The organism is Streptomyces sp. NPDC040405, assembly GCF_055595765.1.
Map to the genome: position 1 here is coordinate 340511 of NZ_JBVIVI010000001.1, position 56379 is coordinate 396889.

Genomic DNA, 56379 nt, shown 5'->3' on the forward strand with positions numbered 1-56379 from the left:
CCGTGGGCGGCCCGCCGGGTGGGCCACGGCACCATCCAGGAGGTCGTGCGCAAGACGCTGCTCACCTACTGGAACACGGTCGCCTTCCAGGCCCTGTACGCCCGCACCTCGGGCTGGGCGCCGTCCGCCGCCGACCCGGCCCGGGCCGAGCGCCCGATGCTGGACCGCTGGCTGCTGGGCGAGCTGGGCACCCTCACCGAGCAGGTCACCCAGGCGATGGAGGCGTACGACACCCAGCGCGCCGGAAAGCTGCTGTCGGCGTTCGTGGACGACCTGTCCAACTGGTACGTGCGCCGCTCGCGCCGCCGCTTCTGGCAGGGCGACGCGGCCGCGCTGCGCACGCTGCACGAGGTCATCGAGACGGTCACCCGGCTGATGGCCCCGCTGGTCCCGTTCATCACCGAGCGCGTCTGGCAGGACCTGGTCGTCCCCGTGGCCCCGGACGCCCCCGCCTCCGTCCACCTCACCTCCTGGCCGGAGGCCGACCAGACCATGATCGACCCGGCCCTCTCGGCCCAGATGGCGCTCGTACGGCGCCTGGTGGAGCTGGGCCGGGCCACCCGCGCCGAGTCCGGCGTGAAGACCCGTCAGCCGCTGTCGCGGGCGCTGGTCGCCGCGTCCGGCTTCGAGAAGCTGGGCCCCGAGCTGCGCGCCCAGATCGAGGAGGAGCTGAACGTCTCCTCGCTCGCCACGCTGAGCGAGGTCGGCGGCTCGCTGGTCGACACGACCGCCAAGGCCAACTTCCGTGCCCTGGGCAAGCGCTTCGGCAAGGGCACCCAGCCGGTGGCCAAGGCCATCGCGGATGCCGACGCCGCCGCGCTGTCCGTCGCGCTGCGCGAGGGCACGGCGTCGGTCGTGGTGGACGGCGAGACGGTCGCCCTCTCCCCCGACGAGGTCATCATCACCGAAACCCCGCGGGAGGGCTGGTCGGTCGCCTCGGACTCCGGCGCCACGGTCGCCCTCGACCTGGAGATCACCCCGGAGCTGCGCCGCGCGGGTCTGGCCCGGGACGCGATCCGGATGATCCAGGAGGCCCGTAAGAACAGCGGCCTCGACGTCGCCGACCGGATCGCCCTCCGCTGGCAGTCGTCCGACGAGGAACTCCGCCAGGCCCTCACCGACCACGCCGAGCTGATCGCCGACGAGGTCCTCGCCACGGACTTCGCCTCCGGCGAGGCCGACGCCGCCTACGGCACCCCCTTCGAGGACCCGGCCCTGGGCCTGACCTTCCGCCTCCACAAGGCGTAAGTCCGGGCGGGGGTTCGTCCCCCGCCCCGCCCCTTCCCGTAACCGGGGCTCCGCCCCGGGCCCCGGTCCTCAATCGCCGGACGGGCTGAAATCAGCCCGCCCGGCGATTGAGGGCACGCCCGAAGGGTGTCCGGGGGGGGCCAGGGGGCGGAGCCCCCTGGTTCGGGAAGGGGCGGGGCGGGGAACAAACGCCGCCCCAGACGCACGGCAAAGGGCTGGGCCCCGGGAAGCGATTCGCTTCCCGGGGCCCAGCCCTTGTGATTGCCGAACGACGGGTCTACACGCGACGCGTCAGTTGTCGTCCTCGTCGATGAGGAAGCCCCGCATCGGGCTAGGCGCCTGCTGCATCGGCTGCGGACTCTGCGGCCGCACCGGTGCCATCGGCTGGGTCATCGCGGGAGACATCTGCTGCTGACCACCGTACGACGGCGCGCCGCCGTTCTGCTGGTGGCCGCCCATCGACTGGTTGCCGCCCATCGTGTGGCCACCCATCGAGCCGGCACCCGAGGAAGCCATGGACCCGCTCATCGAGGGGGACGGCGGCAGCGAGGCGGTCGCGGGGGTCCGCGGCGGGGCCAGCGAGTCGTCGGACTGGTTCTCCAGCTGGCGCAGCTGGCTCTCCAGGTACGACTTCAGCCGCGTGCGGTACTCGCGCTCGAAGCCGCGCAGGTCCTCGACCTTGCGCTCGAGCGTGGCACGAGCGGACTCCAGGGAGCCCATCGCGACACGGTGCTTCTCCTGCGCGTCCCGCTCCAGCGCGTCCGCCTTGGCGCGGGCGTCGCGCTCCAGGCCCTCGGCGCGGCTGCGGGCCTCACCGACGATCTTGTTGGCCTCGGAACGGGCCTCCGCGATCGCCTGGTCGGCGGTCTGCTGCGCGAGCGAGAGCACGCGTGCGGCGCTGTCGCCGCCCGGGCCCTGACCCGGCTGCGGCAGCTGCGGGCCGCCGGGACCACCGGGGCCGCCCATCGGGCCACCCATGGGTCCGCCGGGACCCATCGGACCGCCCTGGCCCATCGGACCGGGGCCGCCGGGCCCACCAGGACCGCCGGGGCCACCAGGACCGCCCTGACCCATCGGACCGGGGCCGCCCTGGCCCATCGGACCGGCAGGCAGCTGCGGGGCACCGCCCGGAAGCTGGGGCGGGCCGCCCATCTGCTGCTGCTGTTGTTGCTGTTGCTGCTGCTGCGGCGGGCCGGGCTGACCCTGCTGCTGCGGCGGTCCGGATATGGCGGCGGGAACAGGGGCGCCGGGTCGCTCCTGCTGTTCCGGAGGTTTGCGCATGCCTTGTTGCTGCTGACTCTGTGCGGCGGCCCGGGTGGCTGCGGCCAGCTTGGCGCGCAGGTCCTCGTTCTCCCGCAGCAGCCGGGTCAGTTCGGCTTCGACCTCGTCGAGGAAGGCATCGACCTCGTCCTCGTCATAGCCTTCTCGGAGGCGGACGGTCGTGAACTGCTTGTTCCGCACGTCCTCGGGGGTCAACGGCATCTCTACTTCACCTCAACGTAGTCGTCGGCAATCGGCAAGACCGTATCGTTCACACCCTGCTCGCAAAATTGCTCACGACGGTGATCAGGATCCAGACGATGATCATCAGCACGAAGAAGGACAGGTCGAGCGCCACACCCCCGAGACGCAACGGCGGGATGACCCGCCGCAGCAGCTTGAGTGGCGGATCGGTCACAGTGTAGGTGGCCTCGAGGATGACCACCATCGCCCTACCGGGTTGCCACGAGCGTGCGAACTGGAAGACATAGTCCATCACCAGCCGGAAGATCAGCACGATCAGGAAGCAGTACAGCGCGACGTAGATCACCTGCAGTGCGATGCCCATCTCGCGCGTCCCTCTCCCCTGTTGCGTACGCGGCCTTACGGCCTCGGATGACTCGGTGTTGCCGTGTTGCGTCTCAGCTCTGGTTGAAGAACCCGCCCTCTGCGATACGGGCCTTGTCCTCCGCCGTGACATCGACGTTAGCAGGAGACAACAGGAACACCTTCTGCGTCACTCGCTCAATGCTCCCATGGAGACCGAAGACGAGTCCGGCGGCAAAGTCGACAAGTCGCTTCGCGTCCGTGTCGTCCATCTCCGTCAGATTCATGATCACCGGGGTGCCCTCACGGAAGTGTTCCCCGATAGTACGGGCCTCGTTGTAGGTCCGGGGGTGCAGTGTGGTGATGCGGTACGGCTCCCGCTCGGATACAACCTTGGGCATGATCACCGGTGCGTTCTTCTCCAAGTTCTGACGTTCAGGTGTGATAGACGCCACGGGGGCAATTCGCGCGGGTTGTCTGCTTTCCGTCACAAGGGGAGCCGGTTCACGCTGTGCGGGCGGGTGGACGACTCGCACAGATTCACCCCTCTCCGGACGCGGTTCGGTCTCCACCGCCGGATGACGCCGGCGCTCCCGCTCGGGCTCCGGCTCGGGCTCGAATTCGTCGTCGGGGTCGAACCCCCGGCCGTCGTACCCATCGTCCTCCACGAGGCCGAGGTAGACCGCCATCTTGCGCATCGCGCCGGCCATTCTCTGCGTCCTCCGCTCTGTGGTGGATCGGCTCCGCCACCGGATGCCCTGGATCCACGTGGCCCGCCCGCCTTTTGACGGGAATGACCATATTTTCTGCTGTGGTCCGACTTCTTCGCGACGTTACCGGAGCCTGGGGCGGACTCCGAGTACCGCAGTGCCGACGCGCACATGTGTCGCTCCCGCCGCAACCGCTTCTTCCAGATCTGCGCTCATTCCCGCCGAGACCATGTTCGCAGCCGGATGAGCCACGCGCAGGCCGGATGAGATTTCCAGCAGCCGGTCGAACGCCGCCCCCGGACGGTCCGCATAGGGACCGGCCAGCGGCGCCACGGTCATCAGTCCGTCCAGCCGGAGTCCGTCGGCCTCGGCCACGGCATCCGCCAGCGCACCCACTCCGTCCGGAGCGACGCCGCCCCGCTGACCCCGCTCCCCGGAGTCCGCGTCGAGCGCCACTTGAAGCAGGACGCCCAGCTCGCGCGCGGCCCCCACGGCCGCACCCGAGAGCGCGTCGACCAATCGCTTGCGATCAACCGATTGCACCACATCGGCATAACTACATACGGAACGCACCTTATTGGTCTGCAATTGTCCGACAAAGTGCCAGATCAAGGGTAGATCAGCGCATTCCGCAGCTTTGGGGGCGGCGTCCTGGTCGCGGTTCTCCGCGACGTGCCGGACGCCGAGTTCCGCGAGCAAACGGACGTCGCTCGCGGGATACGTCTTGGTGACCACGATCAGGGTCACCTCTTCTCGCTCGCGACCGGCGGCGGCGCAGGCGGCAGAGATACGTTCCTCCACCCGTTCCAGGTTCGCGGCCAGTTCCGTCTTGCGATCCGTCACAGCTCAGCCGTCCAACCAGACATAGCTCGCGAGCCGCCCGGTGGTGCGGTCGCGCCGGTACGAGAAGTGGTCCGCCGATTCCCGGGTGCAGATGTGAGATTGTCCATCCATCTCCACACCGGCCCGGGCGAGTTGGGCCCGCACTCCGGCCGCCACGTCCACCGCCGGGGTGCCCCAGCTGGTCTCGGCCCGGGACTCGGGCACCGTCTCGGCGACCTCGTCGCGCATGGCCGCGGGGACCTCGTAGCACCGGCCGCAAACGGAGGGACCGGTTCGGGCCACGATCCGGGCCGGGTCCGCGCCCTGAGCCGCCATCGCCTCGACCACCGCCGGGACCACCCCGGCGACCAGCCCCGGACGCCCCGCGTGCGCGGCACCGGCGACACCGGCGACCGGGTCGGCCAGCAGCACCGGGGTGCAGTCGGCGGTGAGAACGGCGAGGGCGAGCCCCCGACGCGACGTCACCACCGCGTCCACGGCGGGAATCTCACCGGTCGCCCAGGGGCCCTCGACCACGGCCACGTCCCGGCCGTGCACCTGGTTCATCCAGACGACGGACGACGGGGCCAGGCCGAGCGCCTTGGCCGCCAGTTCGCGGTTGACCATCACGGCCTGGGGGTCGTCGCCCACCGCGCCGCCGAGATTGAGCTCGTCATACGGAGCGGCGCTCACCCCGCCCCACCGGTCGGTGAAGGCGAAGTGCGCGCCGCTCGCGTCGTGCTGTTGCGCTATCACTTCTTGATCGCTTCAGGGTCGCCGTGCAGCCATGGCAGCGGGCTCACTTCAGGAAGTCCGGCACGTCCAGCTCCTCGGCCTGGCTGTCCTGGTAGGGACGGGCCGGCGGGACCTGCGGAGTGGACACCGGGGGCGGCGGCGGGACCTCGGCGACCGGAGCGGGCTCCGGCGCGGGCTCCTCCTCACGCGGAGTGACGCTGCCGAGTCCGCCGAAGGACGGACGGCCGGGCTCCGGGGCGGACTGACGGGGAGCCTGGCTGCCCGTGCTCTCCTCGCGGCCGCCGTTGTACGAGCCCAGTACCTTGTCGCGGTTCTGGCTCTTCGCGGGCGGCTGGCCGCCGTCGAAGCCCGCCGCGATCACGGTGACCCGGACCTCGTCGCCGAGGGCGTCGTCGATCACCGCACCGAAGATGATGTTGGCCTCGGGGTGGGCGGCCTCGCTCACCAGCTGGGCGGCCTCGTTGATCTCGAACAGGCCGAGATCGGAGCCGCCGGAGATGGAGAGCAGCACGCCCCGGGCGCCGTCGATGGACGCCTCCAGCAGCGGCGAGGAGATCGCCATCTCGGCGGCGGCCACCGCGCGGTCGTCGCCGCGCGCCGAGCCGATGCCCATGAGGGCCGAGCCCGCCTCGGACATCACGGACTTGACGTCCGCGAAGTCGAGGTTGATCAGGCCGGGGGTGGTGATGAGGTCGGTGATGCCCTGAACACCCGACAGCAGCACCTGGTCCGCCGACTTGAACGCGTCGAGCACGCTCACCTGGCGGTCGGAAATCGACAGGAGCCGGTCGTTCGGAATGACGATGAGGGTGTCGACCTCGTCGCGCAGGCCCGCGATGCCGTCCTCGGCCTGATTGGCGCGGCGGCGGCCCTCGAAGGTGAACGGACGGGTGACCACACCGATCGTCAGTGCGCCCAGGGAGCGCGCGATGTTGGCGACCACGGGTGCGCCGCCGGTGCCGGTGCCGCCGCCCTCGCCCGCGGTCACGAAGACCATGTCGGCCCCCTTGAGGACCTCCTCGATCTCCTCGCGGTGGTCCTCGGCGGCCTTCCGGCCGACATCGGGATTGGCGCCGGCGCCAAGTCCACGAGTGAGCTCGCGGCCGACGTCGAGCTTGACGTCCGCGTCACTCATCAGCAGGGCCTGCGCATCGGTGTTGATCGCGATGAACTCGACGCCCTTGAGCCCGACCTCGATCATCCGGTTGATGGCATTCACGCCACCGCCGCCGATGCCGACGACCTTGATGACTGCGAGGTAGTTCTGCGGTGCTGCCACGTCGAAGGCCTCTCGCCTCGAGTTACGTGTCGCCACCCCGCTGTTGCCGCGGTGCGCCGACTGATGCCGAATGGGACGGTTCCGATTGCCGACCCCAACCCTAACGCTGAAGTTTAGGGTTACCAGTGCCTCTGTTTCCCGGAGTCTTCGGAACAGGACACTAAGTCGACAAGTGGCGCGCGTTCAATGAACACGCCGAACCGACCGCTTTTCTTTTCACCCTATGTGATCACCCAGTGGGCTAGCGAACCAGGGTGCTGGCCTGCCGCTATCCCCGTCAACTGCGGGACACCGCAGGCGCGCTCGGCGCGCTGACGTCGAAGTGACCGGCGTCGGGCCGCGCTTTCATGAGCGCGGTGAGCGCCTTGGCCTTCGCGGCTCCGCGCTCGTCGCTCCCCCACGCGACCGTACGGCTCCGGGACAGCTCCAGGGTGATCGAGTCGTACGAGCGGACCCGGACCGAGCGCATGTCCGTACGGACCTTCGCCGGGAGCCCGGCGACCACCCGGACGGCCTCGCGGCGCAGCCGCGCCGGGCCGAAATGGCGTGAACTCGGCGACCGGTCCGGCTCCATTTCGAGCATCGGAACGCCCTTCGGAGCCTTCGCCAGACGGGAGAACCGCACGCCACCGGCGTCCACTTCGCGAAACTTCCCGCCCTCTTCGACAATCACTTCGGCCTTGCGTTCCGTCACATCAAGACTGATGGTGTGCGGCCATGACCGGGATACGTCCACTTTCGCTATGCGCGGGAGCCGGTCGCGCAGCCGCTGCCCGATCGCGTCGGTGTCCACGCCGACCAGGGGGGTGTCCAGCGGGACGGCCGCGGCCTTCCGGACCTCGTCCGGGGTGAGCACGTCCGCGCCGTCGACCGCGACCCGCTCGGCCCGCAGCCAGCTCGATCCGTACAGCAGCCAGCCGGTCCCGCCGCCCAGCAGGGCGAACGCCACCGCGGCGATCACCAGGGTGCGGCGGCGGGGCAGGCGGAGCCTGCGCCGCGCCGCGAAGAGGTGCGGGGACGGGCCGGACGATGACGTCCTTCGGGGGCCGCTCTCGGCGGTCGTCGGTCCGGCCACGCTCCCTGCCTTCTCACGCCTGGCGGCGTGCCGCGATTGCCTCGTACACCATGCCGACCAGCAGCTCGTCGGCGTCCCGGCGGCCGAAATCGGCGGCGCGCCGCGACATCTCGTACAGCCGGTGCGGGTCGCCGAGCACCGGGAGCACATTGCTCTGCACCCATTCGGGCGTCAGCTCGGCGTCGTCGACCAGCAGTCCGCCGCCCGCCTTGACCAACGGCTGGGCGTTGAGCCGCTGCTCGCCGTTGCCGATGGGCAGTGGGACGTAGGCGGCCGGCAGCCCGACGGCGGACAGCTCGGCGACGGTCATCGCGCCCGCGCGGCAGAGCATCATGTCCGCCGCGGCGTACGCGAGGTCCATCCGGTCCACGTACGGTACCGGGATGTAGGGCGGCATACCGGGCATGTTGTCCACATGCGGCAGTTCGTTTTTCGGCCCGACCGCGTGCAGGACCTGAATTCCGGCCCGCTGCAGGAACGGGGCGACCCGCTGGACCACCTCGTTCAGCCGACGCGCGCCCTGGGAGCCGCCGGAGACCAGCAGCGTCGGCAGGTTGGGGTCGAGGCCGAAGGCCGCGCGCGCCTCGGGGCGGACCGCCGCCCGGTCCAGGGTGGCGATGGAGCGGCGCAGCGGGATGCCCACGTAGCGGGCGCCCCGGAGCTTGCTGTCCGGGGTGGAGACCCCGACGGACGTGGCGTAGCGGGAGCCGATCTTGTTGGCGAGCCCGGGCCGGGCGTTGGCCTCATGGACGATGATCGGCACGCCCAGCCGCTTGGCGGCCAGATAGCCGGGCAGGGCCACATAGCCGCCGAAGCCGACCACGCAGTCGGCCTTGGTGCGCTCCAGGATCTGCTCCGCGGCCTTGATCGTGCCGCGCAGCCGCCCGGGGACGGTGATCAGCTCGGGGGTGGGTTTGCGTGGCAGCGGAACGGCGGGGATCAGCCCGAGTTCGTAGCCGCGCTCGGGCACGAGGCGGGTCTCCAGCCCGCGCTCCGTGCCGAGCGCCGTGATCCCCACGGTCGGATCCTGCCTTCGCAGGGCGTCCGCGAGGGCGAGCGCGGGCTCGATGTGGCCGGCGGTCCCCCCACCGGCTAGTACGACATGCACCGAAATTCACCGCTCTCCGGACGGCCGTTCCTTGACGCGCCGTCTCATCGTCTTCCGTCTCACCCGGGCCAGCTTCTTCCGCAAAGCAGGCTGCCGCATGGCCAGTGCCGCCCGTGCACCGGGCTCGGCCCGTGCGAAGGCGATCAGCAGACCTACGGCGAACATGGTCGGCAGCAGGGCGGACCCTCCGTAGGAGAACAGCGGGAGCGGAACCCCGGCGATCGGCAGCAGACCGAGCACCGCACCGATGTTGATCACGGCCTGGGCCGTGATCCAGGTGGTCACGCCTCCCGCGGCGTACCTCACGAAGGGGTCCTCCGTGCGTCCGGCCACGCGGATACCCGCATAGCCTAGAGCCGCGAAGAGGACGAGCACCGACAGCGTCCCCGCCAGGCCGAGTTCCTCCCCGGTAATGGCGAAGATGAAGTCGGTGTGCGGTTCGGGGAGTTCGCCCCATTTTTCCATGGACGCACCGAGTCCGGAGCCGAACCATCCGCCGTTGGCCAGAGCATAGATCCCATGCACCGCCTGCCAGCACTGATCGTTGGTTCCGGGCTCTGTGGCGCCGATGCAGGCGAGCCGGGACATCCGGTTGGCGCTGGTCTTGATCAGCAGAACGCCGATCGCCCCGGCGAAGGCGAGCACGCCCACGAAGAGCCGGGTGGGGGCGCCCGCGAGCCAAAGCAGGCCGAAAAGAATCGCCGAGAGAATGATCGCGGTGCCCATGTCGCCGCCCAGCATGATCATCCCGAGCAGCAGGGCCGCCGCCGGGACGAGCGGCACCAGAAGGTGCTTCCACTGCGCGAGCAGCCGCTTGTCCTGCTTGCGGGCCAGCAGATCGGCTCCCCACAGGACGAGCGCGAGCTTGCCGAACTCGCTCGGCTGGAGCATGAAGGGGCCGCCGAAGGAGATCCAGTTCTGGTTGCCGTTGACCGAAATCCCTATCCCCGGCACCTGGACCAGACACATCAGGAAGACCGAGGCGGCCAGCAGCGGATAGGCGAAGGCGCGGTGCAGCTTGATCGGCATGCGCACGGCCAGCAGCATCAGCGCGGCGCCGAGCGCCGCCGCGAAGAGCTGTTTGCGGAAGAAGTACGAGGGCGCCAGGCCCGACTGGAGCGCCTTGATCTGGGAGGCGGAGTAGACCATCACCAGGCCCAGCACGGTGATCAGCGCGGCGCCGCCGAGGATCAGGTAGTACGCGGTGAGCGGACGGTCCCAGGTCTTCTTGGCGCGCTGCTGTGCGCCCCGCAGCGCGTCCAGCAGGCTGCCCTTGGAGGGACGGCGGGGTGTGCGGATCACCGGGCGGCGAGGAGCCCTTGGCGCGCTCTGACGGCCCTTGCTCCCCGCGGCCTTGGCCGCCCTGTCCTTGGTCGCCCTGTCCTTGGCCTGGGGAGTCGTGCCCGGGGTCTTGCCGCGGCCGCCCTGTGGACGGGCGGGTGCCGCCGCCCGCTCCGCGCCCCGCGCCGACGTCCGCTGCCGCGCGGCGCCGCCCGCCCGCGGCCCGGGGCGGCCGGTGGCCGCTCCGGCCTGCCGGGACCGCGGCGCGGCGGGCTGGTCAGGCGTCATGTCGAATCCCCTCCAGGTTCTCCGCGCGAGCGGTGGTCCTCGCGGGGGACCTGCGGGCTACTGCTCGTCCGTGACCGGGCCGGAGGCCAGGTCACGCACCGCCGCGGCGAAGGCGTCGCCCCGCTTGTTGTAGTTGGTGAACATGTCCATCGAGGCGCAGGCCGGGGCCAGAAGGACGGTATCGCCCGGCCGGGCGAGCCGGGCCGCTTCCCGGACAGCCGCCGCCATCGCCCCAGTGTCGGTCCGGTCGAGGTCCACGACCGGGACATCCGCTGCGTGTCGCGCGAGCGCTTCCCGGATCAGGGCACGGTCGGCGCCGATCAGCACCACGCCGCGCAGCCGCGGGGCGGCCGTGGTGACCAGCTCGTCGAAGGTGGCGCCCTTGGCGAGGCCGCCGGCGACCCACACGATGTGCTCGTACGCGCCCAACGACGCCTCGGCGGCGTGGGTGTTGGTCGCCTTGGAGTCGTCCACGTAACTCACGCCCTCGACGTCCGCGATGTGCTCCACGCGGTGCGGGTCCGGGCGGAAGGCGCGCAGCCCGTCCCGTACGGCCCCCGACGGCACGCCGTAGGCGCGGGCCAGGGCCGCGGCGGCGAGCGCGTTGGCGATGTTGTGCGGCGCGGGCGGGTTGACGTCGGCGACCTCGGCCAGCTCCTGGGCGTTCTTCTGCCGGTTCTCGACGAAGGCCCGGTCGACGAGGATGTTCTCGACGACGCCGAGCTGGGAGGGGCCGGGGGTGCCGAGGGTGAAGCCGATCGCCCGGCAGCCCTCCTCGACGTCGGCCGCCCGGACCAGGTCCTCGGTGGCGGGGTCGGCGGCGTTGTAGACGCAGGCCACCTGGTTGCCCTCGTAGATCCGGCCCTTGTCGGCCGCGTACGCCGCCATGGAGCCGTGCCAGTCGAGGTGGTCGGGGGCGAGGTTGAGCACCGCGGCGGAGTGGGCGCGCAGCGAGGGCGCCCAGTGCAGCTGGTAGCTGGACAGCTCGACGGCGAGCACGTCGTACGGCGTATCGCCCAGCACGATGTCCAGGAGCGAGACGCCGATGTTGCCGACGGCGGCGGTGCGCAGTCCGGCGGCCTCCAGGATGGACGCCAGCATGCGCACGGTGGTCGTCTTGCCGTTGGTGCCGGTGACCGCGAGCCATTGCGGGGCGTCCGGGCCGCGCAGGTGCCAGGCCAGCTCCACATCGCCCCACACCGGGACGCCCGCCTTCTCGGCGGCCAGGAAGAGCGGGCTGGTGGGCTTCCAGCCGGGCGTGGTGACGATCAGCTCGGTGCCGTCGGGGAGAGTGTCCCCGTCGCCGAGCCGGACCGTGATGCCGAGCGGCTCCAGTTCGGCCGCCTGGGCGCGCTGTGCCTCGCCGTCGCTTCCGTTGACGACGGTCACCGTGGCCCCGAGGCCCCGCAGCGCACGCGCTGCGGGGAGCCCGGAGACGCCGAGTCCGGCGACGGTGACATGCCGTCCGGCGAGGTCGGTGACGTCGAGGGTCACGAGGCCCGCCAGCCCGCGTAGAAGAGCCCGAGTCCGACGATCACGCACATGCCCTGGATGATCCAGAACCGGACCACCACCAGGACCTCGCTCCACCCCTTGAGTTCGAAGTGGTGCTGGAGCGGCGCCATCCGGAAGACCCGGCGCCCGGTCATCCGGAACGAGCCGACCTGGATGACCACGGACAGGGTGATCAGGACGAACAGCCCGCCGAGGATGGCCATCAGCAGCTCCGTACGGGAGCAGATGGCGAGCCCCGCGAGCGCGCCGCCGAGGGCGAGCGAGCCGGTGTCCCCCATGAAGATCTTGGCGGGCGAGGTGTTCCACCACAGGAAGCCGAAGCAGGCGCCCATCAGGGCGGACGCGACGACCGCGAGGTCGAGCGGGTCGCGCACCTCGAAGCAGGACGAGGGGTTGGTGAGGGTCTGCGCGTTGGCGCAGGACTCCTGGTACTGCCAGACGCCGATGAAGGTGTAGGCGCCGAAGACCATCACGGAGGCACCGGTGGCCAGACCGTCGAGGCCGTCGGTGAGGTTCACGCCGTTCGACATCGCGAGGATCATGAACAGCGCCCAGATCGCGAAGATCACCGGGCCGAAGGACCAGCCGAAGTCCTGGACGAAGGACAGCCGGTCGGAGGCCGGGGTCTGCTGGCGGGCGTCGGCGAAGTTCAGCGCGAGGATCGCGAAGGCGACACCGACGATGAGCTGACCGGCCATCTTGGCCTTGGCCCGCAGGCCCAGGCTGCGCTGCTTGACGATCTTGATGTAGTCGTCGAGGAAGCCGACCAGGCCCATGCCCGCGAACAGGAAGAGCACCAGCACGCCGGAGAAGGTCGGCTGGCTGCCCGTGATCACCTTCGTGACCGCGTAGGCGATCAGCGTGGCCAGGATGAAGGAGATGCCGCCCATGGTGGGCGTGCCCTTCTTGCTGCCGTGCGTCCGGGGACCGTCGTCCCGGATGTACTGGCCGTAACCCTTGCGGGCGAGCAGCTTGATCAGCAGCGGGGTGCCGATCAGGGTCAGAAAGAGCCCGATGGCTCCGGAGAAGAGAATCTGCCTCATGGCGGGTACGTGCTCTTGTCCCGCGGCGAGGCCATCGGCGAGGAGGATCTGCCCCATGGTCATCGCCCGGCGACCTCACCCTCGAGCAACGCCTGCGCGAGTGTCTCCAGGCCGACCGACCTGGATGCCTTCACCAACACGACATCCCCCGGTCGCAGCTCGCTCCGCAGCAGATCGACCGCTGCCCGCACGTCGGACACGTGCACCGACTCCTCACCCCACGAACCCTCGTTCTTGGCGCCCATGTCCAGCCACGCGGCCTCCCGGCCGCCGACCGCCACGAGCTTGCTGACGTTGAGCCGGACGGCCAGCCGTCCGACCGCGTCGTGCTCGGCCAGCGACTCATCGCCAAGCTCGGCCATCGGGCCCAGCACCGCCCACGTGCGACGCCCCGGTGTAGCTGCGCCCATCGCGGCCAGCGCGCGCAGCGCGGCTCGCATGGACTCGGGGTTCGCGTTGTAGGCGTCGTTGACAACCGTCACGCCGTCCGAGCGCTCGGTGACCTCCATCCGCCAGCGGGAGAGCTGCCCCGCTTCGGAGAGCGCCACGGCGATCTCGTCGACGGACATGCCCGTCTCATGGGCGACGGCGGCCGCGGCGAGCGCGTTCGACACGTGGTGCTCACCGTACAGGCGCATGGTCACGTCACCGCACCCGGTAGGGGTGTGAAGCGTGAAGGCGGGGCGGCCGCCGTCGGCAAGCCGGACATTCGAGGCACGCACGTGGGCGCCCTCGGACTCGCCGAACAGGACGGTACGGGCCTTCGTACGGGACGCCATGGCGCGCACCAGGGGGTCGTCGGCGTTGAGCACCGCCACCCCGCCGTCCTCGGCGGAGGGCAGCGCCTCGACCAGTTCGCCCTTGGCCTCGGCGATCTGCTCGCGGCCGCCGAACTCGCCGATGTGCGCGGTGCCGACGTTGAGGACGAGCCCGATGCGGGGCGGGGTGAGGTCCGTCAGATAACGGATGTGGCCCTTGCCTCGGGCGCCCATCTCCAGCACCAGGTGCCGGGTCGTCGTATCGGCGCGCAGCGCGGTCAGCGGCAGCCCGATCTCGTTGTTGAACGAGCCGTGCGTCCATACGGTCGGGCCGTGCCGCTGGAGCAGCTGGGCGATGAGGTCCTTGGTGCTGGTCTTCCCGGCGGAGCCGGTCAGCGCGACCACGGTGGTGCCCAGCCGCTCGACGACGGCGCGGGCGAGCGCGCCCATGGCGGCGACGACGTCGGGGACGACGATCGCCGGAACCGGGGCGTCCGGTGTGGAGACCGGGCGGGTGGCCAGAATCGCCACCGCGCCCGCCTCGACCGCGCCGCGCGCGTAGTCGTGACCGTCCACGCGCTCCCCGGGGAGCGCGGCGAACAGGCTCCCGGGCCGCACCTCGCGGGAGTCGATCACTACGGGACCGGTGACCGTCAGGTCAGGGTCCGGTATGTCGTGCGGCTGCCCACCGACGAGGCCGGTGATCTCGGTGAGGGACAGTGGGATCACTGATCACCTCCGGCCGTGCGGGAGAGCTGCCTGGAGGGGGCTGGTGCGCGCATGGCGGTCTGTCATCCCTGGTTGTCTTGATGGGTGTGCCCGTGCGGTTCTCTCGCCTCGGGGCGTTGCGGACCGCGCCCCTTGGCTCGCTCGCTGAGCTCGATGGCTTCCCGCAGGACCTGGCGGTCGTCGAAGGCGCGAACCACCCCGGCGATCTCCTGGCCCTGCTCATGGCCCTTGCCCGCGACGATCACGGTGTCGCCGGGTTCCGCGCGGGCGACGGCGGCGGCGATGGCGTTCGCCCGCTCCTCCTCGACCAGGACGTCGCCGCGCTCGTGCGCGGGCACCTCGGCGGCGCCCGCGAGCATCGCGGCGAGAATGGCGAGCGGGTCCTCGGAACGAGGGTTGTCCGAGGTCAGCACGGCCGTGTCGGCGTACCGGGCCACGGCGGAGCCCATCGGTCCGCGCTTGAGCCGGTCGCGGTCGCCGCCGCAGCCGAGGACGGCGTGCAGCTTGCCGTCGGTGACCTTGCGCAGGGCGCGCAGCACCGACTCCACGGCGTCGGTCTTGTGGGCGTAGTCGACCACCGCGAGGTACGGCTGGCCCACGTCGATGCGCTCCAGCCGGCCCGGCACGCCGGGGACGGCGCCGATGCCGTCCGCGGCCGTCTGCGGGTCGATCCCGGCGACGGCGAGCGCGACGAGGGCGGCGAGCGCGTTGGCGACGTTGAACGGGCCCGCGATCGGGGCGGCGGCCCGCACGGTCTCGCCGTTCGGGCCGACCGCGGTGAACGTCGAGCCGAGCGGACCGACCTCGACGTCCGCGGCGCGCCAGTGGGCGTCGGGGTGGCCCTCGGCGGAGAACGTGGTGACCGGGACCTCGGACTCCTCGATGAGCCGGCGGCCGTACTCGTCGTCGTAGTTGATCACTCCGGCCCGGCTGCGGGCCTTGGTGAACAGCTGGGCCTTGGCCTGGAAGTAGTCCTCCATCCCCGAGTGGAACTCCATGTGCTCCGGGGAGAGGTTGTTGAAGACGGCGACGTCGAAGACGCAGCCGTCGACGCGGCCGAGGACCAGGGCGTGGCTGGAGACCTCCATCACGACCGAGTGGACGTCGCGTTCGCGCATCACCGCGAACAGCGCCTGCAGGTCGGTGGCCTCGGGGGTGGTGCGCTCGGACTTGATGCGCTCGTCGCCGATGCGCATCTCGACGGTGCCGATGAGCCCCGTGGGACCGCCGCCCGCCTTCTCGGCGGCGGCCCTGAGGCCGCCCTCGACGAGGTAGGCGGTGGTGGTCTTGCCGGAGGTGCCGGTGATGCCGATCTGCAGCAGGCTGTGGCCCGGCTCGTCGTAGATCGTGGCGGCCAGCGCGCCCATCCGGCCGCGCGGGTTGTCCACGACCAGGACCGGCAGCCCGGTGGCCGCGGCGCGCTCGGCGCCGTCCGGGTCGGTCAGGACGGCGGCCGCGCCGAGGTCGGCGGCCTGGGCGGCGAAGTCCGCGCCGTGCAGCCGGGCGCCGGACAGCGCGGCGTACACATCGCCCGGGCGCACGGCACGCGAGTCATGGGTGATCCCGGTGACCGCGGCTTCCGCGGGGGCGTCGGAGGCATCGATGCCCAGCTGGTCCGCCAGCTCCGCAAGCGGTACGGGGCGGACCTGGAGAGGGCGGGGCGCTCCCGGGTATTCCACAGAAACGTCCTTCTGAGGGGTTTGGGACTGATCAGCTTGGGGCACGGCGGTGAGCGTACCCGGCCCACCCGCTCCGTCGCGAAATCCGGCGGCGGAGCAGCGGCGCACCGGCCCCTGGTTCCCGGGCTCCGGCGTGATCGTCGTCACGGCTGGACCCGCTCACTGGCCCGGGCTGTAGCTCACGGGGAGCCGCTTGGGCTGCTTCCCGGTCGGCGGGACCTGCAGCGACTTGAGCGCGAACTCCATGACCTTCTTGTAGACCGGCCCGCAGACCTGCCCGCCGAAATAGCTGCCCCTGGTCGGATTCTGCACCGCACAGTAGACCGTGAGGCGCGGTTTGTCGGCTGGTGCGAAACCGGCGAAAGAAGCGGTGTAGCCATGGTATTGGCCGGTCTTCGGGTCCACGCGGTTGGAGGTGCCGGTCTTGCCCGCGACCAGATAGCCGGGGATCTTCGCCTTGGTGCCGGTGCCCTCCTGGTTGTCCACGACCGATTCGAGCATCTCGGCGAGCGTCTTCGCGGTCTTCTGGCTCACCACGCGGTTCTTCTTGGGCGCGGGCGCCGGGGTGAAGTCGCCGCCGGGGCCCCTGGTGCCGCGCACCAGGCTGGGGGCGATGCGCTGGCCGCCGTTGGCGACGGTGGAGTAGACGGAGGCCGCCTGGACGGCGTTGAGCGACAGGCCCTGGCCGAAGGGGATGGTGTACCCCTGCGAGGCGCTCCAGTCCTGCGGCTTGGCCAGGATGCCCGGGGTCTCGCCGGGAAGGCCGAGCCCGGTGGGCTGTCCGATGCCGAACCGCCGCAGGTAGGCGTAGAGAATGCGGTTCTTCTGCTTCTCGGACTTGGCCAGCTGCTCGGTGGCGAGGATGGTGCCGATGTTGCTGGACTTGGCGAGCACCCCGTTGAGCGTGAGGTACCAGGTGGGGTGGTCGATGTCGTCGGCGAAGGCGCGGCCCGCGCGCGGCAGCCGGTTCGGGACCTGCACCTGGGTATCCCAGCGGGCGGCACCCTCCTGGAGCACGGCGGCCATCGACATCAGCTTGCTGACACTGCCCGGTTCGTACGCGTCGGATACCGCGGCGTTGCCGAGGGCGTCGCCGTCCGCCGCGGAGATGTCGTTGGGGTCGAAGCCGGGCGCGTTGGCCATGGCCAGCAGCCGTCCGGTGCGGGTGTCCTGCACGACGACGTAGCCGCGGTCCGCCTGCGACTTCTTCACCTGGTCGGAGATGGCGCTCTGGGCGGCCCACTGGATGTCGCGGTCGATCGTCAGCTCGACGTCGCTGCCGGGCACCGCGGGCTTCTCGCTGACGTCCCCCGTGGGCACCTGATGGCCGCCGGACTGGGCGTAGACGCGCTTGCCGTCCTTGCCCGCGAGCTTCTTCTCCAGCTGCTGCTCGACCCCCGCCGCGCCGCGCCCGTCGGCGCCCACGAAGCCCAGGATCCCGGCGGCGAGGTCGCCGCCGGGGTAGACCCGCTTGCTGTGCGACTCCCGGTTGACCCCGGCGAGGACGTTGGTGCCCTTGCCCTTGGCCGCGGCGTCGTCCAGGTTGCTCTTCAGGTCCTTGATCTGGTTCCAGACCTGCGGGGTCTGCTGCCGGGCCAGCACGGCGTACTGCGACTTCGGGTTGTCGGTGAGCTTCTTCTCCAGGTCCGCCTCGTTCTTCCCGAGGATCGGCGCGAGGAGGGCGGCCGCCTGCCGGGGCGCGTCCTTGATCTTGGCGTTGCGCGGGGTGAGCAGATCGGGGGCGGCGGTGATGTCGTACGCGTCCACGGTGGTGGCCAGGTTGACGCCGTCGCGGTCGGTGATGGAGCCGCGCTCCGCGGACAGCTTCACCGGGATGTAGCGGTTGACGTTGGCCTTGGCGGCGTACGCGGAGGCGTCCACGGCCTGCACCTGGAGCAGCCGTACGACGAAGGCCAGCATGACGAGGGTGAGGCCCAGGCCGATCAGCCGCAGCCGGGGGCGCGGACTGCCCAGCCGCAGCTGCGCCTGCCCGCCTCCGGGGCGCCCGCCGCGCTGCGCGCCGGGGCGCGGGCCGCGCTCCGAGGGGCGGCGCTGCGCCCCCTGGCGCGGCCGGCGGTCGCGGTCGCCGCGCGGTGCCGCCGGGCCGGGCACCCGTCGGCGGGGGTCCTGGGGTCGCGTCACCGTGTCACCTGCCGGGGGCCGGGGCGGGCGGCGCGCCGGTACCGGCCGCCGGGGTCAGGGGGTTCGCCGACGGCTGTGCGGCCGGGGCCGGGGCGGGCGCGGCGGCGGAGGCCGAGGGGGTGGGCGCCGGGGTGGGGTCGAGCACGAGCGGGGGCAGCGGGCCGGGGGCGTGGGCCACCGAGGGCTGCCCGGTGGCCGGTGCGGGCACCCCGGCCACCGTGCCGTCCGGGTTGAGGAAGGCCGGGCTGCCGCCGGGCACCATGCCCAGCTCCCGGGCGCGCTGCTCCAGCGCGCCGGGGGCGGAGAGCTCGTCGACCTCCTGCTGGAGCGACTGGCGTTCGTCGCTCAGCTCGCCGGTCTGCTTCTCCAGCCTGGTCAGCTCGAACGACCCCTGGTTGAGGGAGGAGTTCAGCAGCAGCAGCGCGATCAGGCCGGAGCCGAGCAGCACGACGACGAGCAGGACGAAGGGCGCGCGCCGGGCCGTGACCGCCCCCGGCACCGCCCCCTTCGTCCTGGCCAGCCCCTTGGCCCCGGCGGCGCTCACAGGGCGCCCTCGCTCACCGGACGACGTCTCACAGGGCGTCCTCCCGGATGCGCTCCGCTCCCCGGAAGCGGGCCGGGGCGGCACGGCGGTTCTCGGCGATCTCGTCCTCGGTGGGCAGCTCGGCGCCGCGGGTGAGCAGCTTGAGCCGGGGCTGATAGCGCTCCGGGACGACCGGCAGGCCGGGCGGCGCGGTGTTGGTAGCACCGGCCGCGAGCACATGCTTGACGAGCCGGTCCTCCAGCGAGTGGTACGACAGCACGGCGATCCGCCCGCCCACCGCGAGCGCCGCCACCGCCGCCGGGACGGCCCGCTCCAGAACGGCCAGCTCGCCGTTGACCTCGATGCGCAGCGCCTGGAAGGTGCGCTTGGCGGGGTTGCCGCCGGTGCGCTTGGCGGCCTGCGGCAGCGCCTCGCGGATCAGCTCCACCAGCCGGGCGCTGTTGCTGAACGGCTCCTTGGCGCGCTCCCGGACCACCGCGTCCACGATCTTCTTGGCGAACTTCTCCTCGCCGTACGTCCGCAGGATGCGCACCAGGTCGCCGGGCGGGTAGGTGTTCAGCACCTCGGCGGCGCTGATGCCCGTCGTCTGGTCCATCCGCATGTCCAGCGGGGCGTCCTGCGCGTAGGCGAAGCCGCGCCCGGCCTCGTCCAGCTGCATGGAGGAGACGCCGAGGTCGAACAGGACGCCCTGGGCGCGCGGCACCCCGAGCCGGTCCAGAACCTCGGGCAGCTCGTCGTAGACGGCGTGCACCAGGGTCGCCCGGTCGCCGTAGGGGGCCAGCCGCTCACCGGCCAGCCGGAGCGCGTCGGGGTCGCGGTCGAGGGCGATGAGCCGGGCCGCGGGGAAGCTGCGCAGCAGCGCCTCGCTGTGCCCCCCGAGGCCGAGCGTGCAGTCGACCACCACCGCGCCGGGTTCGGCGAGGGCGGGGGCCAGCATGTCCAGGCAGCGCTGAAGCATGACGGGAACGTGGAGAGCGTTGCTGCTCATTGCGCTGCTCGTGCGCCCTTCTGAGGGTCGGGCGCGGCGGGTACGCACCGCTGGGTCCCCACCCGCTCTGAAGGGGAAGCGGCCGACTGGCGCCGGGGAAGTGACGTCAGGCGACCGGAGCGGGAGGAGGCCGAGGGGTACGTACGCACCGCGCTCACGCGAAAATTTCCGGATCCAAGGGGAGCGTCACGCCTCCCACTTCGCGCCACTTTAGTCCACTCGTCCCTTCGGTCAACCAACCGGCCAGCGCGTCACGCCACCGGAGTGGAGCCGGGGCGGAACCGGGGTGGAACCGGAGCGGAATCGCTCCGTCCGAGCGCGCCGGGGAAGGGCGCACGGAGGTGTGGAGTGGCTCACAATCACTCCTTCAGAGCACCTGATGCCCTCGTTTGCGTAACCTAAAGAAAAGACAAAATCCCCTGGTGGGATTAGGGTCATAGCCATGTCGATATCTGTCACCGACCGCTTGGTCGAGGCCAACCGCGAGTACGCCGACAAGTTCACCGACCCCGGGATGGACGCCCGCCCCGTACAGGGCGTCGCCATCGTCGCCTGCATGGACGCACGTCTCGATCTGCACGAGGCGCTGGGCCTGCAGCTGGGCGACTGCCACACCATCCGCAACGCGGGCGGTGTGGTCACCGACGACATCATCCGCTCCCTGACCATCAGCCAGCGCGCGCTGGGCACCCGCAGCGTCGTGCTGATCCACCACACCGGCTGCGGCCTGCTGAGCCTCACCGAGGACTTCCGGCACGAACTGGAGGAGGAAGTGGGCCAGCGGCCGTCGTGGGCGGTCGAGGCGTTCAAGGACCTCGACGCCGATGTGCGCCAGTCGATGGAGCGGGTGCGCACCTCGCCGTTCCTGCTGCACCGCGACGATGTACGGGGTTTCATCTTCGATGTGACGACGGGTCTGCTGCGTGAGGTCGAGCCGCGCAGCTGAGTAGATTTTCAACCCTAACTCGTACAAGCGTGACAAATAACCCCTGGTTATCCACAGCCGAGTGACGCGAGACGGCGAAGACCGCAAGAATGCGTAGATGACATCGTCCCCCGCAACCCCGCGGGGGCCGGTGCCAGCGTTTGCGGTGGGCCGGTCCGTCCCTTGGTGGACAGTCGGCCCTGAGAACGGGCCGAGGAGGGCCGGGTGACGACCTATGACGAACGAGCGAGCCTCAGCGATCTGACCACCACAGCGGAGCGCGTCCGCCGGTCGGTGGAGGGTGTGATCGAGGGCAAGCCCGAGGTCGTGCGGCTTTCGCTGACCGTGCTGCTCGCCGAGGGACATCTGCTGATCGAGGATGTCCCCGGCGTGGGCAAGACCATGCTCGCCAAGGCGCTCGCGCGGTCCATCGACTGCTCGGTGCGCCGTATCCAGTTCACTCCCGACCTGCTGCCGTCGGATATCACCGGGGTGAGCATCTACGACCAGCAGCGCAAGGAGTTCGAGTTCAAACCGGGCGCGATCTTCGCCCAGATCGTCATCGGCGACGAGATCAACCGTGCCTCGCCCAAGACCCAGTCGGCGCTTCTTGAATCGATGGAAGAGCGCCAGGTCACCATCGACGGGAAGAGCTACGAACTGCCCGGCCCCTTCATGGTGGTGGCCACGCAGAACCCGATCGAGATGGAGGGCACCTATCCGCTGCCCGAGGCGCAGCGCGACCGCTTCATGGCGCGCGTCTCCATCGGGTACCCCAGCCCGCAGGCGGAGCTGGAGATGCTGGACGTGCACGGCGGGGTCTCCCCGCTGGACGACATGCGGCCGGTCGCGCACGCCCATGAGATCGTCAAGCTGGTCGAGGCGGTGCGCTCGGTGCACGTCGCCGAGGCCATCCGGCGGTATGCGGTGGACCTGGTGTCCGCCACCCGCAACCACCCCGATCTGCGGCTCGGCGCCTCGCCCCGGGCCACCCTGCACCTGCTGCGGGCCGCCAAGGCGGCGGCCGCGCTGGCCGGGCGGGACTTCGCCCTCCCCGACGACGTGCAGTCGCTCGCCGTCCCCGTGCTGGCCCACCGGCTGCTGCCCACCGCCCAGGCCCAGCTGAACCGGCGCACCGCGGAGCAGGTCGTCGGCGACATCCTGCAGCGCACCCCGCTGCCCACCTCGTCGCAGCGGAGCGGCGGACCGGTGCCCCCGGTGCCCTCCATGCCCCCGGTCGACTACGGGCAGCAGCCGGGCGCGCGGAGGCTGTGATGACCACAGGGGGGACGGGTCCGGACCCCGGAAGCGGGGAGGACCGGGGCACGATCCGGGCGGCGCTCGCCGGGCTGACCACCCGCGGCCGTTCCTTCCTGGCCGCCGGGGTCGCCGCCGCGGTGTGCAGCTATGTGCTGGGCCAGGCCGATCTGCTGAGGGTGGGGCTGCTGCTGGCGGCGCTGCCCCTGGTGTGCGTGGCCGTGGTCTACCGCACCCGGTACCGGGTGGCGGGCAGTCGGCGGCTCGCGCCCGCGCGGGTCCCGGCGGGCTCCGAGGCCCGGGTGCATCTGCGCATGGACAACGTCTCGCGGCTGCCCACCGGGCTGCTGATGCTCCAGGACCGGGTGCCGTATGTGCTGGGGCCGCGCCCCCGCTTCGTGCTGGACCGGGTGGAGCCGGGCGGCCGCCGCGAGGTGTCCTACCGGGTCCGCTCCGATCTGCGCGGCCGCTATCCGCTGGGACCGCTGCAGCTGCGGCTCAACGACCCGTTTGGGATGTGCGAGCTGACCCGCGCCTTCAGCGCGTACGACACGCTCACGGTGGTGCCCCGGGTCGAGCCGCTGCCCGTGGTGCCGCTGACCGGCGAGGCCGCGGGCTACGGGGACGGGCGGCACCGCTCGCTGGCCCTGGCCGGTGAGGACGATGTGATCCCGCGCGGCTATCGCCACGGCGACGACCTGCGCCGGGTGCACTGGCGGTCCACCGCGCGCTACGGAGAGCTGATGGTGCGCCGGGAGGAGCAGCCGCAGCGCGCCCACTGCACGGTGCTGCTGGACACCCGGGGCTACGCCTACGAGGGCGCGGGGCCCGACTCCGCCTTCGAGTGGGCGGTGTGCGGCGCGGCCTCGGCCTCGGTGCATCTGCTGGAGCGGGGCTACGCGGTCCGGCTGCTGACCGACACCGGAAGCTCGGTGCCCGGTCCGGACGGCGGAGGCGGATTCACCGGTTCCACGCATGACTCGGCGGAGACCGCCGGGCTGATGCTGGACACCCTCGCGGTGGTGGACCACTCCGACGAGGACGGGCTCTCCCTCGCGTACGACGTGCTGGGCGGCGGGGGCGAGGGCCTGCTGGTGGCCTTCCTGGGCGATCTGGACGAGGAGCAGGCCGCGCTCGTCGGGCGGATGCGGAGCCGCTCCACCGCGGCGGTGGCGTTCGTCATGGACGGCCCGGCCTGGTCGCGGGGGGCGGAGCCCGCCGACCCGCGGGAGCTGGAGGACGCGCTGCGCGGGCTGCGCGAAGCGGGGTGGACGGCCCTGCCGGTCACCCCGGGCGCCTCGCTGGCGGAGCTGTGGCGGCAGGCCGACGGGCAGGGCGCCATCCGGGCCGACGCCGGGCGTTCGGGCATCGGCGGCATGACAGGGAGCTGGGGATGAGTGGGAGCGTTCGGCTGGCCGTCTGCGCGGCGCTGGCCACGGCGGCCGCCGCGTGCGCGCTGCTGCCGCTGGTGGATCCGGCCGGGTGGCTGCTGCAGGCCGTCCTGCTGCTGGCCGTCCAGAGCGCGGCGGGCGTGGCCGGTCGCCGGGTGCCGCTGGCCCGTCCGCTGACGGTGGCGGGGCAGGCCCTGGTGATGATGCTGCTGCTCACGGTCGTCTTCACGCCCGGGCAGGCGTTCGCCGGGGTGCTGCCGAGCCCGGAGGCCCTCCATGAGTTCGCGCTGCTGCTGCGCGAGGGCACCAGCGACGTCGGGCAGTACGCGACCCCGGCGCCGGTCACCGACGGCATCCGGCTGCTGCTGGTCGGCGGGGTGCTGCTGATAGGGCTGGTGGTCGACGCGCTCGCGGTGACCTACCGCAGCGCGGCCCCCGCGGGGCTGCCGCTGCTGGCGCTGTACTCGGTCGCGGCGGGCCTGTCGGACGACGGCAGCGACTGGGTGTGGTTCCTGGTGGCGGCGGCCGGATATCTGCTGCTGCTCCTGGCCGAGGGCCGGGACCGGCTCTCCCAGTGGGGCCGCGTCTTCAGCGGCGGCGCCCCCCGCGCGCCGGGCATGCCGCCCTCGGGACCGGCCGGAGCCGGTGGCGGCCCGGCGGCGGCCCCGGTCCGGGCGGGCCACCGGATCGGCGTGCTGGCGCTGGGCATCGCGGTCGCGGTGCCCGCGATGCTGCCGTCCCTGGACGGCGGGCTGCTGGACCGGCAGGGCAGCGGCGGCGGGCCGAGCGGCGGCGGCACCATCTCGGCGGTGAATCCGCTGGTGTCGCTCCAGGACAGCCTGAACCAGCCGGAGAACAGGGAGGTGCTGCGGTACCGCACCTCCTCGCAGACCACCCAGGACATGTATCTGCGGATCGTGGCGCTCGACAAGTTCGACGGCGCCTCGTGGAAGTCGTCGGAGCGGCACGTCACCGATGTGCCGGGCCGGCTGCCGTCGCCGACCGGCCTCGGCCCCGCGGTCCGGACCACCTCCGTGGACACGTCCATCTCGGCCGCCGAGTGGTATGCGCAGAACTGGCTGCCGCTCCCCTACCCGGCCGACAAGGTGCAGATCGACGGGCGCTGGCGGTACGAGCCCGAGGGCCGCACGCTGGTCGGCGACCGCGGCCAGACCACCCGCGGCGCCCGCTACCGGGTGACCAGCCTGCTGGTGGAGCCGACCGCCGACCAGCTGGCCTCCGCCCCGCCGCCGAACCCGCGGCTGCTGCGCGAGTACACCGAGGTGCCGGGCTCCCTGCCGCCCGTGGTCTCGCAGACCGCGCGCGAGGTGACCTCGGGCGCGTCCAACGCGTATGAGAAGGCGGTCAAGCTCCAGGACTGGTTCGCGGTCAACGGGGGCTTCCGGTACGACACCGAGGTGCAGTCCGGCAGCGGTTCGACGGCCATCGCGAAGTTCCTGAAGCAGAAGGCGGGCTTCTGCGTCCACTTCTCCTTCTCCATGGCGGCGATGGCCCGGACGCTGGGCATACCGGCGCGGGTGGCCGTCGGGTTCACCCCCGGCACCTCGCAGGCGGACGGTTCGGTGTCGGTCGGGCTCAAGGACGCGCACGCCTGGCCCGAGCTGTACTTCGAGGGGGTCGGCTGGACCCGTTTCGAGCCCACTCCGAGCCGTGGCACCCAGCCCGACTACACGATGGAGCAGACGCCGTCGGGCGAGGTCCCCGACGAGCCGTCGGCCCAGCCGAGCACCAGCTCCGAGCCGTCGGCCGCGCCGTCCGCCTCGGACAGCTGCGCGCCGGAGCTGCGGAAGCAGGGCGGCTGCGAGGCCGCCGCGGCCCAGCAGCCCGGGGACGGCTCCTCGGGCGGCGGTCTGTCGGTGACCACGGTCGCCGGCTGGAGTTCGCTGGCGGTGCTGCTGCTCGTGGTGCCGCTGTTGCCCATGCTGTGGCGGCGGCGGGTCAGGGCCCGCAGACTGGACGGCTCCGGCGGGCGCACCGAACAGGACGCCACCGACCGGATCCTGGCCGCCTGGCACGAACTGGTCGACACGGCCTGGGACTTCGGCGTCCTGCCGGACGACTCCCAGACCTCGCGCAAGGCCGTGGCCCGGATCGTGCGGCTTGCCGAGCTGGACGACGAGGCGGGCCAGGCGGCGCAGCGGGTGGCCGCGGCGGTCGAGCAGGTGCTGTACGCGCCGCGACCGCGGCCGGTCGCCGGGGTCGCCGACGACGTGCGGGCGGTCCTGGCCGCTTTCCAGGCCGGGGCCGGGCGCCGGGAGCGGCTGCGGGCGCTGCTGGCCCCGCGCTCGGCGGTCCAGGTGGTGTGGGCGGGCGCCCGCCGCTGGTCCACGCTGGTCGACCGGTGGGGAGCACCGCGGTGGGCCCGGTGGGCGGCCCAGCTGCGCGGGCCCCGCGGCGAGCGGGGCTGAGCCGGAGCCGCCCCCGGAGCCGCCCCCCCCATCCGGGGGGCGGTGAGGGCCCCGGGCGGGCGCGGGATACGGCCGGACATGGGTGAGGGGCGGTCGCCGGTGGCGACCGCCCCTCACCCATGTGTGCTCAGACTGTCAGTGGCCCTGCTCGTCGCGGCGGCGCTGCCACCGCTCCTCGATCCGGTCCATCATGGAGCGGCGCTGGCGGCCCTGACGGCGGGGCGGCCCGGCCCCACCCGCCCGCTGTGCCTCTCCCGGCTTGGGCGCCTTGCGCCAGCCCGTCACGGCGAGCACCGCACATCCCAGCATGATGAGGAAGCCCACCACGCTGATCCAGATCTGCGGAACGATCACTCCGACCATCAGGAGCGCGATGCCGACCAGAAATCCCGCGACCGCCTGGTAGACCCGTCGCCGGGTGTACGTGCGCAGGCCGCTTCCCTCAAGCGTTGTCGCGAACTTGGGATCTTCGGCGTACAACGCTCGCTCCATTTGCTCGAGCATGCGCTGCTCGTGCTCCGAGAGCGGCACGGAGTCCTCCTACTCGTCGGTCGCGGGGGGCGACCGGGTGCGACCCTTTCAGGATAGGCAGGGAATCGCCCCCGTGAAACCCGCCCCTCAACGCCAATTCGCCCACCGTTACGTGTGTGACGAAAGTTGACGCTGAGACGTCCATTCCCCTCCCGCCGATTCGCCATGCCGGACGGTGTACCCCGATCATACGGGGCCGGAGGGCCGAGCGGGTGCCCTGTGGCCTACTCCACCTGCGCCATCCGTCACGGAACGGGGAAGGACCGGCGGGGCCGTCAGTCCCGCTCGGCGAGGACGTGCAACTGGGTGGCGACCGAATGGAAGGCGGGCAGCTCGGCGGCGGCCTCCTCCAGGCGCAGCAGCGCGTCGAGGGCGCCGGGCTCGGTGTCGACCAGCACGCCGGGCACCAGATCGGCGAAGACCCGTACGCCGTGCACCGCGGCGATCTCCAGACCGGCCGCGGCCACCAGCTCGGACAGCTGGTCGGCGGTGAAGCGGCGCGGCACGGGGTCGCCGTCGCCCCAGCGGCCATCCGGGCCGGTAAGCGCTTGCCGGGCCTCCGTGAAGTGTCCGGCCAGGGCGCGGGCGAGCACGGCACCGCCGAGCCCCGCGGCGAGCACGCTCAGGGTGCCCGCCGGGCGCAGCGCGTCCGCCGCGTTCCGCAGGCCCTCGGCGGGGTCGTCGACGTACTCCAGCACCCCATGGCACAGGACCACGTCGTAGCCGCCGCGCTCGACCACGTCGAACAGGCCGTGGGCATCGCCCTGGACGCCGCGCACCCGGTCGGCGACCCCGGCCTCGGCGGCCCGGCGCTCCAGCGCGAACAGCGCGTTGGGGCTGGGGTCGACGACCGTGACGCGGTGGCCCAGCTGGGCGACCGGCACGGCGAAGTTGCCGCTGCCGCCCCCGGTGTCGAGCACGTCGAGCGCCCCGTGTGCCGCCGCGGGCGCGGCCCCCTCGGCTGCCGCCGTGTCCCCGCCCGCGGCCTTGGCCCGCCGTTCCAGGGCGTCTTTCAGGACCTCCCACACCACGGCGGTACGGAGGGACGCACGGGGGCGCTGCGGGTCTGACACGGCGGGTGGCTCCTCGGCGCGGTGCCGCCACCGCGCGGGGCGGCGGCGACGGGTTACTGACGTCGCTACCAGCCTATTGCCTCCGGAGCCCGGGCCGGTCCCGCGGTGGTTTCAGCGGCCCGGCTCCCCGTCCGTCGGCGGGGCCTGCCGGGGCAGCGCGGGCTGGAGCACCAGCATCCGCTCCACCAGCCGCAGGAACATGGCGGCGGCGCGCAGCAGATCGTCCGCGTCACGGCAGCTGGCCGCGCCCTGTATACCGGCCTCGGCGCGGGCCCGGCGCTCGGCGCCGGAGGCGAACAGGGCGCTCCACTCGGTCAGTTCGGGGGCGACCTCCGGGAGCACTTCCCAGGTGCTGCGGATCCGGGCGCGGCGCCGGGCCGTGGTCTCGGGGCGGCCCCGCGCGGCGAGCACGGCGGCCGCCGTGCGCAGGGCCGCCAGATGTGCGGTGGCAAATCGCTCGTTCGCGGTCTCCAGCGCGGCGGCCTCCTCCAGCCCCTGGTGGGCCTGGGTGAGCAGGTCGAGTGCGGCGGGCGGGGCCGCGGAGCGGCGCAGCACGGGGTGGACATCGCTCGCGGGGCCAGTCGACGAAGGGGCAGGGGTAGGGGCAGGGGCGGCGGCACGGTGCCGGCGCTCTGCGGCGGTACTGGCCATGACGAACCTCCTGTCGTCGCGTGGCGGCCGGGCCGTGTGACACAGCGACCGCCGTATGGACCCATCGTGGGACCCCCCACTGACAATCGGCCCTGACCTGCGCCTTTCCCCTCCGGCCCGGCCCCCGGCGCGGGCGTCGTTCCGCGATCCCCCATACTGAATTTGAACTGACTGGTCAGTTCAAAAAATTGATGATTCACACAGCTGACGCACACAGGGAGTGGTTCTCGTGACGGGCACCCCGGACGGGGTCGCCGGAGCGGCGGTGACGGCCGACGGGCTCGGCGTCAAGGGCTCACACGGCTGGGCGTATCGCGATGTCGGCGTCGCCGCGGACCCCGGCGCGCTGATCGCGGTCGAGGGTCCCTCGGGCTCCGGCCGCACCTGTCTGCTGCTCACCCTCACCGGCCGGATGCGCCCCACCTCCGGGGAGGCGGCCGTCGGCGGCTTCCGGGTCCCCCGGCAGATGCGCCGGATACGCCGGATCAGCGCGCTCGCCCATGTGCCCGGTGTCAGCGAACTCGAACCGGCGCTGACGGTCGCCGAGCATCTGCGCGAGCGGGCCCTGCTCCAGCGCCGGTTCGGGGACTCGCCGCGCGGGCTGCTGCGGCCGCGCCGGGAGCGCACCGCCGCCTCCCGGGCCGCGATCGAGGCGGCCCTCACGGCGGCGGGGCTCGACGTGGAGGCGCTGCCCAAGGGGGCGCGTACGGCCGTACGGGACCTGGAGCGGCTGGAGGCGCTGCGGCTGTCGGTGGCGCTCGCGCTGATCTCCCGGCCGCGGCTGCTGGCCGTGGACGACACCGACCTGAAGCTTGTCGATGCCGAGCGCGAACGGGCCTGGGCGCTGCTGCGGGGAATCGCGGAGAGCGGCGTCACGGTCCTCGCGGTGTGCAGCCAGGCCCCGGAGGACGCCGTAGTGGTGTCCACGGCCGCGGACACGCCCGACGACACCCAGGACGACACCCAGGACGACGAGGAGGGGGCGGCGGATGCGCTCGCCGAAACTGGCCGCGCTTGAGCTGAAGCGGTTCGGCAGGGGGAAGCTGCCCCGGGCGGCGCTCGCCGCCCTGCTCCTGCTGCCCCTGCTGTACGGCGCGCTCTATCTGTGGTCCTTCTGGGATCCGTACGGCAAGCTCGACAAGATCCCGGTGGCGCTCGTCAACTCCGACAGCGGCGCCACCGCGAAGGGCAAGCACCTCACCGCGGGCGACGACCTCACCGGGAAGCTGCTCGACAGCAAGACCTTCGACTGGCACCGCACCAGCGCCGCCGAGGCGCGCGAGGGCGTCGAGAACGGCACGTACTACCTGTCGCTGACCGTGCCCGAGGACTTCAGCAAGCGGATCGCCTCCAGCTCCGGCGGGAGCCCGGAGACCGGTGCTCTGAGGGTGCGCACCAACGACGCCAACAACTACATCGTCGGCCAGATCTCCCGCAGCGTCTTCTCCGAGGTGCGCGCGGCGGCCTCCACCAAGGCGTCCCGGGGCTTCTACGACAACATCTTCGTCTCCTTCGCGGACCTCCACGGCCGGACCGAGAAGGCCGCCGAGGGCGCCGACGAGCTGGGCCGGGGCATCGGCAAGGCCCGGAAGGCCGCGGGCACCCTGGCCAAGGGGCTGGGCACGGCGAAGAAGGGCACCCACGGCCTGAACTCCGGGCTGGGCAAGCTCAACAAGGGCGCCGGGACGCTGGACACCGGCGCGGGCGGTGTCGCCGACGGCACCCAGACCCTGTCCGACACGGTGAACGACGTGGCGGAGAAGGCCGGTCCGTTCCTCAAGAAGCACGGCAAGGAGATCGGCGACGTCGCCCGGCTGGTCGCGGACGCCTCCCAGCGGGCGTCCGACGGCCTGGACGACCTCCCCGACGCGGCCTCCAGTGCCGCCACCGACGCCCGTCAGGCGTCCGACGACCTCGCCGCCGACTACCGGACCCGCTGCGACGGGCCCGTCGCCACCGCACCCGACTGCCCGGCGCTGAAGAAGGCCGTACGGGCGGCCGGCCGCGCCGCCGATGTGGCCGAGGACGTCAACCGGCTCGTCAAGGACAACACCGGGCAACTCGGCACTCTCACCGACGACTTGAACGATCTGCACGACAAGGCGGTCCTGCTCGCCGACAACGCCCCGCACCTGGGGACCGACCTCGACTCCGCGGTCACCAAGGTCAACGCCCTCAACTCCGGGGCGCACAAGGTCGCCAAGGGCGCGGGCAAGCTGCACACCGGGCTTACCACCGCCCACGGCGCAGCGTCCACCCTCGACAGCGGCGTCGGAAAGCTGCGCACCGGGTCGGCCTCCCTGAAGGGCGGTCTGGTCAAGCTGTCCGACGGCTCCGGCACGCTCTCCGGCGGGCTGCACGACGGCGCCGCGAAGATCCCCGCGTACGACAAGCACGACCGGGACGCCCGTACGGGGGTGATGGCGGACCCCGTCCAGCTCGTCAACCAGGCGCTGCACAAGGCACCCAACTACGGCACCGGTTTCGCCCCGTACTTCATCCCGCTGTCCCTGTGGGTCGGCGCGATGGTGGCCTACATGCTGATCCCGCCGCTCAACGGCCGGGCGGTCGCCGCCGGAGCCCCCTCCTGGCGCGTCGCGCTCGCCGGATGGCTGCCGGTCGCGGCGATCGGCGCGCTCCAGACGGTGGCGCTGATGGCCGTACTGCACTGGGCGGTGGGGCTGGAGATGGTGCGGGCCGCGGGCACAGTCGGCTTCCTGGCGCTGGTGGCCGCCTGTTTCGCGGCGATCGTGCAGTGGCTGAACGCCCGCTTCGGACCGGCCGGGCGGATCCTCGTACTGGCGCTGCTGATGCTCCAGCTGACCTCGGCGGGCGGCACCTACCCGGTGCAGACCAGCCCCGGGTTCTTCCAGGCCATCCACCCCTTCCTGCCGATGAGCTACGTCGTGGACGGCCTGCGGCGGCTCATCTCGGGCGGCGGGCTCGGCCCGGTGTGGGTCGCGTGCGGGGTGCTGTCCGGCTTCGGCGTGGCCGCGCTCGCGCTCACCACGTGGTCGGCACGGCGCAGGCAGGTATGGTCCGTCGACCGGCTGCACCCCGAGCTGTCCCTATGAGCGCCGGGACGGTGAGCGCCGGGACGGTGAGCGCCGGGACTGTGAGCGCCCTGTGAGCGGGACCACTCCGGCAGCGTGCAGAATCGGCGCCATGGACAGCAGCAGCACACGCCGTCAGGGCACCCGGCAGAAACTCTTCGAGGCAGCGGTCACCCTCATCGCCGAACAGGGATTCTCCTCGACCACCGTGGACGAGATCGCCGAGCGGGCGGGGGTGGCCAAGGGCACGGTCTACTACAACTTCGCGTCGAAGACCGTGCTCTTCGAGGAGCTGCTGCGGCACGGCGTCGAGCTGCTGACCGCCTCGCTCCAGAGCGCCGCCGACGAGAACGCCGAGCGCGGCGGCAGCCATGTGGACGCGCTGGACGCCATGGTCCGGGCCGGGCTGCACTTCATCTCCCGCTATCCGGCCCTGACCCAGCTGTACGTGGCCGAGCTGTGGCGCACCAACCGGGCCTGGCAGTCGACCCTGATGATGGTCAGGCAGCAGGCCATAGCGGTGATCGAGACCGAGCTGCGGGCCGGGGTGGCGGCGCGGGAGCTGAGCGACGACATCGACATCCCGCTGACGGCCTCGGCGCTGTTCGGGATGGTGCTGGTGGCCGCGCTCGACTGGCAGTCCTACCAGCCGGAGCGGTCGCTGGACGACGTCCACGCCGCCCTGTCCCGGCTGTTGCAGGGGCGGGTGGGCGGAGCCCTGGTCAAGGAGGCTCCGGCTTCGGGCTGACGCCGCCGTGCGGCAGGTGCCGCGGGACGGGCGCCCGCACAGAACAGAAGGCGCTGTTCCGGAGCGGTTCGACCCCCATCGACCCGCCTCGGAACAGCGCCTCCCCCCGTACTCCCCCGTTTTCCCCCGTACTTTCCCCCGTTTTCCCCCGTGAGAGCCCCCGGGGCGTATTCCCCGGCGGCTCCCCCGTCCGGACGGTCAGCCGTGCCGTACCGCCGCCCCGTGTCGGCGGTCCGGACCGCGTCCCTTCCGTGTGCTCCACTCTCTCGTCCGCGGGGGCGGTCGCCCATCCGCGCGCCTACTCATCTCGCCGACTGAGTACGGGTACTCAGTCGGCGCGCACATGCCCAGGGTTCGCCCGGGGACGAGCGCGGGGCTGTCGGTGGGGCCGGATACAGTCACTGGCATGGCACGGATTGCGATGATCGGCGCTGGGATGGGCGCCATGGCGGCCGCCGCCCGGCTGGCCGTCGCGGGCCACCGGGTGGTGGTGTACGAGCGCGGGCGGACCCATGGCGGCGGCGTCGGGCTGTTCGAGCGGGACGGCTTCCGCTTCGACACGGGCCCGGGGCTGCTGCAGCTGCCCGCCGTCTACCGGGACCTGTTCCTGAAGACCGGCAAGGAGAGCCTGGAGCAGACCGTTCCGCTCACCCAGGTCGATCCGGCGAGGCGGCATCTCTTCGCCGACGGCACGGACGTGGCGCTGCCCAACGCCTCCCGCGCCGGAGTGCTCCAGGCGCTGGACGACGCCTTCGGCGCGGGCGCGGGCGAGCGCTGGAGCGATGTGGTCAACCGGGCGCGCGAGGCGTGGGACGCCACTCGCAGACCGCTGCTGGAGGAGCCGCTGCGCACCGACTGGCGGGTGCTGGGCAGCGATCCGTATCCGGCGGCCGCCCCCGCGCGGCGCGGCTGGTTCGGCGGGCTCTTCGCGCGCGGCGGTGGCCGTCCGCGGGTGCCCACCCTGGCTGAGGTGGCGCGGCGCGAGCTGGCGGATCCGCGGGCCGCCGCCCTGCTGGAGAGCCATGCGCTCGCCCACGGCCTGGACCCGCGCACCGCCCCCGCGAGCGCCACCGTGCTGCCCTATCTGGAGCAGACCTTCGGCACCTGGTACGTCGGCGGCGGCATGCGGGCGCTCGCCGACGCGCTGTACGAGCGCTGCGGCAAGCGAAAGGTGGAGTTCCGCTTCGAGGCGGAGGTCACCGGCATCATCGAGAAGGACGGCCGGGCGGCGGGCGTCGAGCTGGCCGACGGCACGGTCGCCGAGGCGGACATGGTGGTCGCGGGCATCGCCCCGGCGCTGCTGCCCGCCCTGCTCGGCGGCCAGGAGCCATGGCGGGAGAGCGAGGACGTGCGGCCCGGGCCGGGGCCCGGCAGCGGCCCGCCCGGCCGTCTCACGGTCTTCCTGGCGCTGCGGGGCGGCCGCCCCGACGACGCGGTGCACCGGACCGTGGTGCACACCCCGGACCGCGAGGCGGAGCTGACCGCTGTCTTCGGTGCGGGCGACGGCCATGGCCCGCACGAGCCCTGCCCGCGCCCGACGGTGACCGTGCTGCGCCCGGACGACCCCGCGACCCGCCCCGACGACGGCCACGAGGCCGTCACCCTCAGCGCGGTCGTCGCCCCCCACGGCCCCGTCGACTGGACCGGCGGGGAGGCCGCCGAGCAGGGCGCGGACCGGCTGATCACGGCCGCCGAAGCGGCCGTACCGGGGCTGCGGGAGCGGATCCTGTGGCGCGAGGTCCGCACCCCGCGCGACACCGCCGCCGCCACCGGTGTCGCGGACGGCTCCGTGCCGGGCCCGGCGCTGGCCGGGGCCGAGGGCCGGTATCTGCGCCCGGCCAACCTCACCCGGCTCCCGGGCCTCTATCTGGCGGGCGGCTGGTCCCACCCGGGCGGCGGGCTGGCCCATGCCGGAATGTCGGGCGCGCTGGTGGCGGGCCTGATCGTCGAGGGCCAGGACTGGCGCGGCTCCCAGTAGGCGGCGCCAACCCGGCCCGCGTCAGAAGCGCGGGCCGGGTACCAGGGGGTGTCCGCAACGTCGCGTTGGATCAGCCCGCGGCGTCAGGGGAGACCTCCCGGCGGTAGCCGGGGGAGCACGCCAGGCGTCGCGGGCACGACGGGACTGCGCGGACATCCCTAGAAGCGGTACTGCTCGTCGTACCCCTGCTGGAAGCCCGGCTGCTGGTAGGGGTACGGCGGCTGGTCCTGCTGCTGGCCGGGCGGGATGTCGCCCTCGCGCTGCTGCGGGACCCAGGGGCCGCCGGGCTCCATGGCGTCGGCGCCCGGGGCGTACTGCTGCGGCGAGCCGTACGAGGCGTCCGCCGCGTAGTGGTCGCCGCCGTACCCACCGGCGGCGTACGGATCCTGCTGGTAGCCCGCGTACGGGTCGGCGTACTGCTGCTGCGCGTAGGGGTCCTGCTGGCCGTAGGGCTGCTGGTCGTAGGAAGCGGCGTACGGGTCCTGGGCGTACGACGCGTACGCCTGGTCCTGGTAGCCGTACTGCGAGGCGTCCGCGTACACGTCCTGCTGCTGGCCGTAGCCCACGTCATAGCCCTGGCCGGGAACGCCCTGCCCCGGCATGTCCTGTCCCGGCATGGCCTGTCCCGGCATGGCCTGGCCGCCCTGGCCGTCCTGCGCGCCGTACCCGGCGTACGTCTCGTACGCGCTGTACCCGGCGTTCGGGTCCGGGTAGGCGCCGGAGGCGGGGGTGAACGGGGACGGCTCCTCGTAGACGCCGTACTCGCTGGTGTCGTCCGGCATCGGCTCCGGCCGGTAGGTGGGCGGCTCGGGCCGCGAGACCGGGACGTCCTCCAGATCCGACACCTGCAGCATCGGCTCGGGCTCCGGGCCGTCCGGCCCGGGGCCGCGCTCGCGCCCGCGGCCCAGCCCCGGCAGCCCGGGTACGCCGTCCAGCGCCCAGCCCATCTCGAAGCCGCGGCGGAAGGACAGCGTGACGTAGGTCTGACCGGCCGCGAAGGCGATCGCGCCGATCGCGATCACCACCACGGACGGGATCAGCACCCCGACGACGACGCCCAGAAAGCCGACGAAGGCCAGCAGCCGCCAGCGCAGCCGCGCCTTGTACTGCAGGAGTACCTCTCCCAACAGCCACAGCGCCACGACGCCGAAAGCGATGTAGAGGACCGTCCAGCCCATGCCCGCCCCTCTCAGTGCGGCTGCCCCTCGGCCGCCGTATCAGGACCGCTGGTGCAGTCCCAGATTCTTGTAGATTTCCAGCGTCGCCGTGGAGTGGTTCAGGGTAATGAAGTGAAGCCCGGGGATCTCCTCGGCCATCAACCGCGCGCACAGCTCTGTCGCGTAGTCGATCCCGATCGAGCGTACAGCCGCCGCGTCGTCCTTGACCGCCAGGATGCGTTCGGCCAGCTCCGGCGGGAAGGCGGCGTTGCTGAGCTGTGCGAACCTCTCGATCTGCCTGACGTTCGTGACCGGCATGATTTCAGGGATGATCGGCGTCGTACAGCCCGAGGCCGCGACCCGGTCGCGCAGCCGCAGATAGTCCTCCGGGTAGAAGAACATCTGCGTGATCGCGAAGTCGGCGCCCGCGCGGCACTTGTCGACGAAGTGCCGGATGTCGGTGTCCCAGTCCGTCGAGCGCGGGTGCATCTCGGGGAAGGCGGCGACGCCGACGCAGAAGTCCCCGGACTCCTTGATCAGGCGGACCAGCTCGGCGGCGTAGGTGATGCCGTCGGGGTGCTTGACCCAGTCGGCCATCGGGTCCCCGGGCGGGTCGCCGCGCAGGGCGAGCATGTTCCGGATCCCGGCACCGGCGTACTGGCCGATGATGTTGCGCAGGTCGGCGAGGGAGTGGTTGACCGCGGTCAGGTGGGCGACGGGAGTCAGGGTGGTGTCGGTCGCGATCTGCTCGGTGGCGCGGACGGTGCCCTCACGGGAGGAGCCACCCGCGCCGTACGTCACGGAGACGAAGGTCGGTGAGACAGCCTCCAGCCGGCGGATGGCGTTCCACAGCGTGTGCTGCCCCTTGTCCGTTTTGGGGGCGAAGAACTCGAAGGAATACGATTGCTCACCCGACGCGAGCAGGTCACGCACGGTAAGGGCTCGATCAGTCCTGGTGGAAGCGGTGCCTAGGGCCATACGGGAAGGTTAGCCAGCGGGGTGGCAGACGCCCACCCGGCAACGTGGTTATGGGGGGTTTGCCAGGATCCTGTCCGCAATACGGACAGGATGATCAAGCCGGGCTCAACCCCGACACCTGCTGGCCATCTGCTGCTCGCACGCGCTTCGCCAGGGCTTCCGCCGCCGCCGCCGGGTCCGCGGCCTCGGTGATGGCCCGCACCACGACGACGCGGCGCGCTCCCGCCTCCAGCACCTGATCCAGGTTCGACGCGTCGATACCGCCGATCGCGAACCAGGGCCGGGCCGGGCGCCGGGCGGCCGCGTGACGGACCAGGGAGAGACCGGGGGCATGGCGGCCCGGCTTGGTGGGGGTGGGCCAGCAGGGGCCGGTGCAGAAGTAGTCCACGCCGGGCTCGGCGAGCGCCGCGTCCACCTCGGCCTCCGCGTGCGTGGAGCGGCCGATCAGCGGGCCGTCGCCGAGGAGGGCGCGCGCCGCCGGGACCGGCAGGTCGCCCTGGCCCAGGTGGAGCACGCCGGCACCGGAGGCGTGGGCGACGTCCGCCCGGTCGTTGACGGCGAGCAGCCTGCCGTGGCGGCGGCAGGCGTCGGCGAAGACGGCGAGGTGGTCCAGCTCCTCGGCGGCCTCCATGCCCTTGTCCCGCAGCTGGACGATGTCCACCCCGGCCGCCAGCACGGCGTCCAGGAACTCCGGCAGGTCGCCCTGGCGCTTGCGCGCGTCGGTGCACAGGTAGAGGCGGGCGTCGGCCAGCTGCTCGCGTGCGGTCATCGCGGTCATCGGGTGGCTTTCCCCCAGGGTCGTGCGGCGTACGGGCCGGGAGGCCGCCGTCGGGGACGGCGGCCGACCCGGCCCGTACGCCAGGTGGTGGTTCGGGAAACGTCGGGCGGCGTCAGACGGCGAGCGCTTGCGCGCGCCGCTTCACTTCCGTGCCGCGATTCTCGCTCAGCGCCTGAGCCGGGGTGCCCGGCAGGGTCGGATCAGGGGTGAAGAGCCACTCCAGCATCTCCTCGTCGCTGAAGCCGTCGTCCTTGAGCAGTGTCAAGGTGCCCACGAGGCCCTTGACGACCTTTCCCTCACCGATGAAGTCCTCGGGCACCTGCAGCACCCGGTTCTCGCCACGGCGCACCGCGATCAGCTGGCCCTCCTTGACCAGCTGCCTCACGCGGGTCACCTCGACGCCGAGCCGGTCGGCGATGTCGGGGAGAGTGAGCCAGGCGGGTACGAGAGCATCGATCTTTGCGTCAATCTCGGTCACGGAACAAGCCTGCCATCTGGGACTGACAGTGGGTAGCCGGGCGCCGGCCGTGCGGGCCGCCGGGCGCGGGGCCCGCCGGTCCCGCCGGGCCCCGCGCCCCTGCTCACCGGGGGTGCCGAGGGGTCACAGAACGGCCGACTTCAGCGGCACCGACGGATCCGTGGCCCGGGTCCGGTCCAGCCGGGCGCCGCGTTCGATCAGCTTGCGGCCCTGGGCCAGATCGCGCGGACGGCCGACCGCCAGCAGGGCGACCAGGGCCCCGTCCCGCAGCCAGCACACCGACCAGGCGGCGCCGTCCGGGTCGCCCCGCCAGACCAGTTCGTCGGCGTCCGAGTGGTGTCCGACGTACTGCACGAACCGCCCGAACTGCTCGGACCAGAAGTAGGGCACCGGGTCGTAGACCTGGCCGGGGAAGTGCGCGGTCCGGCTGCCCACCACATTGGCGGCGACCGTCCGCGGCCCCTGGAGCGCGTTGTCCCAGTGGTGGACCAGCAGCCGGGTCCCGTAGCGGGCGGAGGGGAAGGACGCGCAGTCGCCGACGGCGTACACGTCCGGCACCGAGGTACGCAGCCCCTCGTCGGCGGCGACGGACCGGTCCTCGGCGAGTTCGACGCCCGAACCGGCCAGCCAGCCGGTCGCGGGCCGGGCGCCGATGCCGACGACCACGGCACCGGCCCGCAGCCGGGTGCCGTCGCCGAGCTGGAGCCCGCTCGGGTCGAGCGCGGTCACCCGGGCGCCGGTGACCAGGGTGGCGCCGAACTCCGCGTACCAGCCGGTCATGTGGGCGGCGACCTCCGCCGGGAGGGCGCCCGCCAGCGGCCGGTCCGCGGCCTCCACGACGGTCACCGCGCAGCCCGCCTCGCGGGCCGCGGTGGCGAACTCCGCGCCGATCCAGCCCGCCCCGACCACCACGATCTCCTGCTGCCCGGCGAGCACCGGGCGCAGTCGTTCGGCGTCGTCCAGCGTGCGCAGGAGGTGGACTCCCGGTACGCCCTCGCTGCCGGGCAGGGCGATCGGCTCGGCGCCGGTGGCGATCACCAGGACGTCGTACGGGATCGGCCCGGACCCCGTCTCGACCGTCCGCCCGGCCGTGTCCAGCCCGGTCACGGGAACGCCGAGGCGCAGCCCGATGCCGAGTGCGGCGAAGTCCACGTCGAACGCGGACCCCTCGGCCTTGCCCAGCAGTACGGCCTTGGACAGCGGCGGCCGGTCGTACGGCTGGTGGGGCTCCGCGCCCAGCAGCAGGATCTCCCCGGTCCAGCCCTGCTCACGCAGCGCGACCGCGGTCTGCACCCCCGCCATGCCCGCGCCGACGATCACCACCCGCTGTGCACCGCCACCCGCCGAGGACGCCATCGTCTTCGTCGTCTCATCGCTCACACGATCACTGTATTGCGGCAGGTGGGGCGGACCGGAGAGCGCACGACGAGATCTCGGGCACAGCCCGGCGGGCCGGACGCCCTGTCGTATCGGGGCGCGGGGCCCCCGGTGCCCGGCCCCGCGCGGGGCGCTCCCTTCCGGGCGATTCGGGGCGCGTACTAGGGTGGCGGGACAGAGCACTCGCGGGAGCCCGGGCGCACCGGGCTGAGAGGGAGGCTGGCGCGGCCTCCGACCGTACGAACCTGATCCGGGTCATGCCGGCGAAGGGAGGGGGCGACCAGCCCATGCACACCCCACGTGAAGTACCCACCGACGACGGCCCGTACGACGTCCTGGTCATCGGCGGCGGGATCATCGGCCTCGTCACGGCCTGGCGGGCGGCCCAGCGCGGCCTGCGCACCGCCGTCGCCGACCCGGCGCCCGGCGGCGGGGCCGCGCAGGTCGCGGCCGGGATGCTGGCGGCCGTCACCGAGCTGCACTACGGCGAGCAGACCCTGCTCGGGCTGAACCTGGCCTCGGCGCGCCGCTATCCGTCCTTCGTGGCGGAGCTGGACGAGGCGAGCGGCCATGACCTGGGCTTTCGCACCTGCGGCACGCTCTCCGTCGCGCTCGACGCGGACGACCGCGCCCATCTGCGGGAGCTGCACGCCTTCCAGCTGCGGCTCGGGCTGGACGCGCAGTGGCTGACGGGGCGCGAATGCAGGCGCCTGGAACCGATGCTCGCGCCGGGCGTACGCGGGGGCCTGCGCGTCGACGGCGACCACCAGGTGGACCCGCGGCGGCTGGCGGCGGCGCTGCTGACGGCGTGCGAGCGCGCCGGGGTGGCCGTTCACCGCGTCCGCGCGGAGCGGCTGCTGCTGAGCGGCGACGGCGGCCGGGCCACCGGGGCCGAGCTGGCCGACGGTTCGCGCACCCGGCTGACCGCCGAGCAGACCGTACTGGCCGCGGGCAGCCTCAGCGGGCGGCTCCCGGGCGTCCCCGAGGAGGTCCTGCCGCCCATACGCCCCGTCAAGGGCCAGGTCCTGCGGCTGTCCGTACCCGGCCCGTACGCGCCCTTCCTGTCCCGGACCGTGCGGGCCGTGGTGCGCGGCGGGCACGTCTACCTCGTCCCGCGCGAGAACGGCGAGCTGGTCGTCGGCGCGACCACGGAGGAGATGGGCTGGGACACCACGGTCACCGCGGGCGGGGTGTACGAGCTGCTGCGCGACGCGCACGAACTGGTGCCCGGCATCACCGAACTGCCGCTCGTCGAGACCCGCGCCGGGCTGCGCCCCGGCTCCCCCGACAACGCCCCGCTGCTCGGCCCGACCGAGCTGCCGGGCCTCCATCTGGCCACCGGCCACTACCGCAACGGCGTCCTGCTCACCCCGATCACCGGCGACGCCATGGCCGAGGCGCTTTACGGCGGCGAACTCCCGCCCGAGGCGCGGCCCTTCTCCCCGCGCCGCTTCACGGCCACCCGGACTCCCGAGCACGCAGTACAGGAGCACACCGCATGAGCGTCACCCTGACCGTCACCGTGAACGGCGAGCCCCGCGAGCTGCCCGGCGGCACCACCCTCGACGGGGTCGTCGCGACCCTCACCAAGGCGCCCTCGGGCGTCGCCGCGGCCGTCAACGAGACGGTCGTCCCGCGCGGCCAGTGGCCCGCGACCCCGCTCGGCGACGGCGATCGCGTCGAGGTCCTCACCGCGGTCCAGGGAGGCTGACCCCCATGACGCACCCCACGACGCTGGATCAGGCCCACACCGGCGCCGCCGATCCGCTCACCATCGCCGGTACGTCCTTCGGCTCCCGCCTGATCATGGGGACCGGCGGCGCGCCCAGCCTGGACGTCATGGAGCGCTCGCTGATCGCCTCCGGCACCGAGCTGACCACGGTCGCGATGCGCCGCCTGGACCCCACGGTGCAGGGCTCGGTGCTGTCCGTACTGCACCGGCACGGCATCCGCCCGCTGCCCAACACCGCGGGCTGCTTCACCGCCGGGGAGGCCGTGCTGACCGCCCGGCTCGCCCGCGAGGCCCTGGGCACGGACTGGGTGAAGCTGGAGGTCGTCGCCGACGAGCGCACGCTGCTCCCCGACCCCATCGAGACGCTGGACGCCGCCGAGACCCTGGTGGACGACGGCTTCACGGTCCTGCCGTACACCAACGACGATCCGGTGCTGGCCCGGAAGCTGGAGGACGTCGGCTGCGCCGCGATCATGCCGCTGGGCTCGCCCATCGGCTCCGGCCTCGGCATCCGCAATCCGCACAACTTCCAGCTGATCACCGAGCGCGCCGAGGTTCCGGTCATCCTCGACGCGGGCGCGGGCACGGCCTCCGACGCCGCGCTGGCCATGGAGCTGGGCTGCGCGGCGGTCATGCTGGCCTCGGCCGTGACGCGGGCCCAGGAGCCGGTGCTGATGGCCGGGGCGATGCGGCACGCGGTGGCCGCGGGGCGGCTCGCGCACCGGGCGGGCCGTATCCCCCGCCGCCACTTCGCCGAGGCGTCGTCCCCGGCCGAGGGGCTGGCCGCCCTCGACCCGGAGCGGCCCGCGTTCGCGTAGCGGGGCGGCCCGTGTTCGCGGGGGCCCGTGTTCGCGGGGCCGTGTTCGCGTAACGGAGCGGTCGGGGGCGGCATACCGTGGGAGGCGGAGGTGGTCGCCGTGACCGTGACCGTGGCCGACCGGATCGAGCGTGAGATTTACGTCGCCGCCCCCGCCGACCGCGTCTGGCGGGTGCTGACCACACCGGAGCACATCCGCACCTGGTACGCCCCCGGCGGCTGCGAGATCGACCCGCGCCCCGGCGGCACCGTCCGCTTCCGCTGGGACGAGCACGGGGAGTTCCACGGCCAGGTCGAGCGCGCGGTGCCCGACGCCCTCTTCCGCTTCCGGCTGGCCCACGCGCCCGATCGCGCCCCGCTCGGGCCCGGCCAGTCCACCGTGGTCGAGTTCACGCTCACCCCGGAGGGCGCGGGCACCCGCCTCCGCCTCGCCGAGACCGGCATCCGGGCGCTCGACCTCCCGGACGACGCCAAGGCCAAGCACGCCGAGTACGCCGCCCTGGCCTGGACCTCCGCGTGTGAGGAGCTGGCCGCCCTCGCCGCCGCCTCGCACAACTGAGACGGAGGTCACCGTTCTGTCCCAGTGCGTATCGGAAATCGGGGCAGCCGGTCCGAGGTGTCGGTGACGGCTCGTAGACTGCACTCTCGTGGATACGACGCTCCAAGACCCCCTTGTCGGGCAGGTGCTCGACGGCCGCTACCGCGTCGAGGCGCGCATCGCCGTGGGCGGGATGGCGACGGTCTACCGGGCCGTCGACACGCGGCTCGACCGCGTCCTCGCCCTGAAGGTGATGCACCAGAGCCTCGCCTCGGACGCCGCCTTCGTGGACCGCTTCATCCGCGAGGCCAAGTCCGTCGCCAGACTCGCGCACGCCAATGTGGTCGGCGTCTACGACCAGGGCACCGACGGCGCGCATGTCTACCTCGCCATGGAGTACGTCGCCGGGTGCACCCTGCGCGACGTCCTGCGGGAGCGCGGCGCCCTTCAGCCCCGCGCCGCGCTGGACATCCTGGAACCGGTCCTGGCCGCCCTCGGCGCCGCCCACCGCGCGGGCTTCGTCCACCGCGACATGAAGCCGGAGAACGTCCTGATCGGCGACGACGGCCGGGTCAAGGTCGCCGACTTCGGCCTGGTCAGGGCGGTGGACACCAACACCAGCGCCTCCACCGGGTCCGTCCTGGGCACCGTGTCCTACCTCGCGCCCGAGCAGATCGAGCACGGTACGGCCGACACCCGCGCCGACGTCTACGCGTGCGGCGTGGTCCTCTACGAGATGCTCACCGGCTCCAAGCCGCACGGCGGCAGCACCCCGGCGCAGGTCCTCTACCAGCACCTCCACGAGGACGTCCCGCCCCCGTCCGTCGCCGCGCCCGAGGTCGCGCCGGAGCTGGACGCGCTGGTCGCCTCCGCCACCGCGCGCGAGGTCGCCCTGCGCCCCGCCGACGCCGTCGACCTGCTCGGCCAGGTGCGCGACGCGCGCGCCGCCCTCACCGACGCACAGCTCGACGCCATACCGCCGCAGGCCCACGAGGAGGCCCTCGGCGGCGGCTCCGAAGACCGTACGACGGTCATCCCGCGCCCCGCCGGGGCCGCCGCTGCCGCCCCGGAGCACACCAGCCGTCTGGAGCTCCCCCAGGACCCGCCCGAGCCGCCGCGGCAGCGCCGCCGCATGCCGCGCCGCGGAGTGGTGACGATCGTCGCCGCCGTCCTGCTCGCCCTCGGCATCGGCGCCGGGGTCTGGTACATCAGCGCCGGGCAGTTCACCAACGTCCCGTCCGTGCTGAAGATGACCCGCCCGGACGCCGAGAAGAAGCTGCACAGCGCCGGTCTGGACGTCAAGGTCGTCCAGGATTACAGCGATGTCGTCGACAAGAACAAGGTCATCAGCAGCAAGCCCGGCGTCGGCGAGCGCATCCGCTCCACCGGCACCGTCACCATCCACGTCTCCCAGGGGCCGCCGCGGGCCGAGGTGCCCAATGTCGTCGGCCGACCGCTCACCGAGGCCAAGGCGAAGATCGCCGACGCGGGGCTGAGGGTGGGCACCGTCACCCGCCGCTTCAGCGACGAGACCCCCCAGGACGCGGTGCTCGCCACCACCCCCGGCCCGGACTCCGTCCGCCGCCCCGACACGGCCGTGAACCTCGTGGTCAGCAAGGGCGAGCCCCTCGACATCCCCGACCTCATCGGCGACGACCCGTCCGACGCCCGATCCGAGCTGCGCGAGGCGGGCTTCAAGGTCAAATTCGCCGAGCGCCGCGCCTTCTCGGACGAGGACCGGGGCACGATCGCCGCCCAGTCCCCCGGCGAAGGCACCCAGGGCGCCAAGGGCGACACGGTGACCCTCACCCTCTCCAAGGGCCAGCAGATGATCGAGGTCCCGGACGTCACGGGCGAGAACACCGACGACGCGAGGCAGCAGCTGGAGGACGCGGGCTTCACGGTGAAGGTCGACAAGCCGCTGCTTTTCCCGAGCGACGAGGTGAAGGACCAGTCGGTGTCGGGCGGCGACAAGGCGCCGAAGGGAAGCGAGATCACGATCACGGTAAAGGGCGGCGTCTTCTAGCCCCCGGCCGATCCGTTGTCGGCGGCTTGTTCCCCACCCCGCCCCTCCCCGAACCGGGGCCCCGCCCCGGCCCCCGCTCCTCAAACGCCGGAGGGGCTGGGAGCGCGGCACGTCCGCCCCGGCGGGGATGCGTGGGGGAAGCCCCAGCGGGGTGCGGGGCTTGAGCCCTGGCGGGGTGCGGGGCTTCAGCCCCAGCGGGGAGCAGGAGGCGCAGCCCCGGCGAGGGGCCAGGCTCCAGCCCCGGCAGGGCGCGGGACTTCAGCCCCGGCGAGGCGCAGGGCCCCAGCCCCGGCAGAGGGCCACGCTCCAGCCCCGGCAGGGCGCAGGGCCCCAGCCCCAGCAGGGGGCCACGCTTCAACCCCAGCAGAGGGCCACGCTCCAGCCCCAGCAGGGGGCCACGCTTCAACCCCAGCAGAGGGCCACGCTCCAGCCCCGGCAGGGGACCGGACTTCAGCCCCGGCAGGGGGCCAGGCTCCAGCCCCAGCAGGGCGCAGGGCCCCAGCCTCGGCGAGGGGCCAGGCTCCAGCCCCGGCAGGGCGCGGGACTTCAGCCCCGGTGGGGGCCGGGGGCGCAGCCTCCCGGTTTCGGGAAGGGGCGGGGTGGGGGACTACACCCCGGGCCATCCGGGCCGGGTGGGCTGGGATGCTGGAGGGGTGAGTACGCATCGCAGTCGCAATCCCATCGGTGGGCACATCCGCGTCGCCGGTGGCCTCGCCAGCACCGGGCTTCCGCATGCGCGGGACATCGGTGCCGAGGCCGTGCAGGTCTTCGTCGCCAATCCGCGGGGGTGGGCCACGCCGCCCGGCACTCCGGCGCAGGACGAGGCGTTCCGGGAGGCGTGTGGCGAGCAGTCCGTGCCGGTGTACATCCATGCGCCGTACCTGATCAACTTCGGGTCGCACACGGAGGCCACCGCCGACCGGTCCGTCGAATCGTTGCGGCATTCGCTCCGCCGGGGCCGGGACATCGGGGCGCTCGGGGTCGTCGTGCACACCGGGTCGGCGACCGGTGGGCGGGCCCGCGAGACGGCGATGGCGCAGGTGCGGGAGCGGGTGCTGCCGTTGCTGGACGAGCTGACGCATGAGGACGACCCGCCGCTGCTCCTGGAGCCGACGGCCGGACAGGGCACGTCCCTGTGCGCGCTGGTCGAGGATCTCGGGCCGTACTTCGAGGCGCTGGACCGGCATCCGAAGCTCGGCGTCTGCCTCGACACCTGCCATGTCTTCGCGGCCGGTCACGACCTGGCCGCGCCCGGCGGGATGAAGCAGACGCTGGACGAGCTGGTCGAGGTCACCGGCAAGGGGCGGCTGAAGCTGATCCACGCGAACGACTCCAAGGACGTGGTGGGGGCGCACAAGGACCGGCACGAGAACATCGGCGCCGGGCACATCGGCGAGGAGCCGTTCCGGGAGCTGTTCACGCATCCGGCCACGGAAGGCGTGCCGCTGGTGGTCGAGACGCCCGGCGGGGCCGACGGGATCGAGGGGCACGCGGCGGATATCGCCCGGCTCAAGGCGCTGCGGGACGGCTAGTCCGGGGCGGTGTGTTCGAGGATCGCGGGGACGATCGTCGCCCAGTCGGCTCGCTCGACCCCGTGACCGGCGTCCGGCAGGGTCAGGAGCGTGGCGTCGGGGATCTGTTCCGCCAGTGCCTCACCATGCCCGAGCGGGAACATCGGATCGGCGGTCCCGTGGATCACCAGCGTGGGCACGGCGATCGAGGACAGGGGCGCCCGGGGAGGCGTGCCGCCCGGCAGGATGTCGTGGTTGCGGGCCGCGGCGATGTCGTGCGCGCGCTCGACGTCGCGCCGGACGAGGTTACGGACGGCGGCCTCGTCGAACGGGCGCCTGCCGCCCGCGAGCACGCGCGCGTAGCCGACCACGTAATCGATCAACCACTCGGCGTCCGGCCCCTCGGCATGCGCGGAGGAGACGAACCGCGTGAACTCCTCGGTCGGCGGAGGAAGCTCCCGGTCGCCGGGCACGGCGGAGGACGTGCTGATCAGGACGAGCGAGCGGACGCGGTCGGCGTCATCGAGCACGAGCAGTTGCGCCAGCGCCCCTCCGGCCGAGACGCCCACGATGTGCGCGGCCGGGACCTCATAGGCGTCGAGCACGCGGGGGGCGTCACCGACCAGGTCCGACGCGGTGTATCCGGGGCGGCCCGGCTCGTAGGTGACTGATCGGCCGGTGTCGCGGTGGTCGTAACGGATCACGAACCGCCCGCCCCCGGCGAGCGCCCGGCAGAAGCCCTCCTCCCACCAGAGCATCGAAGCCCCCGTCCCCATGACGAGCAGGACGGGCGGATCCGACGGGTCGCCGAAGGACTCGGCGCACAGCTCGATGCCGTCCGCCTCGATCACGCGCTCGGCCATGGCCGCTCCTTCGATTCCGACCGATTCTACGGGACTAGGGAATACCCCCTGGGGGTATGGTGTTCCTGTCGTTCGAGAAGGACCGCCACTACCCCTGGGGGGGGCATCCACCATGGAGCACATGGATCACATGGACCACCACGCACACGGTCGCGCCGACTGGCCCATGGCCGCGCAGGCCACCCTGCACTGCCTCACCGGCTGCGCCATCGGCGAGATCCTGGGCATGGCCATCGGCACCGCACTCGCCTGGCACAACGTCCCGACCATGGTCCTGGCGATCGTGCTCGCCTTCGTCTTCGGCTACGCGCTCACGATGCGCGGCGTCCTGCGCGCCGGACTGGACCTGCGCACCGCACTACGCGTCGCACTCGCGGCGGACACCGTGTCGATCGCGGTGATGGAACTGGCGGACAACGGCACGCTGCTGCTGTTCCCGGGCGCGATGGACGCGACCCTCGCCGACGCCCTGTTCTGGCTGAGCCTGGCCCTCTCCTTCGTGGTGGCCTTCATCCTGACCACCCCGGTCAACAAGTGGATGATCGGGCGCGGGAAGGGCCACGCGGTGGTGCACCAGTACCACTGATCGGCTACAGCTCGGGCCCGTCGCCCGGCTGCTCCTGGTACGTGTAGCGCTGCTCGCGCCAGGGGTCGCCGATGTTGTGGTAGCCGCGCTCTTCCCAGAAGCCGCGCCGGTCGGCCGTCATGTATTCGACGCCGCGGACCCACTTCGGGCCCTTCCAGGCGTACAGATGCGGGACGACCAGCCGCAGCGGGAATCCGTGCTCGGCGGTCAGCAGCTCGCCGTCCTTGTGGGTGGCGAACATGGCCGCCTCGGCCATGAAGTCCGTCAGCCGCAGATTCGAGCTGAATCCGTACTCCGCCCACACCATGACGTGCGTGACGTCGGGCGCGGGCGGCGCCAGCGCGATGATCTCGCTCACCGCTACGCCGCCCCATTCCGCGCCCAGCATGGAGAACTTGGTGACGCAGTGCAGATCGGCGACGACCGTCGAGTAGGGCAGGGCGGAGAACTCTTCATGGTTCCAGCAGTGCTTCTCCCCGTCCGCGGTCGCGCCGAAGACGCGGAACTCCCAGCGGTCCGGCCGGAATTTCGGGACCGGTCCATAGTGCGTAACCGGCCACCCGCGCTGCAGTCGCTGACCCGGAGGCAGCTGCGCAAGCTCCCCCTGACGGTGCTCCGGCTGACCCATGGACTCCATGCTCTCAGACCGCCGGGGGTGGTCGGGACCAGCCCGTGCGGCGCCGGGGCAACTCGCACTAAGCGTGCCCTTGCTGGACGCCCGAGCTGCGACGATGCAACGATGCCGGAACCTGGCATTCCCCCTTCTGATGGGAAGGAGCCCCTTCAATGCAGGGCGACCCCGAGGTTCTGGAATTCCTCAACGAGCAGCTGACCGGCGAGCTGACGGCCATCAATCAGTATTTTCTGCATTCGAAGATGCAGGACAACTTTGGCTGGACACGCCTTGCCGCGTACACCCGGTCGGAGTCCTTCGATGAAATGAAGCACGCGGAGGTACTCACCGACCGCATCCTTCTTCTGGACGGTCTCCCCAATTACCAGCGGCTCTTCCACGTCAGGGTTGGCCAGACGGTCACCGAGATGTTCCAGGCCGACCGGCAGGTGGAGCTGGAGGCCATCGACCGGCTCAGGCGCGGCATCGAGCTGATGCGGTCCAAGGGCGACATCACCTCGGCCAACATCTTCGAGAGCATCCTCGCCGACGAGGAAGAGCACATCGACTACCTCGACACCCAGCTCGAACTGATCGAGAAGCTGGGAGAGCCGCTCTACATCGCCCAGCAGATCGAGCAGCCGAGCAGCTGAGAGCTGAGCAGCCGACCGGTCCACACCGTGCGCTAGGCGGCTTCGGCGGCCTCGACCTCGGGCTCCATCGCCATGGCGGTCAGCACGGCGGGCTCAAGCGGCGCGTCGCGGCGCGGGCACGCGCCCCGGCCCAGCAGCGCCTGGATCTTGCGCACGCAGGAACCACAGTCCGTGCCCGCCTTGCAGGCACCGGCGATCTGGCGCGGCGTGCACGCGCCCGTGGCGGCGTGCTGGCGCACCTGCTTCTCGGTGATGCCGAAGCATGAGCAGACGTACACGGGCAGACTCTCCAGCGTTGATCAGTGAGGTAACCCTTACCTTACCCGCCATAGGTGAGCCTTACAACGGCGAGGGGCGCGGATCGATGTGATCCGCGCCCCACCTGCGTAAATGATCTCTTTCGGTACTACTGGTCCCGGTACATCTCCGCGACCAGGAACGCCAGGTCCAGCGACTGGCTGCGGTTCAGCCGCGGGTCGCAGGCCGTCTCGTAGCGCTGGTGCAGATCGTCGACGAAGATTTCGTCGCCGCCGCCCACGCACTCCGTGACGTCGTCACCGGTCAGCTCCACGTGGATGCCGCCCGGGTGGGTGCCCAGCTCCTTGTGGACCTCGAAGAAGCCCTTGACCTCGTCCAGCACATCGTCGAAGCGGCGCGTCTTGTGCCCCGACGCGGCCTCGAAGGTGTTGCCGTGCATCGGGTCGCAGACCCACGCGACCTGCGCACCGGACGCGGTGACCTTCTCCACCAGGTGCGGCAGCTTGTCGCGGACCTTGTCCGCGCCCATCCGCGTGATGAAGGTGAGGCGCCCCGGCTCCCGGTCCGGGTCGATCTTGTCGATCAGCGTCAGCGCCTCTTCGGGCGTGGTCGTCGGGCCCAGCTTCACGCCCACCGGGTTACGGACCTTCGCCGCGAACTCGATGTGCGCCCCGTCCAGCTGCCGGGTGCGCTCACCGATCCACACCATGTGGCCGGACACGTCGTACAGGTCGCCGGTCCGCGAGTCGGTACGGGTCATCGCCGACTCGTAGGCCAGGATCAGCGCCTCGTGCGACGAGAAGAACTCGACGGTCTTGAACTCCTCCGGGTCCACCCCGCAGGCGTTCATGAAGTTCATCGCCCGGTCGATCTCGCGCGCCAGCGCCTCGTAGCGCTGCCCCGACGGGGACGACTTCACGAAGTCCTGGTTCCAGGCGTGCACCTGCCGCAGATCGGCGTAGCCGCCGGTGGTGAAGGCGCGGACCAGGTTCAGCGTCGAGGCCGACGCCTGGTACATCCGCTTGAGCCGCTGCGGATCCGGGATCCGCGCCTCCTCCGTGAACTCGAAGCCGTTGACCGAGTCCCCGCGGTACGTGGGCAGGGTCACCCCGTCGCGGGTCTCGGTCGGCTTCGAGCGCGGCTTGCTGTACTGCCCGGCGATCCGGCCGACCTTCACCACCGGGACGGACCCGGCGTAGGTCAGCACGGCGCCCATCTGCAGGAGCGTCTTCAGCTTGTTGCGGATGTGGTCGGCGCTCACACCGTCGAATGCCTCGGCGCAGTCGCCGCCCTGCAGCAGAAACGCCTCACCCCGGGCCACGGCCCCCAGACGGTGCCGCAGCTGGTCGCACTCGCCCGCAAAAACGAGCGGCGGATAGGCCTCGAGCTCAGCGATCACATCGCGCAGAGCCTCTTGGTCCGGCCAGTCAGGCTGCTGCGCCGCGGGAAGGGACTGCCAGGTGTTGCCACCGGCGTGGGATTCAGCGTTCACGGTCACCCGGACAAGGTTACGGGGTCTTCACCGGTGTCCAGCCCGCCGCCCACGCTGTGAGACGCCCCGCCTCACGCTTTGAGCTCGAACCACACCTTCTTCCCTGGTCGGTCCTGGTACCGCTCCACGCCCCAGGCGTCCGTGATCAGCTCCACCATCGTCAGCCCCCGCCCGTTCTCGTCCCACGGCCCCGCGGCGCGCCTGACGGGTACGACGGGCGAGGCGTCGCCGACCTCGACCCGCAGCTTCCCCTCCTGCGCCAGCAGCAGCACGGTGCAGCTCGCGCCGGGCACGTGCTTGATCACGTTCGCCAGCAGCTCGGTCACGGCCAGCCCGGCGGCCTCATCGAGATGCGGCATGTCCCACATGGCGAGGAACGTACGGACGATACGTCGGATGTGGCGGGCCGCGTGCGCGGACAGCACGGTGAAGGTCAGGTGGTAGTGGGGCGGCGGGTACGCAATGTCTTCGTTCACGCCACAAGGGTCTATCCGGACGATTACCGTGGGCTACCGCAAGAACACAACGTGCTGGTTGTTGGGGGCTGTCATGCCGAACATCCGAAAGCTGGACCCGACTACGTCGCCCATGCATCACCTTGGTGCGGAGCTACGCCGATATCGCGAGGCCGCGGGCCTCACCCAGGATCAGTTGGGCGGGCTGGTGTACTGCACGGGCTCGCTGATCGGTCAGTACGAGACCGCCAGGAAGATCCCTACCCGGCGGTTCACGATGCAGCTCGACGACACGTTGGGCACCGGCGGGGCGTTGTTGCGGTTGCTGGAGATGGCACTGTGCTTCCAGGTGCCGCTAGAGGCCCAGGAAATCGCCGACTTGGAGGCGGAGGCCGCTCAGGCGTACTTCTTCGAGCCGTCAGTGGTGCACGGTCGCCTCCAGACCAAGGAGTACGCACGGGAGGTACTGGGCGTCCTCCACAAGGACAGCCTCGACGCCCGGTTGGCGAACCGATTGGATCGTCAACTGATCCTGGAACGGCGGAACCCGGCGCTGATCTGGGTGGTTCTCGGCGAGGCCGCGCTGCATCAGATCGTCGGCAGCCGGGAGATCATGCGAAATCAACTGGCCCATCTGTTGGCGTTCCGCGACCACCGTTCGGTGCACATCCAGGTGCTGCCCTTCGCCGCTGGCGCGCACGCCGGACTTCTGGGCGCGTTCAGCCTCTTTCGCTTCCGCAATAGCCCGGACCTCGCCTTCAGCGAGGATTACGAAGTGGGCCACTTGACCGCCAATCCGGAGGACGTCACCGACCGCACGCTCCGTTACGCTCACCTCCAGGCTGCCGCACTGTCCATTCAGGAGTCGGCAGATCTGATCGCTCGCGTAATGGAGGACCGCTATGGAACGCAGACCTGAGTGGCGCAAGTCCAGCCACAGCGCCGACCAAGGCGAGTGCGTGGAGATCGCCGAGATACCCGGCCAGGTCGCCATCCGCGACTCCAAGCACCCCGACGGCCCCATCCTGCTCCTCTCCCCCGCCGCCTTCGGCGACTTCGTCACCGCGACAGCGATGGGCACCCTTACTTGCTGATGTGCTCCATGCACAGCGTGAACTGCGCCCTGCCGTTCCGCGTCAGCTGGTACGTCGCGTACTGCGGATCGCAGGAGTAGTCCAGCGCCTCACGCTGCTTCACCTTGTAGTCCGCGGTGGCTCCACCGCAGTCCACGATGGTGAGGTCCGGGTCGCTGTCGGTGCCCTTCTTCTGCAGGCAGTCCCCGACCTCGGCGGCGGACGCGCTGGTGCTGTCCGTGTTGGGCGAGGTGGAGGAGGAGGGCGTGTCGTGGCCCAGCAATCCGTACCAGACGCCATAGCCGATCAGCACCAACGGGATGACGATCATCTGGATCTTCGTCTTGGTGCTGAAGCGGCTGAAGAAGCCGGGCCGGGGCGGAGGCGGCGGGGCGGGCTGGCCGTACGGCGGCTGGTGGCCGTACTGGGGCTGCTGGCCGTACTGGGGCTGGCCGTACGGGTACGGCTGCTGCGCCGGGTAGGAAGGGCTGTGGCCGCCGGGCGGCGGTGCGTTCGTGGACAGAGCGGTTCTCCCCGTTGAAGAGCATGGCGATGGCCACGCATCAGATCGATGCGCGAGCCAGTAAGTTAACGGCCCCCACCGACAGCCCCGGCGCCCGGGGTGGCGTCCTCCACACCGTCCACACACACGCGAGGGAACCGTGCCACGCTCCGCGTAACGAAGGTCCGTACCAAGCACACACGAGACGCGTTGCGCAAGAACGGGCGTTCGGGCTTCCCTCGGCCACTTACGGCCATACCGCGCGGAAGACACGATGGAACCATGCCTTCCTCGGACGCTGTTCGGGTGACCGGCCCGCCCCCGTGGCCGGTGCCCAGCCGAAGGAGTGCCCCATGAGGAAGTTGCTCCGCCGCAGCGCCGCCGCCTTCGCGGCCGCCGCCTCGCTCGTGCTGATGTCGCTCAATGCCACCCCCGCTCAGGCGGACTCGTCGGCCATCCCGTCCGGGATGACGTGGACCGTGCTCGCCAAGGGCAACGGCACGGTCCGGGTCGGCGCCGACTCCGCGACCGACGCCTACAACGGCGACACCGCCGCCACCGCGACGCTGCCCATGCTGTGCCTGAGAATCAACGGCAGCGCGGTGCCCAGCGGGATCACGCCGGACTTCTACGCGGGCTGGGCGCGCGGCACCGTGGCCGCGACCCCGCCCGTGCTGGGCAAGTCGCTGACCAGCCGGGCGACGGCGGACGCCGTGTGTGCGCAGTACTACGGCGCGGACTGGCGGATGGCCGAGTTCCACGACGGACGGTACGGAGCCAACCTGGAGGCCAGCGGTGGCTGGTCCTTCTGGGCGTACGGCTATGTGCCGGACGGCACCCGCTTCTGGGCGGCGATCAACGACCAACCGGCGAACCCGTGGAACTGAGGTAGAGTCCTGCACATGTTCGCGCGACTGACCATGACCTGGTGGTGGACCGCTCATCCGGCGGCCCACTGAATCGCGCGCACTCCCACAGACACACGCGAAGGCCGCCCGAGGGGCGGCCTTCGGCGTTTCCGCGGGCCGTTCCTCCCTCTCCGGAAGGAACCCATCCGCCATGACGCACCACGATGCTCACGCCCTCGTCGCCCGGCTGCTCGCCGAGGACTGCCCGCCCTTCGCCCTGCTGCACCGCCGTACGCCAGGACACGACCCCGACACCGTCGAGGTGCTGCTCGGCCCGGCCGGTGAGGTGGAGCGGCTGACCGACATCCCGCTGCCGACCGGGGCGCCGGAGGGCGGCGGGCCGGTGAGCGACGCGCTCGCGCTGGTGCCGTTCCGGCAGATCCGGGAGCGCGGGTTCGACGTACGGGACGACGGGACGCCGCTGGCCGTGCTGCGGCCCGAGACCACGTACGTGCTGCCGCTCGCCGAGCTGCTGGACGCGCTGCCCGCGCATGAGGTGCGGGTCGAGGACGGGCACTTCGACGTCGGCGACGACGCGTACGCGGACATCGTGAGCCGGGTCATCGAGGACGAGATCGGGACCGGTGAGGGCGCCAACTTCGTCATCCGGCGGACCTTCGAGGGCGAGATCCCGGGGTTCGCGAGTACCGACGCGCTCGCGCTCTTCCGGCGGCTGCTGGCCGGTGAGCGGGGCGCGTACTGGACGTACGTCGTACGGCTGGGCGGCGGGCGGACGCTGGTGGGGGCCAGCCCGGAGGTGCACGTACGGATGTCCGGCGGCACGGTCGTCATGAACCCGATCAGCGGGACGTACCGCTATCCGGAGGGCGGGCCTTCCGTGGACGGGCTGCTGGAGTTCCTGCACGACCCCAAGGAGGTGGAGGAGCTGTCCATGGTCGTGGACGAGGAGCTGAAGATGATGTGCACCGTCGGCGACATGGGCGGCGTCGTGGTCGGGCCGCGGCTCAAGGAGATGGCGCACCTGGCGCACACCGAGTACGAGCTGCGCGGGCGGTCCTCGCTGGACGTACGGGAGGTGCTGCGGGAGACGATGTTCGCGGCGACCGTCACCGGGTCCCCCGTGCAGAACGCGTGCCGCGTGATCGAGCGGTACGAGCCGGGTGGGCGTGGGTACTACGCGGGGGCGCTCGCGCTCATCGGGCGGGACGGCGGGGGCGCCCAGACCCTCGACTCGCCGATCCTCATCCGCACCGCCGACATCGACGGCCGTGGCGCGCTGCGGGTGCCGGTCGGGGCGACGCTGGTGCGCCACTCCGACCCGCGCGGCGAGGTCGCCGAGACGCACGCCAAGGCGGCCGGGGTGCTCACCGCGCTCGGCGTGCGGGAGGCGCCCGTACGGTCCGGGGCGGGCCCGCGGCCCCGGCTCGCGGACGATCCGCGCGTGCGGGCGGCGCTGGACGCGCGGCGGGCCGACCTGGCGCCGTTCTGGCTGCGGATGCAGGCCCCTGAGCGGTTGCTGTCCGGGCATGCGCTGGTGATCGACGCGGAGGACACCTTTACGTCGATGCTCGCGCATCTGCTGCGGATGGCGGGGCTGACGGTGACCGTGCGGCGGTACGACGAGCCGGGCGTGCGGGAGGCCGCGCTCGCGCACGAGGGTCCGGTCGTGCTCGGCCCCGGGCCGGGGGATCCCGGTGACGCGGCCGATCCGAAGATGCGGTTCCTGCGGGGGCTGACGGCCGAGTTGGTGGCCGGGCACCGGCACGGGCTGCTCGGGGTGTGCCTGGGGCACGAGCTGCTCGCGGCGGAGCTGGGGTTGGAGATCGTGCGGAAGTCCGTGCCGTTCCAGGGGGCGCAGGAGCGGATCGACTTCTTCGGGCGGGAGGAGACGGTGGGGTTCTACAACACGTTTACCGCGCGGTGCGGTGAGGGGGTGGAGGCGGAGTTGGCGATGCACCGGGTGGAGCTGAGCCGGGACTTGTCGACCGGCGATGTGCATGCGCTGCGCGGCCCCGGTTTCGCGGGCGTCCAATTCCACCCGGAGTCGGTGCTGTCGCGGGATGGGGCGGTGGTGGTGGCGGAGCTGCTGGCGGCTGTGCGCGTCTGACTGTTCCCCACCCCGCCCCGGTGGCCCGGCGGCGCAGCCCCGGAACGGGGTGGGGTCCCGGGACCAGTGGCGCAGCCCCGGGCCCCGGGGACCGGGGTCAGCCGAAGAAGACCTCCGCCTCCGCGTAGAGCGACGGGTCCACCGTCTTGAGGCGGGCCGTCGCGTCGGCCAGGGGGACGCGGACGATGTCCGTGCCGCGGAGGGCGACCATCTTGCCGAAGTCCTGGTCGCGGACGGCGTCGATCGCGTGCAGGCCGAAGCGGGTGGCGAGCCAGCGGTCGAAGGCGCTGGGGGTGCCGCCGCGCTGGACGTGGCCGAGGACGGTCGTACGGGCCTCCTTGCCCGTGCGCTTCTCGATCTCCTTGGCCAGCCACTCCCCGATGCCGGAGAGCCGGACGTGACCGAAGGAGTCCAGCGAGTCGTCCTTGAGGACGGCATCGCGGTCCTTCGGCATCGCGCCCTCCGCGACGACCACGATCGGGGCGTAGCGGATCTTGAAGCGGGATTCGACCCAGGCGCAGATGCGGTCGATGTCGAAGCGCTGCTCGGGGATGAGGATGACGTTGGCGCCGCCCGCGAGTCCGGCGTGGAGGGCGATCCAGCCCGCGTGGCGGCCCATCACCTCGACGACGAGGACCCGCATATGGGATTCGGCGGTGGTGTGGAGGCGGTCGATGGCCTCGGTGGCGATGTTCACCGCGGTGTCGAAGCCGAAGGTGTAATCGGTGGCGGAGAGGTCGTTGTCGATGGTCTTGGGGACGCCGACGCAGGGGATGCCGTAGTCGCCGGAGAGGCGGGAGGCGACGCCGAGGGTGTCCTCGCCGCCGATCGCGATGAGCGCGTCGACCTCCTGCTTGGCCAGGGTCTCCTTGACCCGGCGGATGCCGTCCTCGCTGTTGAAGGGGTTGGTGCGGGACGAGCCGAGGATGGTGCCGCCGCGCGGCAGGATGCCGCGTACCGCGCGGATGTCGAGGGGAACGGTGTCGTTCTGGAGGGGACCGCGCCAGCCGTCCCGGAAGCCGACGAAGTCGTAGCCGTATTCCTTCACGCCCTTGCGCACGACGGCGCGGATGACCGCGTTGAGTCCGGGGCAGTCACCGCCACCGGTCAGCACTCCGACCCGCATCCTTTTCATCCCTTCTGCCGCTGAAATCCCGAGATTGGGCCCGTTACGGGGCCACGCTAACGGTGATCCAGGTCACAAGGGATGGGGCGGATCGCGATTCCTGTGGCCGCAAGGGGAGTTGGGAGAGAAGTTCACCCGTTCGAGCGGATGCGGCTAGGCGTCGTCCAGTCCGGCCTCGATCGCGTACCGCACCAGCTCCACCCGGTTGTGCAACTGCAGCTTGCCCAGGGTGTTCTGGACGTGGTTCTGCACGGTGCGGTGGGAGATCACCAGGCGCTCGGCGATCTGCTTGTACGAGAGCCCCTTGGCCACCAGCCGCAGCACCTCCGTCTCCCGCTCGGTGAGCTGCGGGGCGACCGGCTGGTCGGCGGTGGTGGGGGCGGGCTCGCTCGCCAGCCGCCGGTACTCGCCGAGGACCAGACCGGCGAGGCCCGGGGTGAACACGGCGTCGCCGACGGCGGTGCGGCGCACCGCGTCCAGCAGCTCTTCGGTGCTGGAGGACTTCAGCAGATAGCCGGTGGCGCCGGACTTGACCGCCTCCAGGACGTCCGCGTGCTCACCGCTCGCGGAGAGCACCAGCACC

At 72.0% G+C, this 56379-nt stretch carries 55 protein-coding genes and 1 riboswitch (2 of these 56 only partly in view); of the genes, 23 read left to right on the forward strand and 32 right to left on the reverse strand.

Annotated features, from left to right (window positions below; genetic code table 11):
- Window positions 1-1248, forward strand: the end of a protein-coding gene (ileS, locus tag ACZ59A_RS01590; protein WP_470952107.1) for an isoleucine--tRNA ligase. The gene continues 1884 nt to the left of window position 1, outside the view; the window shows 1248 of its 3132 coding nt (coding positions 1885-3132); its start codon lies off the left edge, out of view; the stop codon is at window positions 1246-1248.
- A gap of 291 nt (window positions 1249-1539) precedes the next feature.
- Here the strand turns inward: ileS and ACZ59A_RS01595 are convergent, their stop codons facing one another.
- From ACZ59A_RS01595 to rsmH, 16 genes are all read right to left on the reverse strand, one after another.
- The gene (locus tag ACZ59A_RS01595) at window positions 1540-2730 is read right to left on the reverse strand and encodes a DivIVA domain-containing protein (protein ID WP_470952110.1); all 1191 of its coding nucleotides are present in this window, start codon (window positions 2728-2730) and stop codon (window positions 1540-1542) included.
- Between the two features lie 49 nt (window positions 2731-2779).
- Window positions 2780-3076 (reverse strand): YggT family protein, encoded by a 297-nt coding sequence (locus tag ACZ59A_RS01600; RefSeq protein WP_468041697.1) that lies wholly within the window; start codon window positions 3074-3076, stop codon window positions 2780-2782.
- 73 nt (window positions 3077-3149) lie between these two features.
- A complete protein-coding gene (locus ACZ59A_RS01605) occupies window positions 3150-3764 on the reverse strand; it encodes a cell division protein SepF (protein ID WP_361489674.1) in 615 nt (204 codons plus the stop codon).
- 123 nt (window positions 3765-3887) lie between these two features.
- Window positions 3888-4607 (reverse strand): YggS family pyridoxal phosphate-dependent enzyme, encoded by a 720-nt coding sequence (locus ACZ59A_RS01610; RefSeq protein ID WP_470952113.1) that lies wholly within the window; start codon window positions 4605-4607, stop codon window positions 3888-3890.
- A 3-nt stretch (window positions 4608-4610) separates the two neighbouring features.
- Entirely contained in the window at window positions 4611-5342 is a 732-nt protein-coding gene (gene pgeF / locus ACZ59A_RS01615) for a peptidoglycan editing factor PgeF (protein WP_470952116.1), read from the reverse strand.
- A gap of 43 nt (window positions 5343-5385) precedes the next feature.
- The gene (gene ftsZ / locus ACZ59A_RS01620) at window positions 5386-6621 is read right to left on the reverse strand and encodes a cell division protein FtsZ (RefSeq protein WP_470952119.1); all 1236 of its coding nucleotides are present in this window, start codon (window positions 6619-6621) and stop codon (window positions 5386-5388) included.
- 277 nt (window positions 6622-6898) lie between these two features.
- Window positions 6899-7696: a cell division protein FtsQ/DivIB gene (locus tag ACZ59A_RS01625; RefSeq protein WP_470952121.1), complete on the reverse strand. Its 798-nt coding sequence runs from the start codon at window positions 7694-7696 to the stop codon at window positions 6899-6901.
- 13 nt (window positions 7697-7709) lie between these two features.
- Window positions 7710-8804 (reverse strand): undecaprenyldiphospho-muramoylpentapeptide beta-N-acetylglucosaminyltransferase, encoded by a 1095-nt coding sequence (gene murG / locus ACZ59A_RS01630; RefSeq protein WP_468041689.1) that lies wholly within the window; start codon window positions 8802-8804, stop codon window positions 7710-7712.
- 6 nt (window positions 8805-8810) lie between these two features.
- On the reverse strand, window positions 8811-10373 hold the full coding sequence (ftsW, locus tag ACZ59A_RS01635; protein WP_470952124.1) for a putative lipid II flippase FtsW: 1563 nt from the start codon (window positions 10371-10373) through the stop codon (window positions 8811-8813).
- Between the two features lie 57 nt (window positions 10374-10430).
- Window positions 10431-11867: a UDP-N-acetylmuramoyl-L-alanine--D-glutamate ligase gene (gene murD / locus ACZ59A_RS01640; protein WP_470952127.1), complete on the reverse strand. Its 1437-nt coding sequence runs from the start codon at window positions 11865-11867 to the stop codon at window positions 10431-10433.
- Window positions 11864-12931: a phospho-N-acetylmuramoyl-pentapeptide-transferase gene (gene mraY / locus ACZ59A_RS01645; protein ID WP_470954572.1), complete on the reverse strand. Its 1068-nt coding sequence runs from the start codon at window positions 12929-12931 to the stop codon at window positions 11864-11866. Before mraY ends, murD begins: the two co-directional genes overlap by 4 nt.
- Before the next feature lie 59 nt (window positions 12932-12990).
- Window positions 12991-14418: a UDP-N-acetylmuramoyl-tripeptide--D-alanyl-D-alanine ligase gene (locus ACZ59A_RS01650; protein WP_470952128.1), complete on the reverse strand. Its 1428-nt coding sequence runs from the start codon at window positions 14416-14418 to the stop codon at window positions 12991-12993.
- 62 nt (window positions 14419-14480) lie between these two features.
- Complete coding sequence (locus tag ACZ59A_RS01655; RefSeq protein ID WP_468041683.1) at window positions 14481-16244, reverse strand: UDP-N-acetylmuramoyl-L-alanyl-D-glutamate--2,6-diaminopimelate ligase; 1764 nt, start codon at window positions 16242-16244, stop codon at window positions 14481-14483.
- 12 nt (window positions 16245-16256) lie between these two features.
- Window positions 16257-18239 (reverse strand): peptidoglycan D,D-transpeptidase FtsI family protein, encoded by a 1983-nt coding sequence (locus tag ACZ59A_RS01660; protein ID WP_470952131.1) that lies wholly within the window; start codon window positions 18237-18239, stop codon window positions 16257-16259.
- Between the two features lie 4 nt (window positions 18240-18243).
- Complete coding sequence (ftsL, locus tag ACZ59A_RS01665; RefSeq protein ID WP_470952133.1) at window positions 18244-18783, reverse strand: cell division protein FtsL; 540 nt, start codon at window positions 18781-18783, stop codon at window positions 18244-18246.
- 28 nt (window positions 18784-18811) lie between these two features.
- A complete protein-coding gene (gene rsmH / locus ACZ59A_RS01670; RefSeq protein ID WP_470952135.1) occupies window positions 18812-19771 on the reverse strand; it encodes a 16S rRNA (cytosine(1402)-N(4))-methyltransferase RsmH in 960 nt (319 codons plus the stop codon).
- Between the two features lie 442 nt (window positions 19772-20213).
- Here rsmH and ACZ59A_RS01675 point away from each other — a divergent pair, with 442 nt between their 5' ends.
- From ACZ59A_RS01675 to ACZ59A_RS01690, 4 genes are all read left to right on the forward strand, one after another.
- Window positions 20214-20717 (forward strand): beta-class carbonic anhydrase, encoded by a 504-nt coding sequence (locus ACZ59A_RS01675; protein WP_468041677.1) that lies wholly within the window; start codon window positions 20214-20216, stop codon window positions 20715-20717.
- A 204-nt stretch (window positions 20718-20921) separates the two neighbouring features.
- Entirely contained in the window at window positions 20922-21971 is a 1050-nt protein-coding gene (locus ACZ59A_RS01680) for an AAA family ATPase (protein WP_470952137.1), read from the forward strand.
- A complete protein-coding gene (locus tag ACZ59A_RS01685) occupies window positions 21971-23350 on the forward strand; it encodes a DUF58 domain-containing protein (RefSeq protein WP_470952139.1) in 1380 nt (459 codons plus the stop codon). The genes ACZ59A_RS01680 and ACZ59A_RS01685 overlap by 1 nt, the downstream gene beginning before the upstream one ends.
- On the forward strand, window positions 23347-25773 hold the full coding sequence (locus ACZ59A_RS01690; protein ID WP_470952141.1) for a transglutaminase TgpA family protein: 2427 nt from the start codon (window positions 23347-23349) through the stop codon (window positions 25771-25773). The genes ACZ59A_RS01685 and ACZ59A_RS01690 overlap by 4 nt, the downstream gene beginning before the upstream one ends.
- Before the next feature lie 135 nt (window positions 25774-25908).
- Here ACZ59A_RS01690 and ACZ59A_RS01695 read toward each other — a convergent pair whose 3' ends face one another.
- The 3 genes from ACZ59A_RS01695 to ACZ59A_RS01705 form a co-directional block, all read right to left on the reverse strand.
- Window positions 25909-26304, reverse strand: coding sequence for a DUF3040 domain-containing protein (locus tag ACZ59A_RS01695; protein ID WP_009718649.1), 396 nt, complete (start codon window positions 26302-26304; stop codon window positions 25909-25911).
- A 275-nt stretch (window positions 26305-26579) separates the two neighbouring features.
- Window positions 26580-27377, reverse strand: coding sequence for a methyltransferase (locus ACZ59A_RS01700; RefSeq protein WP_470952143.1), 798 nt, complete (start codon window positions 27375-27377; stop codon window positions 26580-26582).
- 111 nt (window positions 27378-27488) lie between these two features.
- Complete coding sequence (locus ACZ59A_RS01705; protein ID WP_470952145.1) at window positions 27489-28028, reverse strand: SAV_6107 family HEPN domain-containing protein; 540 nt, start codon at window positions 28026-28028, stop codon at window positions 27489-27491.
- A gap of 220 nt (window positions 28029-28248) precedes the next feature.
- Here ACZ59A_RS01705 and ACZ59A_RS01710 point away from each other — a divergent pair, with 220 nt between their 5' ends.
- The 4 genes from ACZ59A_RS01710 (at window position 28249) to ACZ59A_RS01725 (ending at window position 33807) form a co-directional block, all read left to right on the forward strand.
- A complete protein-coding gene (locus ACZ59A_RS01710) occupies window positions 28249-29046 on the forward strand; it encodes an ATP-binding cassette domain-containing protein (RefSeq protein WP_470952146.1) in 798 nt (265 codons plus the stop codon).
- Window positions 29018-31102: a YhgE/Pip family protein gene (locus ACZ59A_RS01715; RefSeq protein WP_470952149.1), complete on the forward strand. Its 2085-nt coding sequence runs from the start codon at window positions 29018-29020 to the stop codon at window positions 31100-31102. Before ACZ59A_RS01710 ends, ACZ59A_RS01715 begins: the two co-directional genes overlap by 29 nt.
- A 91-nt stretch (window positions 31103-31193) precedes the next feature.
- Window positions 31194-31829: a TetR/AcrR family transcriptional regulator gene (locus ACZ59A_RS01720; protein WP_398300875.1), complete on the forward strand. Its 636-nt coding sequence runs from the start codon at window positions 31194-31196 to the stop codon at window positions 31827-31829.
- 406 nt (window positions 31830-32235) lie between these two features.
- Complete coding sequence (locus tag ACZ59A_RS01725) at window positions 32236-33807, forward strand: phytoene desaturase family protein (protein WP_470952151.1); 1572 nt, start codon at window positions 32236-32238, stop codon at window positions 33805-33807.
- A gap of 158 nt (window positions 33808-33965) precedes the next feature.
- Here ACZ59A_RS01725 and ACZ59A_RS01730 read toward each other — a convergent pair whose 3' ends face one another.
- The 5 genes from ACZ59A_RS01730 to ACZ59A_RS01750 all read right to left on the reverse strand — a co-directional run bounded on the left by ACZ59A_RS01730 (window position 33966) and on the right by ACZ59A_RS01750 (window position 38554).
- Window positions 33966-34985, reverse strand: coding sequence for a hypothetical protein (locus tag ACZ59A_RS01730; protein ID WP_470952152.1), 1020 nt, complete (start codon window positions 34983-34985; stop codon window positions 33966-33968).
- Between the two features lie 39 nt (window positions 34986-35024).
- The gene (gene metF, locus ACZ59A_RS01735) at window positions 35025-35942 is read right to left on the reverse strand and encodes a methylenetetrahydrofolate reductase [NAD(P)H] (protein ID WP_470952154.1); all 918 of its coding nucleotides are present in this window, start codon (window positions 35940-35942) and stop codon (window positions 35025-35027) included.
- 94 nt (window positions 35943-36036) lie between these two features.
- Window positions 36037-36720: a thiamine phosphate synthase gene (gene thiE, locus ACZ59A_RS01740; protein WP_470952157.1), complete on the reverse strand. Its 684-nt coding sequence runs from the start codon at window positions 36718-36720 to the stop codon at window positions 36037-36039.
- 112 nt (window positions 36721-36832) lie between these two features.
- Window positions 36833-37198 carry an Rv2175c family DNA-binding protein gene (locus tag ACZ59A_RS01745; RefSeq protein ID WP_468041658.1) on the reverse strand — a complete coding sequence of 122 codons (366 nt, stop codon included), beginning with the start codon at window positions 37196-37198 and terminating at the stop codon, window positions 36833-36835.
- 123 nt (window positions 37199-37321) lie between these two features.
- Window positions 37322-38554, reverse strand: coding sequence for an NAD(P)/FAD-dependent oxidoreductase (locus tag ACZ59A_RS01750; RefSeq protein ID WP_468042502.1), 1233 nt, complete (start codon window positions 38552-38554; stop codon window positions 37322-37324).
- A 196-nt stretch (window positions 38555-38750) separates the two neighbouring features.
- Window positions 38751-38864, forward strand: a riboswitch (TPP riboswitch).
- On the opposite strand from ACZ59A_RS01750, the gene thiO reads away from it, so the two are divergent.
- From thiO to ACZ59A_RS01780, 6 genes are all read left to right on the forward strand, one after another.
- Window positions 38863-40077, forward strand: coding sequence for a glycine oxidase ThiO (gene thiO, locus ACZ59A_RS01755; RefSeq protein WP_470952161.1), 1215 nt, complete (start codon window positions 38863-38865; stop codon window positions 40075-40077). Its footprint overlaps the riboswitch before it by 2 nt.
- Window positions 40074-40286 (forward strand): sulfur carrier protein ThiS, encoded by a 213-nt coding sequence (thiS, locus tag ACZ59A_RS01760; RefSeq protein WP_468041655.1) that lies wholly within the window; start codon window positions 40074-40076, stop codon window positions 40284-40286. The genes thiO and thiS overlap by 4 nt, the downstream gene beginning before the upstream one ends.
- Window positions 40287-40291: 5 nt before the next feature.
- Window positions 40292-41125: a thiazole synthase gene (locus tag ACZ59A_RS01765; RefSeq protein ID WP_470952164.1), complete on the forward strand. Its 834-nt coding sequence runs from the start codon at window positions 40292-40294 to the stop codon at window positions 41123-41125.
- A gap of 99 nt (window positions 41126-41224) precedes the next feature.
- Window positions 41225-41683: an SRPBCC domain-containing protein gene (locus ACZ59A_RS01770; protein WP_468041653.1), complete on the forward strand. Its 459-nt coding sequence runs from the start codon at window positions 41225-41227 to the stop codon at window positions 41681-41683.
- Window positions 41684-41771: 88 nt separating this feature from the next.
- On the forward strand, window positions 41772-43688 hold the full coding sequence (pknB, locus tag ACZ59A_RS01775) for a Stk1 family PASTA domain-containing Ser/Thr kinase (RefSeq protein WP_470952168.1): 1917 nt from the start codon (window positions 41772-41774) through the stop codon (window positions 43686-43688).
- Window positions 43689-44341: 653 nt separating this feature from the next.
- Window positions 44342-45220 carry a deoxyribonuclease IV gene (locus ACZ59A_RS01780; RefSeq protein ID WP_470952170.1) on the forward strand — a complete coding sequence of 293 codons (879 nt, stop codon included), beginning with the start codon at window positions 44342-44344 and terminating at the stop codon, window positions 45218-45220.
- Here ACZ59A_RS01780 and ACZ59A_RS01785 read toward each other — a convergent pair.
- The gene (locus ACZ59A_RS01785; protein ID WP_470952172.1) at window positions 45217-46062 is read right to left on the reverse strand and encodes an alpha/beta fold hydrolase; all 846 of its coding nucleotides are present in this window, start codon (window positions 46060-46062) and stop codon (window positions 45217-45219) included. The genes ACZ59A_RS01780 and ACZ59A_RS01785 overlap by 4 nt on opposite strands.
- 112 nt (window positions 46063-46174) lie before the next feature.
- On the opposite strand from ACZ59A_RS01785, the gene ACZ59A_RS01790 reads away from it, so the two are divergent.
- Window positions 46175-46648, forward strand: coding sequence for a DUF4396 domain-containing protein (locus ACZ59A_RS01790; protein ID WP_470952175.1), 474 nt, complete (start codon window positions 46175-46177; stop codon window positions 46646-46648).
- Between the two features lie 4 nt (window positions 46649-46652).
- Here the strand turns inward: ACZ59A_RS01790 and ACZ59A_RS01795 are convergent, their stop codons facing one another.
- Window positions 46653-47276, reverse strand: a complete 624-nt coding sequence (locus tag ACZ59A_RS01795) for a sulfite oxidase-like oxidoreductase (RefSeq protein ID WP_470952178.1) — start codon at window positions 47274-47276, stop codon at window positions 46653-46655.
- Window positions 47277-47434: 158 nt separating this feature from the next.
- Here ACZ59A_RS01795 and bfr point away from each other — a divergent pair, with 158 nt between their 5' ends.
- Window positions 47435-47914, forward strand: coding sequence for a bacterioferritin (gene bfr / locus ACZ59A_RS01800; RefSeq protein ID WP_470952180.1), 480 nt, complete (start codon window positions 47435-47437; stop codon window positions 47912-47914).
- Between the two features lie 32 nt (window positions 47915-47946).
- On the opposite strand, the gene ACZ59A_RS01805 is transcribed toward bfr, so the two are convergent.
- The 3 genes from ACZ59A_RS01805 to ACZ59A_RS01815 all read right to left on the reverse strand — a co-directional run bounded on the left by ACZ59A_RS01805 (window position 47947) and on the right by ACZ59A_RS01815 (window position 50140).
- Window positions 47947-48192: a (2Fe-2S)-binding protein gene (locus tag ACZ59A_RS01805; protein ID WP_470952183.1), complete on the reverse strand. Its 246-nt coding sequence runs from the start codon at window positions 48190-48192 to the stop codon at window positions 47947-47949.
- A 128-nt stretch (window positions 48193-48320) separates the two neighbouring features.
- On the reverse strand, window positions 48321-49670 hold the full coding sequence (locus tag ACZ59A_RS01810) for a class II 3-deoxy-7-phosphoheptulonate synthase (RefSeq protein WP_468041640.1): 1350 nt from the start codon (window positions 49668-49670) through the stop codon (window positions 48321-48323).
- A gap of 65 nt (window positions 49671-49735) precedes the next feature.
- Window positions 49736-50140, reverse strand: coding sequence for an ATP-binding protein (locus tag ACZ59A_RS01815; protein WP_470952186.1), 405 nt, complete (start codon window positions 50138-50140; stop codon window positions 49736-49738).
- 28 nt (window positions 50141-50168) lie between these two features.
- Here ACZ59A_RS01815 and ACZ59A_RS01820 point away from each other — a divergent pair, with 28 nt between their 5' ends.
- A complete protein-coding gene (locus ACZ59A_RS01820; RefSeq protein WP_470952188.1) occupies window positions 50169-51038 on the forward strand; it encodes a helix-turn-helix domain-containing protein in 870 nt (289 codons plus the stop codon).
- Window positions 51022-51213 carry a DUF397 domain-containing protein gene (locus tag ACZ59A_RS01825; protein WP_470952190.1) on the forward strand — a complete coding sequence of 64 codons (192 nt, stop codon included), beginning with the start codon at window positions 51022-51024 and terminating at the stop codon, window positions 51211-51213. Before ACZ59A_RS01820 ends, ACZ59A_RS01825 begins: the two co-directional genes overlap by 17 nt.
- Here ACZ59A_RS01825 and ACZ59A_RS01830 read toward each other — a convergent pair.
- Window positions 51203-51523 carry an LppU/SCO3897 family protein gene (locus tag ACZ59A_RS01830; RefSeq protein ID WP_470952192.1) on the reverse strand — a complete coding sequence of 107 codons (321 nt, stop codon included), beginning with the start codon at window positions 51521-51523 and terminating at the stop codon, window positions 51203-51205. The genes ACZ59A_RS01825 and ACZ59A_RS01830 overlap by 11 nt on opposite strands.
- Between ACZ59A_RS01830 and ACZ59A_RS01835 the strand changes: the two genes are divergently transcribed.
- The 4 genes from ACZ59A_RS01835 to ACZ59A_RS01850 all read left to right on the forward strand — a co-directional run bounded on the left by ACZ59A_RS01835 (window position 51513) and on the right by ACZ59A_RS01850 (window position 54670).
- Complete coding sequence (locus ACZ59A_RS01835; RefSeq protein WP_468041633.1) at window positions 51513-51674, forward strand: hypothetical protein; 162 nt, start codon at window positions 51513-51515, stop codon at window positions 51672-51674. The genes ACZ59A_RS01830 and ACZ59A_RS01835 overlap by 11 nt on opposite strands.
- A 373-nt stretch (window positions 51675-52047) precedes the next feature.
- Window positions 52048-52581 (forward strand): hypothetical protein, encoded by a 534-nt coding sequence (locus ACZ59A_RS01840; protein WP_470952194.1) that lies wholly within the window; start codon window positions 52048-52050, stop codon window positions 52579-52581.
- Window positions 52582-52596: 15 nt separating this feature from the next.
- Complete coding sequence (locus ACZ59A_RS01845; protein ID WP_106516695.1) at window positions 52597-52653, forward strand: trp operon leader peptide; 57 nt, start codon at window positions 52597-52599, stop codon at window positions 52651-52653.
- Between the two features lie 100 nt (window positions 52654-52753).
- A complete protein-coding gene (locus ACZ59A_RS01850; RefSeq protein WP_470952196.1) occupies window positions 52754-54670 on the forward strand; it encodes an anthranilate synthase family protein in 1917 nt (638 codons plus the stop codon).
- 97 nt (window positions 54671-54767) lie between these two features.
- Here the strand turns inward: ACZ59A_RS01850 and ACZ59A_RS01855 are convergent, their stop codons facing one another.
- Together ACZ59A_RS01855 and ACZ59A_RS01860 are read right to left on the reverse strand one after the other, a co-directional pair.
- Entirely contained in the window at window positions 54768-55796 is a 1029-nt protein-coding gene (locus tag ACZ59A_RS01855; RefSeq protein ID WP_468041619.1) for a 6-phosphofructokinase, read from the reverse strand.
- Window positions 55797-55949: 153 nt separating this feature from the next.
- Window positions 55950-56379 carry the 3' portion of a response regulator gene (locus ACZ59A_RS01860; RefSeq protein ID WP_468041617.1) on the reverse strand. The gene runs 254 nt beyond the window's last position, so only the last 430 of its 684 coding nucleotides appear in the window; its start codon lies beyond the right edge, outside the window; the stop codon is at window positions 55950-55952.

Coding starts and splice junctions, on each gene's coding strand:
- ACZ59A_RS01720 (WP_398300875.1), top strand. CDS start 31,194: ATGGACAGCAGCAGCACACGCCGTCAGGGCACCCGGCAGAAACTCTTC.
- thiO (WP_470952161.1), top strand. CDS start 38,863: ATGCACACCCCACGTGAAGTACCCACCGACGACGGCCCGTACGACGTC.
- ACZ59A_RS01785 (WP_470952172.1), bottom strand. CDS start 46,062: ATGGCCGAGCGCGTGATCGAGGCGGACGGCATCGAGCTGTGCGCCGAG.
- ACZ59A_RS01685 (WP_470952139.1), top strand. CDS start 21,971: ATGACCACAGGGGGGACGGGTCCGGACCCCGGAAGCGGGGAGGACCGG.
- ACZ59A_RS01850 (WP_470952196.1), top strand. CDS start 52,754: ATGACGCACCACGATGCTCACGCCCTCGTCGCCCGGCTGCTCGCCGAG.
- ACZ59A_RS01750 (WP_468042502.1), bottom strand. CDS start 38,554: ATGGCGTCCTCGGCGGGTGGCGGTGCACAGCGGGTGGTGATCGTCGGC.
- ACZ59A_RS01840 (WP_470952194.1), top strand. CDS start 52,048: ATGAGGAAGTTGCTCCGCCGCAGCGCCGCCGCCTTCGCGGCCGCCGCC.
- ACZ59A_RS01595 (WP_470952110.1), bottom strand. CDS start 2,730: ATGCCGTTGACCCCCGAGGACGTGCGGAACAAGCAGTTCACGACCGTC.
- ACZ59A_RS01605 (WP_361489674.1), bottom strand. CDS start 3,764: ATGGCCGGCGCGATGCGCAAGATGGCGGTCTACCTCGGCCTCGTGGAG.
- ACZ59A_RS01830 (WP_470952192.1), bottom strand. CDS start 51,523: ATGATCGTCATCCCGTTGGTGCTGATCGGCTATGGCGTCTGGTACGGA.
- ACZ59A_RS01600 (WP_468041697.1), bottom strand. CDS start 3,076: ATGGGCATCGCACTGCAGGTGATCTACGTCGCGCTGTACTGCTTCCTG.
- ACZ59A_RS01790 (WP_470952175.1), top strand. CDS start 46,175: ATGGAGCACATGGATCACATGGACCACCACGCACACGGTCGCGCCGAC.
- mraY (WP_470954572.1), bottom strand. CDS start 12,931: ATGAGGCAGATTCTCTTCTCCGGAGCCATCGGGCTCTTTCTGACCCTG.
- thiE (WP_470952157.1), bottom strand. CDS start 36,720: ATGACCGCGATGACCGCACGCGAGCAGCTGGCCGACGCCCGCCTCTAC.
- ACZ59A_RS01765 (WP_470952164.1), top strand. CDS start 40,292: ATGACGCACCCCACGACGCTGGATCAGGCCCACACCGGCGCCGCCGAT.
- bfr (WP_470952180.1), top strand. CDS start 47,435: ATGCAGGGCGACCCCGAGGTTCTGGAATTCCTCAACGAGCAGCTGACC.
- thiS (WP_468041655.1), top strand. CDS start 40,074: ATGAGCGTCACCCTGACCGTCACCGTGAACGGCGAGCCCCGCGAGCTG.
- ACZ59A_RS01675 (WP_468041677.1), top strand. CDS start 20,214: ATGTCGATATCTGTCACCGACCGCTTGGTCGAGGCCAACCGCGAGTAC.
- ACZ59A_RS01795 (WP_470952178.1), bottom strand. CDS start 47,276: ATGGGTCAGCCGGAGCACCGTCAGGGGGAGCTTGCGCAGCTGCCTCCG.
- ACZ59A_RS01715 (WP_470952149.1), top strand. CDS start 29,018: ATGCGCTCGCCGAAACTGGCCGCGCTTGAGCTGAAGCGGTTCGGCAGG.
- ACZ59A_RS01730 (WP_470952152.1), bottom strand. CDS start 34,985: ATGGGCTGGACGGTCCTCTACATCGCTTTCGGCGTCGTGGCGCTGTGG.
- ACZ59A_RS01835 (WP_468041633.1), top strand. CDS start 51,513: ATGACGATCATCTGGATCTTCGTCTTGGTGCTGAAGCGGCTGAAGAAG.
- ACZ59A_RS01705 (WP_470952145.1), bottom strand. CDS start 28,028: ATGGCCAGTACCGCCGCAGAGCGCCGGCACCGTGCCGCCGCCCCTGCC.
- rsmH (WP_470952135.1), bottom strand. CDS start 19,771: ATGAGCAGCAACGCTCTCCACGTTCCCGTCATGCTTCAGCGCTGCCTG.
- metF (WP_470952154.1), bottom strand. CDS start 35,942: ATGGCCCTAGGCACCGCTTCCACCAGGACTGATCGAGCCCTTACCGTG.
- ACZ59A_RS01690 (WP_470952141.1), top strand. CDS start 23,347: ATGAGTGGGAGCGTTCGGCTGGCCGTCTGCGCGGCGCTGGCCACGGCG.
- ACZ59A_RS01855 (WP_468041619.1), bottom strand. CDS start 55,796: ATGCGGGTCGGAGTGCTGACCGGTGGCGGTGACTGCCCCGGACTCAAC.
- ACZ59A_RS01825 (WP_470952190.1), top strand. CDS start 51,022: ATGGAACGCAGACCTGAGTGGCGCAAGTCCAGCCACAGCGCCGACCAA.
- ACZ59A_RS01725 (WP_470952151.1), top strand. CDS start 32,236: ATGGCACGGATTGCGATGATCGGCGCTGGGATGGGCGCCATGGCGGCC.
- ftsW (WP_470952124.1), bottom strand. CDS start 10,373: ATGACGCCTGACCAGCCCGCCGCGCCGCGGTCCCGGCAGGCCGGAGCG.